The 57,671-nt window shown below is 63.6% G+C and carries 47 protein-coding genes and 1 pseudogene (1 of these 48 running past the window's edge); 32 read left to right on the forward strand and 16 right to left on the reverse strand.

Annotated elements, in window-relative coordinates; all coding sequences use genetic code 11:
* The first annotated feature begins 654 nt into the window (after positions 1–654).
* The 19 genes from FQ746_RS20670 to FQ746_RS20760 all read left to right on the forward strand — a co-directional run bounded on the left by FQ746_RS20670 (position 655) and on the right by FQ746_RS20760 (position 24,795).
* Positions 655–4,749 (forward strand): DUF3683 domain-containing protein, encoded by a 4,095-nt coding sequence (locus FQ746_RS20670; protein ID WP_144111514.1) that lies wholly within the window; start codon positions 655–657, stop codon positions 4,747–4,749.
* Between the two features lie 34 nt (positions 4,750–4,783).
* Positions 4,784–5,212, forward strand: a complete 429-nt coding sequence (locus tag FQ746_RS20675) for an HIT family protein (protein ID WP_144111515.1) — start codon at positions 4,784–4,786, stop codon at positions 5,210–5,212.
* A gap of 13 nt (positions 5,213–5,225) precedes the next feature.
* Positions 5,226–5,639 carry a gamma-butyrobetaine hydroxylase-like domain-containing protein gene (locus FQ746_RS20680; RefSeq protein WP_144111516.1) on the forward strand — a complete coding sequence of 138 codons (414 nt, stop codon included), beginning with the start codon at positions 5,226–5,228 and terminating at the stop codon, positions 5,637–5,639.
* A gap of 67 nt (positions 5,640–5,706) precedes the next feature.
* On the forward strand, positions 5,707–6,438 hold the full coding sequence (ubiE, locus tag FQ746_RS20685; protein WP_144111517.1) for a bifunctional demethylmenaquinone methyltransferase/2-methoxy-6-polyprenyl-1,4-benzoquinol methylase UbiE: 732 nt from the start codon (positions 5,707–5,709) through the stop codon (positions 6,436–6,438).
* A gap of 38 nt (positions 6,439–6,476) precedes the next feature.
* On the forward strand, positions 6,477–7,451 hold the full coding sequence (locus FQ746_RS20690; RefSeq protein WP_144111518.1) for a Tim44 domain-containing protein: 975 nt from the start codon (positions 6,477–6,479) through the stop codon (positions 7,449–7,451).
* Between the two features lie 154 nt (positions 7,452–7,605).
* A complete protein-coding gene (locus FQ746_RS20695) occupies positions 7,606–8,265 on the forward strand; it encodes an SCP2 domain-containing protein (RefSeq protein ID WP_144111519.1) in 660 nt (219 codons plus the stop codon).
* Between the two features lie 14 nt (positions 8,266–8,279).
* Positions 8,280–9,857, forward strand: coding sequence for a ubiquinone biosynthesis regulatory protein kinase UbiB (ubiB, locus tag FQ746_RS20700; protein WP_144111520.1), 1,578 nt, complete (start codon positions 8,280–8,282; stop codon positions 9,855–9,857).
* Positions 9,858–9,885: 28 nt separating this feature from the next.
* Positions 9,886–10,509, forward strand: coding sequence for a methyltransferase (locus FQ746_RS20705; RefSeq protein WP_144111521.1), 624 nt, complete (start codon positions 9,886–9,888; stop codon positions 10,507–10,509).
* A gap of 208 nt (positions 10,510–10,717) precedes the next feature.
* Positions 10,718–11,137, forward strand: a complete 420-nt coding sequence (locus tag FQ746_RS20710; protein ID WP_144111522.1) for an FmdB family zinc ribbon protein — start codon at positions 10,718–10,720, stop codon at positions 11,135–11,137.
* A 75-nt stretch (positions 11,138–11,212) separates the two neighbouring features.
* Positions 11,213–11,866, forward strand: a complete 654-nt coding sequence (locus FQ746_RS20715; protein WP_144111523.1) for a DUF502 domain-containing protein — start codon at positions 11,213–11,215, stop codon at positions 11,864–11,866.
* A 76-nt stretch (positions 11,867–11,942) separates the two neighbouring features.
* Entirely contained in the window at positions 11,943–13,742 is a 1,800-nt protein-coding gene (gene aspS / locus FQ746_RS20720; RefSeq protein ID WP_144111524.1) for an aspartate--tRNA ligase, read from the forward strand.
* A gap of 195 nt (positions 13,743–13,937) precedes the next feature.
* The gene (gene nudB / locus FQ746_RS20725) at positions 13,938–14,471 is read left to right on the forward strand and encodes a dihydroneopterin triphosphate diphosphatase (RefSeq protein WP_144111525.1); all 534 of its coding nucleotides are present in this window, start codon (positions 13,938–13,940) and stop codon (positions 14,469–14,471) included.
* Positions 14,468–15,727: a cardiolipin synthase ClsB gene (gene clsB, locus FQ746_RS20730; protein WP_144111526.1), complete on the forward strand. Its 1,260-nt coding sequence runs from the start codon at positions 14,468–14,470 to the stop codon at positions 15,725–15,727. The genes nudB and clsB overlap by 4 nt, the downstream gene beginning before the upstream one ends.
* Before the next feature lie 217 nt (positions 15,728–15,944).
* Positions 15,945–17,492: a tetratricopeptide repeat protein gene (locus FQ746_RS20735; protein WP_144111527.1), complete on the forward strand. Its 1,548-nt coding sequence runs from the start codon at positions 15,945–15,947 to the stop codon at positions 17,490–17,492.
* 153 nt (positions 17,493–17,645) lie between these two features.
* Positions 17,646–18,245 carry a TetR/AcrR family transcriptional regulator gene (locus FQ746_RS20740; protein WP_144111528.1) on the forward strand — a complete coding sequence of 200 codons (600 nt, stop codon included), beginning with the start codon at positions 17,646–17,648 and terminating at the stop codon, positions 18,243–18,245.
* Between the two features lie 98 nt (positions 18,246–18,343).
* Positions 18,344–20,131, forward strand: a complete 1,788-nt coding sequence (locus FQ746_RS20745; protein ID WP_144111529.1) for an acyl-CoA dehydrogenase C-terminal domain-containing protein — start codon at positions 18,344–18,346, stop codon at positions 20,129–20,131.
* A 114-nt stretch (positions 20,132–20,245) separates the two neighbouring features.
* Complete coding sequence (locus tag FQ746_RS20750; protein WP_144111530.1) at positions 20,246–22,681, forward strand: 3-hydroxyacyl-CoA dehydrogenase/enoyl-CoA hydratase family protein; 2,436 nt, start codon at positions 20,246–20,248, stop codon at positions 22,679–22,681.
* Between the two features lie 24 nt (positions 22,682–22,705).
* Positions 22,706–23,905: an acetyl-CoA C-acyltransferase gene (locus FQ746_RS20755; protein WP_144111531.1), complete on the forward strand. Its 1,200-nt coding sequence runs from the start codon at positions 22,706–22,708 to the stop codon at positions 23,903–23,905.
* Between the two features lie 119 nt (positions 23,906–24,024).
* Positions 24,025–24,795 carry an enoyl-CoA hydratase gene (locus FQ746_RS20760; RefSeq protein WP_144111532.1) on the forward strand — a complete coding sequence of 257 codons (771 nt, stop codon included), beginning with the start codon at positions 24,025–24,027 and terminating at the stop codon, positions 24,793–24,795.
* A gap of 32 nt (positions 24,796–24,827) precedes the next feature.
* Here the strand turns inward: FQ746_RS20760 and fdhD are convergent, their stop codons facing one another.
* Positions 24,828–25,661, reverse strand: a complete 834-nt coding sequence (gene fdhD, locus FQ746_RS20765; protein ID WP_144111533.1) for a formate dehydrogenase accessory sulfurtransferase FdhD — start codon at positions 25,659–25,661, stop codon at positions 24,828–24,830.
* A gap of 117 nt (positions 25,662–25,778) precedes the next feature.
* Here fdhD and FQ746_RS20770 point away from each other — a divergent pair, with 117 nt between their 5' ends.
* The gene (locus FQ746_RS20770; RefSeq protein ID WP_144111534.1) at positions 25,779–26,255 is read left to right on the forward strand and encodes a nitrate reductase associated protein; all 477 of its coding nucleotides are present in this window, start codon (positions 25,779–25,781) and stop codon (positions 26,253–26,255) included.
* A 232-nt stretch (positions 26,256–26,487) separates the two neighbouring features.
* A pseudogene (locus FQ746_RS20775) lies at positions 26,488–28,971 on the forward strand (EAL domain-containing protein); the annotation flags it as partial.
* A gap of 21 nt (positions 28,972–28,992) precedes the next feature.
* On the opposite strand, the gene FQ746_RS20780 reads toward FQ746_RS20775, so the two are convergent.
* Positions 28,993–29,607 (reverse strand): glutathione S-transferase family protein, encoded by a 615-nt coding sequence (locus FQ746_RS20780; protein WP_144111535.1) that lies wholly within the window; start codon positions 29,605–29,607, stop codon positions 28,993–28,995.
* Between the two features lie 159 nt (positions 29,608–29,766).
* Here FQ746_RS20780 and FQ746_RS20785 point away from each other — a divergent pair, with 159 nt between their 5' ends.
* Positions 29,767–30,684 carry a LysR substrate-binding domain-containing protein gene (locus FQ746_RS20785; RefSeq protein ID WP_144111536.1) on the forward strand — a complete coding sequence of 306 codons (918 nt, stop codon included), beginning with the start codon at positions 29,767–29,769 and terminating at the stop codon, positions 30,682–30,684.
* 52 nt (positions 30,685–30,736) lie between these two features.
* Complete coding sequence (locus tag FQ746_RS20790) at positions 30,737–31,081, forward strand: DUF4148 domain-containing protein (RefSeq protein WP_144111537.1); 345 nt, start codon at positions 30,737–30,739, stop codon at positions 31,079–31,081.
* Between the two features lie 87 nt (positions 31,082–31,168).
* On the opposite strand, the gene FQ746_RS20795 is transcribed toward FQ746_RS20790, so the two are convergent.
* Positions 31,169–31,564, reverse strand: a complete 396-nt coding sequence (locus FQ746_RS20795) for an acyl-CoA thioesterase (protein ID WP_144111538.1) — start codon at positions 31,562–31,564, stop codon at positions 31,169–31,171.
* Between the two features lie 213 nt (positions 31,565–31,777).
* Between FQ746_RS20795 and FQ746_RS20800 the strand changes: the two genes are divergently transcribed.
* Positions 31,778–33,673, forward strand: a complete 1,896-nt coding sequence (locus FQ746_RS20800) for an ABCB family ABC transporter ATP-binding protein/permease (RefSeq protein WP_144111569.1) — start codon at positions 31,778–31,780, stop codon at positions 33,671–33,673.
* On the opposite strand, the gene murU is transcribed toward FQ746_RS20800, so the two are convergent.
* Together murU and FQ746_RS20810 are read right to left on the reverse strand one after the other, a co-directional pair.
* Positions 33,670–34,392 carry an N-acetylmuramate alpha-1-phosphate uridylyltransferase MurU gene (murU, locus tag FQ746_RS20805; protein ID WP_144111539.1) on the reverse strand — a complete coding sequence of 241 codons (723 nt, stop codon included), beginning with the start codon at positions 34,390–34,392 and terminating at the stop codon, positions 33,670–33,672. The two genes, FQ746_RS20800 and murU, sit on opposite strands and share 4 nt — an antisense overlap.
* 3 nt (positions 34,393–34,395) lie before the next feature.
* On the reverse strand, positions 34,396–35,466 hold the full coding sequence (locus FQ746_RS20810; RefSeq protein ID WP_144111540.1) for an aminoglycoside phosphotransferase family protein: 1,071 nt from the start codon (positions 35,464–35,466) through the stop codon (positions 34,396–34,398).
* Positions 35,467–35,688: 222 nt separating this feature from the next.
* On the opposite strand from FQ746_RS20810, the gene FQ746_RS20815 reads away from it, so the two are divergent.
* From FQ746_RS20815 to gloA, 5 genes are all read left to right on the forward strand, one after another.
* Positions 35,689–38,055: an LPS-assembly protein LptD gene (locus FQ746_RS20815; RefSeq protein ID WP_144111541.1), complete on the forward strand. Its 2,367-nt coding sequence runs from the start codon at positions 35,689–35,691 to the stop codon at positions 38,053–38,055.
* A gap of 67 nt (positions 38,056–38,122) precedes the next feature.
* Positions 38,123–39,487 carry a peptidylprolyl isomerase gene (locus tag FQ746_RS20820; RefSeq protein ID WP_186310786.1) on the forward strand — a complete coding sequence of 455 codons (1,365 nt, stop codon included), beginning with the start codon at positions 38,123–38,125 and terminating at the stop codon, positions 39,485–39,487.
* Positions 39,488–39,507: 20 nt separating this feature from the next.
* A complete protein-coding gene (pdxA, locus tag FQ746_RS20825) occupies positions 39,508–40,518 on the forward strand; it encodes a 4-hydroxythreonine-4-phosphate dehydrogenase PdxA (protein ID WP_144111543.1) in 1,011 nt (336 codons plus the stop codon).
* Positions 40,519–40,650: 132 nt separating this feature from the next.
* On the forward strand, positions 40,651–41,499 hold the full coding sequence (gene rsmA / locus FQ746_RS20830; protein ID WP_144111544.1) for a 16S rRNA (adenine(1518)-N(6)/adenine(1519)-N(6))-dimethyltransferase RsmA: 849 nt from the start codon (positions 40,651–40,653) through the stop codon (positions 41,497–41,499).
* A gap of 92 nt (positions 41,500–41,591) precedes the next feature.
* The gene (gene gloA, locus FQ746_RS20835) at positions 41,592–41,978 is read left to right on the forward strand and encodes a lactoylglutathione lyase (protein ID WP_144111545.1); all 387 of its coding nucleotides are present in this window, start codon (positions 41,592–41,594) and stop codon (positions 41,976–41,978) included.
* 6 nt (positions 41,979–41,984) lie between these two features.
* Here gloA and FQ746_RS20840 read toward each other — a convergent pair whose 3' ends face one another.
* From FQ746_RS20840 to FQ746_RS20880, 9 genes are all read right to left on the reverse strand, one after another.
* Entirely contained in the window at positions 41,985–42,902 is a 918-nt protein-coding gene (locus FQ746_RS20840; protein ID WP_144111546.1) for a M48 family metallopeptidase, read from the reverse strand.
* Between the two features lie 44 nt (positions 42,903–42,946).
* Entirely contained in the window at positions 42,947–43,705 is a 759-nt protein-coding gene (locus FQ746_RS20845; protein WP_144111547.1) for a lysophospholipid acyltransferase family protein, read from the reverse strand.
* A 69-nt stretch (positions 43,706–43,774) separates the two neighbouring features.
* Positions 43,775–44,329: a D-glycero-beta-D-manno-heptose 1,7-bisphosphate 7-phosphatase gene (gmhB, locus tag FQ746_RS20850; RefSeq protein WP_144111548.1), complete on the reverse strand. Its 555-nt coding sequence runs from the start codon at positions 44,327–44,329 to the stop codon at positions 43,775–43,777.
* Between the two features lie 10 nt (positions 44,330–44,339).
* Entirely contained in the window at positions 44,340–46,442 is a 2,103-nt protein-coding gene (glyS, locus tag FQ746_RS20855; RefSeq protein ID WP_144111549.1) for a glycine--tRNA ligase subunit beta, read from the reverse strand.
* Between the two features lie 15 nt (positions 46,443–46,457).
* Positions 46,458–47,465 carry a glycine--tRNA ligase subunit alpha gene (glyQ, locus tag FQ746_RS20860; RefSeq protein ID WP_144111550.1) on the reverse strand — a complete coding sequence of 336 codons (1,008 nt, stop codon included), beginning with the start codon at positions 47,463–47,465 and terminating at the stop codon, positions 46,458–46,460.
* Positions 47,466–47,660: 195 nt separating this feature from the next.
* Complete coding sequence (locus FQ746_RS20865) at positions 47,661–48,509, reverse strand: FkbM family methyltransferase (protein ID WP_222105892.1); 849 nt, start codon at positions 48,507–48,509, stop codon at positions 47,661–47,663.
* A 144-nt stretch (positions 48,510–48,653) separates the two neighbouring features.
* The gene (locus FQ746_RS20870; RefSeq protein WP_144111551.1) at positions 48,654–50,264 is read right to left on the reverse strand and encodes an FMN-binding glutamate synthase family protein; all 1,611 of its coding nucleotides are present in this window, start codon (positions 50,262–50,264) and stop codon (positions 48,654–48,656) included.
* Between the two features lie 156 nt (positions 50,265–50,420).
* Positions 50,421–51,569: a tRNA 2-thiouridine(34) synthase MnmA gene (gene mnmA / locus FQ746_RS20875; RefSeq protein ID WP_144111552.1), complete on the reverse strand. Its 1,149-nt coding sequence runs from the start codon at positions 51,567–51,569 to the stop codon at positions 50,421–50,423.
* A 68-nt stretch (positions 51,570–51,637) separates the two neighbouring features.
* Positions 51,638–52,114 carry an NUDIX hydrolase gene (locus tag FQ746_RS20880; protein WP_144111553.1) on the reverse strand — a complete coding sequence of 159 codons (477 nt, stop codon included), beginning with the start codon at positions 52,112–52,114 and terminating at the stop codon, positions 51,638–51,640.
* Between the two features lie 236 nt (positions 52,115–52,350).
* Between FQ746_RS20880 and FQ746_RS20885 the strand changes: the two genes are divergently transcribed.
* Genes FQ746_RS20885 through FQ746_RS20895 form a run of 3 tightly spaced genes read left to right on the forward strand, consistent with a single transcriptional unit; the run spans position 52,351 to position 55,323 of the window.
* Positions 52,351–53,505, forward strand: a complete 1,155-nt coding sequence (locus FQ746_RS20885; protein ID WP_144111554.1) for a Re/Si-specific NAD(P)(+) transhydrogenase subunit alpha — start codon at positions 52,351–52,353, stop codon at positions 53,503–53,505.
* A 19-nt stretch (positions 53,506–53,524) separates the two neighbouring features.
* The gene (locus FQ746_RS20890) at positions 53,525–53,869 is read left to right on the forward strand and encodes an NAD(P) transhydrogenase subunit alpha (RefSeq protein WP_144111555.1); all 345 of its coding nucleotides are present in this window, start codon (positions 53,525–53,527) and stop codon (positions 53,867–53,869) included.
* Positions 53,869–55,323 carry an NAD(P)(+) transhydrogenase (Re/Si-specific) subunit beta gene (locus tag FQ746_RS20895; protein WP_144111556.1) on the forward strand — a complete coding sequence of 485 codons (1,455 nt, stop codon included), beginning with the start codon at positions 53,869–53,871 and terminating at the stop codon, positions 55,321–55,323. The genes FQ746_RS20890 and FQ746_RS20895 overlap by 1 nt, the downstream gene beginning before the upstream one ends.
* A 57-nt stretch (positions 55,324–55,380) precedes the next feature.
* Here the strand turns inward: FQ746_RS20895 and FQ746_RS20900 are convergent, their stop codons facing one another.
* Both FQ746_RS20900 and FQ746_RS20910 read right to left on the reverse strand, forming a co-directional pair.
* A complete protein-coding gene (locus tag FQ746_RS20900; protein WP_186310787.1) occupies positions 55,381–56,616 on the reverse strand; it encodes a hypothetical protein in 1,236 nt (411 codons plus the stop codon).
* Between the two features lie 391 nt (positions 56,617–57,007).
* Positions 57,008–57,671, reverse strand: partial view of a class I SAM-dependent RNA methyltransferase gene (locus FQ746_RS20910; protein ID WP_144111557.1) — the 3' portion only. The gene runs 632 nt beyond the window's last position; 664 of the gene's 1,296 nt are visible here — the last part of the coding sequence; its start codon lies beyond the right edge, outside the window; it ends in the stop codon at positions 57,008–57,010.

Raw genomic sequence — 57,671 nt, forward strand, 5'->3', positions numbered from 1 at the left:
GAAAACACCGGCTGGTTGTCCTCGCGCTTCAGATAAACCGGATTGCGCAGCCGCGCCGACAGGTTCGGCGCCGGTTCGAGTTCGGTCTCGCGAGCCACGTCGTAGACGCGCGCGGTGAGGATTTTTTTCAGGTAGTCGTGGGCAGCCATACGGTGGCGCGAAGCGCGGTGAAAGGCGGGAAAGGCTGAATGATAGCGCCATCGGTACGCGCGCCGGACCTTGCCGTATCGCCCGGGCGGCTTGAGCAGCGGACCAGCCGACCGTCCGGTTGGTTAATTGTGCGCAAGGTGGCGGGTGCAAGTTTCTTCGCCAATCGGCGCAAAGTCCCGTCACATCTCCTATTTCAGGCGGCAACGCGCGGCGGGATCATGCGGTAGAATTCGCTTTTGGAAAAAGGATCGGAAGATGCATTGGCAGCCTCGGATCGCCCATTTGATGCCCGCCCCGCGTGAGTGTTGCCCCGCGGCCGAGCGGCATCTGCGCCACGCACGATCGTGTAGCTGCCTCTGAGCGCCGCGAAGCGATCCACGTGAGTTCCGGCCGTCGGTCCTGCTTCGCTCCCCAAGAAAGATTTCCAGCATTGCGCCCCACGCGCACCGTCAGCCGGCGCCTCTCTCTCGAGCGCGTCGGGCTGATCCACCGAGTCGTCCGAACATGAACGCACCTCAAGTTTTCGATCCGCACGGCGCAGCCGCTGCGGTGGCTGCCGATCCCGAAGCGCGTCTGCGCGAAATTCCCTATAACTACACGTCGTTTTCCGACCGCGAAATCGTCATCCGTCTGCTCGGCGACGAAGCCTGGGCGGCGCTTGCCGAGTTGCGTGCGGAACGCCGCACCGGCCGCTCTGCGCGGATGCTGTACGAAGTGCTGGGCGATATCTGGGTCGTGCGCCGCAATCCGTATCTGCAGGACGATCTGCTCGACAACCCGAAGCGCCGCGCGCTGCTGATCGAAGCGCTGCACCACCGTTTGAGCGAAATCGAAAAGCGCCGTCGCGCCGATCTGGTCGCTCATGGCGACAATGCCGGTGTCGACCGCGCAGCACGCGTCGAAACGCTGGTGGCGGCCGCGCGCCGCGCCGTCGATGCGTTCGAAAGCGAATTCCAGAAGACCTACGACCTGCGCCGTCGCGCGACCAAGGTGCTGGGCCGCGTCACCGAAAAGGACAACATCAAGTTCGACGGTCTGTCCCGCGTCTCGCACGTGACCGACGCGACCGACTGGCGTGTCGAATATCCCTTTGTGGTGCTCACGCCGGATACCGAAGCCGAAATCGCCGGCATGATCAAGGCCTGTTTCGAACTCGGTCTAACCGTGATTCCGCGCGGAGGCGGCACCGGCTATACCGGCGGCGCCGTGCCGCTGACGCCGTTCTCGGCCGTCATCAATACGGAAAAACTCGAGCAGCTGGGCGCGGTCGAGATGACCCAATTGCCCGGCGTCGAGCGCAAAGTCGCCACCATTTTCTCGGGCGCCGGCGTGGTGACGCGTCGCGTGACCGAAGCCGCCGAACAGGCCGGCTTCGTGTTCGCGGTCGACCCGACCTCGCTCGACGCGTCCTGCGTCGGCGGCAACGTGGCCATGAACGCGGGCGGCAAGAAGGCCGTGCTGTGGGGCACGGCGCTCGACAATCTCGCCTGGTGGCGCATGGTCGACCCGGAAGGGAACTGGCTCGAAGTCACGCGCCTCGACCACAACATGGGCAAGATTCACGACATCGAAGTCGCGCGGTTCGAACTGAACTGGTTCGACGGCAACTACGCGCCGGGCGAGAAGCTGATGCGCACGGAAGCGCTCGACATCAAGGGCCGCGTGTTCCGTAAGGAAGGTCTCGGCAAGGACGTGACGGACAAGTTCCTCGCCGGTTTGCCGGGCGTGCAGAAGGAAGGCTGCGACGGGCTCATCACGTCCGCGCGCTGGGTGCTGCACAAGATGCCGGCGCACACGCGCACTGTCTGCCTCGAATTCTTCGGCCAGGCGCGCGACGCGATTCCGAGCATCGTCGAAATCAAGGACTACCTGTTCGAGACGTCGCGGCAGGGCGGCGCGATTCTCGCCGGCCTCGAGCATCTGGACGAGCGTTATCTGCGCGCGGTCGGCTACGCCACCAAGAGCAAGCGCAACGCGTTCCCGAAGATGGTGCTGATCGGCGACATCGTCGGCGACGACGCGGATGCGGTCGCGCACGCAACCTCGGAAGTGGTGCGCATGGCCAACGGCAAGAGCGGCGAAGGTTTCGTCGCCGTGAACGCCGAGGCGCGCAAGCGCTTCTGGCTCGACCGCAGCCGCACCGCGGCGATCGCCAAGCACACCAACGCGTTCAAGATCAACGAAGACGTGGTCATTCCGCTCAACCGGATGGGCGAGTACACCGACGGTATCGAACGGATCAACATCGAACTGTCGATCAAGAACAAGCTGCAACTGGTGGACGCGCTCGAAGCGTTCTTCAAGGCGGGCAAGCTGCCGCTCGGCAAGAGCGACGACGCCAACGAAATTCCCAGCGCGGAATTGCTCGAAGACCGCGTGCAGAGCGCGATCGACCTGCTGGGTCACGTTCGCAACCGTTGGGAATTCCTGCGCGACCGGCTCGATATGTCGTTGCGCGAGGCGCAGCATTATCTGGTCGGTCTCGGCTACGAGGCGCTCGCCGAGAAATTCGCCGATCGCACCGACACGCAGCCGGACGCGACGGTGTTCCATCTGACTCAGGACCGGACGATCCGCGTGTCGTGGAAGCAGGAAATCCGCGCCGAATTGCGGCAGATCTTCAATGGCGGCGAATTCAAGCCGATCCTCGACGAAGCGCAGGCCATTCACAAGAAAGTGCTGCGCGGCCGCGTGTTCGTCGCGTTGCACATGCACGCCGGCGACGGCAACGTGCATACGAATCTGCCGGTGAACTCCGACAACTACGAGATGCTGCAGGACGCTCATACGGCGGTCGCGCGCATCATGAAGCTGGCGCGCTCGCTCGACGGCGTGATTTCCGGCGAGCACGGCATCGGCATTACCAAGCTCGAATTCCTGACCGAAGACGAAATCGGCGAATTCCGCGCGTACAAGCAGCGCGTCGATCCGCATGGCCGCTTCAATGCGGGCAAGCTGCTCGAAGGCGCCGACCTGCGCAACGCCTACACGCCGAGCTTCGGCCTGATGGGCTATGAATCGCTGATCATGCAGCAATCCGACATCGGCGCGATTTCCGAGTCGATCAAGGACTGCCTGCGTTGCGGCAAGTGCAAGCCGGTGTGCGCGACGCACGTGCCGCGCGCGAACCTGCTGTACAGCCCGCGCAACAAGATTCTCGCGACCTCGTTGCTGGTCGAGGCGTTCCTGTACGAAGAGCAGACGCGTCGCGGCGTGTCGATCAAGCACTGGGACGAGTTCAATGACGTCGCCGATCACTGCACCGTGTGCCACAAATGCGTGACGCCGTGTCCGGTGAAGATCGACTTCGGCGACGTCACGATGAACATGCGCAACCTGCTGCGCAAAATGGGCAAGAAGAAGTTCAATCCGGGCAACGCGGCCGGCATGTTCTTCCTCAACGCGACGAACCCGCAGACCATCAACCTCGCGCGCACCGCGATGATGGGCGTCGGCTACAAGGCGCAGCGCCTCGGCAACGAAGTGCTGAAGAAGTTCGCGAAGAAGCAGACGGCCCACCCGCCGGCCACCGTCGGCAAGCCGCCGGTCACGCAGCAGGTGATCCACTTCATGAACAAGAAGATGCCGGGCAACCTGCCGAAGAAAACCGCGCGCGCGTTGCTCGATATCGAAGACAACAAGATCGTCCCGATCATCCGCAACCCGAAAACCACGACGGCCGATACGGAAGCGGTGTTCTACTTCCCGGGCTGCGGTTCGGAGCGGCTGTTCTCGCAGGTCGGGCTGGCGACTCAGGCGATGTTGTGGGAAGCGGGCGTGCAAACCGTGCTGCCGCCGGGCTACCTGTGCTGCGGTTATCCGCAGCGCGGCTCGGGCCAGTTCGACAAGGCCGAGCAGATCGTCACGGATAACCGCGTGCTGTTCCACCGCGTCGCGAACACGCTGAACTACCTCGACATCAAGACGGTGGTGGTGTCGTGCGGCACGTGTTACGACCAGCTCGCCGGCTACGAATTCGAGAAGATCTTCCCGGGCTGCCGGATCATCGACATTCACGAGTTCCTGCTGGAGAAGGGCATCAAGCTGGAAGGCGTGAACGGCGTGCGCTACATGTATCACGACCCGTGTCACTCGCCCATCAAGACGATCGACCCGGTCAGCCTGGTCAATCAGCTGATGGGTTCGGAGAAGGACGGCTACAAGATCGAGAAGAACGACCGCTGCTGTGGCGAGTCCGGCACGCTCGCGGTCACGCGTCCCGACATTTCGACGCAGGTCCGCTTCCGCAAGGAAGAGGAAATGCGCAAGGGCGCGGCCAAGCTGCGCGGCATTCCGTTGCTGGCCGAGGCAGGCGCGAACGGCATCAACGGCGCGAATGCGTCGGCGGGTTCCGCGGGTGCGGCGGAAGGCTCGGTGCTCAAGGCCGGCGACGGCCCGCAGCCGAAGGGCGCGACCGACGTCAAGATTCTGACGAGCTGCCCGTCCTGTCTGCAAGGTCTGTCGCGTTACAACGAAGACTCGGGGACCGAAGCGGACTACATCGTCGTCGAAATGGCCCGTCACGTGCTGGGCGAAGACTGGATGGCGGACTATGTCCGCCGGGCCAACGATGGCGGAATCGAGCGCGTGCTGGTTTAATGGCACGACCGACGATTTTTGCCTGAGGACGACGATGGACTGCGTTTTTTGCCGGGAAGAAGGCGGCGATGTGCTGTGGCAGGACGACACGCTGCGTGTCGTCCTCGCCGACGAACACGACTACCCGGGCTTCTGCCGGGTGATCTGGAACAAGCACGTGGCCGAGTTCTCGGATCTGTCGGCTAGCGAGCGCGATCGCGTGATGAAGGCCGTCTACGCAGTCGAAGCCGCCATGCGGCGCATCATGCAACCCGCGAAGATCAACCTGGCGAGCCTCGGCAACCAGGTGCCGCACGTGCACTGGCACGTCATTCCGCGCTACTCGAACGACGCGCATTTTCCCCTGCCCATCTGGGCGCCGCGCCAGCGCACGGTGTCCGAAGCGATGCTGTCGTCGCGGCGCGCGCAGGCCACCTTGCTGCGCGAAGCGGTGCGGCAGGAAATCGAACAGGCGCTTGCCTGACTAAGGTCGAATCATGAGTGGACTGACTCCCGATACCCCAGTGCCGACCGACGTGGTCGTGCATTCGAAGTCGCGCGTGCTTGAACTGAAGTACGCAAACGGCGAGTCGTATCGTCTGCCGTTCGAATTGCTGCGCGTGCAGTCGCCGTCGGCGGAAGTGCAGGGCCACGGTCCGGGCCAGGAAACCTTGCAGACCGGCAAGCGCGACGTGACGATCACGATGATCGAAGGGGTGGGCAACTACGCGCTGCAGCCGACGTTCTCCGACGGACACGCCACCGGCATCTATTCGTGGGACCTGCTGTACGAGATGGCGGTGCATCAGGACAAACTGTGGCAAGGGTATTTGAGCCGGCTTGCCGCGGCCGGCGTCGACCGCGATACGCCGATGATCCCGGCAGCCGCTGCGCATGGGCACTGTCACTGATACGATTCGCCCCGGCCGCCGCTCTTTTGCGGCGCAACAATCCAGAATACGCGAAAGGACGAGCGCGATGAGCAAAACCCACTTCGGCTTTCAATCGGTCGACGAGCAGGACAAAGCGCAGAAGGTGGCGGGCGTGTTCCATTCGGTCGCTTCCAACTACGACCTGATGAACGACCTGATGTCCGGCGGCCTGCATCGGGCGTGGAAGATGTTCACGATCGCCCAGGCCAACGTCCGGCCGGGCGCCAAGGTGCTCGACATCGCGGGCGGCACCGGCGACCTGTCGAAAGCGTTCGCGAAGCAGGCGGGCGACACCGGCGAGGTGTGGCATACCGACATCAACGAATCGATGCTGCGCGTGGGCCGCGACCGTTTGCTCGACAAGGGCGTAATTACGCCGGCGCTGCTGTGCGACGCCGAGAAGATCCCTTTCCCGGACAACTACTTCGACGTGGTGACCGTGGCATTCGGCTTGCGCAACATGACGCATAAGGATGTTGCGCTCGCGGAAATGCGCCGCGTGCTGAAGCCGGCGGGGCGCCTGCTGGTGCTGGAGTTCTCGAAGGTGTGGGACCCGCTCAAGAAGGTCTACGACGTGTATTCGTTCAAGGTTCTGCCGTGGCTCGGCGACCGTTTTGCCAAGGATGCCGAGAGCTACCGTTATCTGGCCGAGTCGATCCGTATGCATCCGGATCAGGAAACTTTGAAAACAATGATGGAACAAGCTGGCCTCGACGCCGTCAAATATTACAATCTGTCAGCTGGCGTGGTAGCTTTGCACGTGGGGACCAAATACTAAGGTTCCTAACCCATCGATTTTTAAAGGAAAGTACCGAAATGTCCGATTCAGGTTTGTTATCTCCCAGTAAGGTTAAGGGTTCGTTGGTGAGAAGAATCGGACTGATCGCAGTGGTCGGTCTGATCATGGCCGGCTCTCTCGCCTCCCTCGACGCAGAAGCCCGCCGCATGGGTGGCGGTCGCAGCTTCGGCCGTCAATCCAGCACCGTTCAACAGCAGCATCAGGCGACACCGTCGCAACCTTCCCAAAGCAATCAGGCCATGCAGCAGCGTGCGCAGCCCGCTCCGGCGCCTGCGCCGGCAGCGCCTAACCGCTCGCGCTGGCTTGGTCCTATCGCCGGTCTGGCAGCCGGTCTGGGCATTGCGGCATTGCTGTCGCACTTCGGCCTGGGCGGGGCTTTCGCAGGCGCCATGGGCAATATCATCGTGATCGCGATCATCGCCATGATCGGCATCTGGCTGATCCGGCGCTTCCTGGGTCGCAAGCGCGACGCATCGCAGCCGGCCTATGCCGGCGGTGCGCCTTCGCTGAACGCCGGCAACACCGGCTACAGGCCGCAAGAACCGACTTACAGCACGCCGCCCACGGGCTCCTATCTCCAGCCGCAAGCCAGTCCGTTGACCACGCCGTCGTTGCCGGCCGGCTTCGACTCGGACGCGTTCCTGCGTAACGCCAAGGTCTACTTCGTGCGCCTGCAGGCTGCGTGGGACGCCGGAAATATGGAAGACATCCGCGAATTCACGACGCCCGAGATGTTCGCCGAAGTAAAAATCGATCTGAGCTCGCGCGGTGCCGGGTCCAACCAGACCGACGTGGTGCAACTCAATGCCGACCTGCTCGGCGTCGAAGAACGCGCGAGCGAATATTTCGCCAGCGTTCGTTTCTCCGGCTTGATCCGCGAATCGGTCGGCGCGCCGGCGGAACCGTTCATGGAAGTGTGGAATCTGTCGAAGTCGAATCGTGCCGGTGAAGGCTGGTTGCTGGCCGGTATCCAGCAGGTCGCACAGCATTGATACGGTTGAATCACGGTCGGGATGGTTGCATCGCCCGGCCCGTTTTCACCTTTAACGTTGGCCGTTCGGCATAGCAGGCCATGAAGCGAACGGACGGTACAATGGGAACCCGCGCGGGCACCTCGCCAGCGCGGGTTTTTTCTTGCCACTTTCAATGACCCTCGCCGCCAAGCCTTTCGCTGCTGCTGTCAATCATCTGCTCGCCCGCGAATCGTGGGCTCGCGAGCGTCTCGTCCCCTACGCGGGCAAGACCGCGCGTCTGTCCTGCCCACCGGTCGTGCTCATGTTGCTCGTGCAACCGGACGGCTATCTGGGCGCGGTCGGCGAGAGCGAAGCGCAACAGTTCGACGTGACGATTTCAGTGCCGTCGGACGCGTTGCCGGCGTTCGTGCAAGGCGGCCAGGCCGCCGTCATGAAGCACGTGAAGATCGAAGGCGACGCCGAGTTCGCTACCACCATTGCCAAACTCGCCGAGCATTTGCGCTGGGAGCCGGAAGAGGACCTCGCGAAACTCATCGGCGATGGCCCGGCCTGGCGCATTGCCAACGTCGTGCGCTCGGTGGGTGAGCAGGTGCAACGCACGGGCCGCAATCTGCTCGATACCGCCGCCGAATATCTGCTGGACGAAAACCCGCAACTGGTCAGACGCGCTGCGCTCGACGACTTCAACGTCGAACTGGCGCGCGCGCGCGATGCGCTGGCGCGCGTCGAAAAACGCATCGAGCGTCTTGAACAGAAGGTCGAAACCCGTGGCGCCGCCGCGCCGGGCGCCGCTGCGCCGGGCGCCGCCGCCACGTTGCGCGGCACGCGCTAGTCACCGGGCACACTATGCGTTTTCTGCGTTTCCTCAAGATTTTCTTCACGGTCATCCGCTTCGGTCTCGACGAGATGATGTTGAGCCGTGTCAACGACCGGCGCGTCCGGCTATTGCTGCGCATCACGACGATCGGTCGCAAGTTCGACGCGCCGCCGGGTGTGCGCTTGCGTCTCGCGCTCGAGAGCCTCGGGCCGATCTTCGTCAAGTTCGGGCAGGTGCTGTCCACGCGGCGCGATCTGCTGCCGGTCGATATTGCGAACGAGCTGGCCAAGCTGCAGGATCAGGTGCCGCCGTTCGACTCGGCGGTGGCGATCGGCCTCGTCGAGAAGTCGCTCGGCGCGCCCGTGGACGTGTTGTTCGACGACTTCGAACGGGTGCCGGTGGCGAGCGCGTCGATTGCGCAGGTGCACTTCGCGAAGGTCAAGGCCGGCCAGCACGCGGGCAAGTCGGTCGCGGTCAAGGTGCTGCGCCCGAACATGCTGCCGGTGATCGATTCCGATCTCGGCTTGCTGCGCGACATCGCCGTGTGGGCCGAGCGGCTGTGGGCCGACGGCAAGCGCCTCAAGCCTCGCGAGGTGGTCGCCGAATTCGACAAGTATCTGCACGACGAACTCGATCTGATGCGCGAAGCGGCCAACGGCAGCCAGTTGCGCCGCAACTTCGCCGGGCTCGATCTGCTGCTCGTGCCGGAAATGTATTGGGAGTTTTGCACGCCCACGGTGCTGGTCATGGAGCGCATGGTCGGCGTGCCGATCAGTCAGGTGGAAACACTGCGCGCGGCCGGCGTCGATATTCCCAAGCTGGCGCGCGAGGGCGTGGAAATCTTTTTCACGCAGGTGTTCCGCGACGGCTTTTTTCACGCCGACATGCACCCCGGCAATATTCAGGTGAGCCTGAACCCCGCGCACTTCGGCCGCTATATCGCGCTGGACTTCGGCATCATCGGCGCGCTGTCGGACTTCGACAAAAACTACCTCGCGCAGAACTTCCTCGCGTTTTTCAAGCGCGACTACCATCGTGTCGCGACCTTGCATCTGGAGTCGGGATGGGTGCCGCCGACCACCCGCGTCGAGGAACTGGAGAGCGCGATCCGTGCGGTTTGCGAGCCGTATTTCGACCGCGCCCTCAAAGACATTTCGCTGGGGCAGGTGCTGATGCGGCTGTTCTCCACGTCGCGCCGCTTCAATGTCGAGATTCAGCCGCAACTCGTGCTGCTGCAAAAGACCATGCTGAACGTCGAGGGGCTCGGCCGCTCGCTCGACCCCGATCTCGATCTCTGGAAAACCGCCAAGCCCTACCTCGAACGCTGGATGAACGAGCAGATCGGGCTGCGCGGCTGGTACGAGCGCCTGAAGATCGAAGCGCCGCAATGGAGCAAGACCTTGCCGCAGTTGCCGCGGCTGATTCATCACGTGCTGGCGGAGCGTCACGACAACACGCGCGGTGTGAACGACGAGATGATCCGGCAGATCCTGCTCGAACAGAAACGCACGAATCGTCTGCTCCAGGGTCTGTTGCTGTTCGGCGTGGCGGTCGGTGTGGGCGCCGTGCTGGCGCGCGCTTTCCTCGCCTTCGCGTACGGCGGTTAAAGGTGGGTGAATTTTTTCGAGAGCCACGATGAGCGACCCGACGCAACCCGCCCCGCCCAGCTTCGCGACCCGCGACCCCGACTCGCCGAATTTCTGGAACGAGCGCTTCGAGCGCCGGTTCATGCCTTGGGACCAGGCGGGCGTGCCGTTGGCTGTGCAGTCGTTCGCGGCGCGCCATCGCGGCGCCGCGGTGCTGATCCCGGGTTGCGGCAGCGCGTACGAGGCGCAGTGGCTCGCCGGGCAGCAGCACGAAGTGCGCGCCATCGACTTTTCGCCCGCGGCGGTGCAGGCGGCGCGCGAGCAGTTGGGCGTGGCCTATGGCGATCTGGTCGAGCAGGCCGATTTTTTCACCTACCCGCCGCCATTTGCGCCCGACTGGATCTACGAACGCGCGTTTCTCTGCGCATTGCCCTTGGCGCGCCGTGCCGACTATGCCCGTCGCATGGCGGAGTTGCTATCGCCGGGCGCGCTGCTCGCCGGCTTCTTTTTCTTCGGCGCGACGCCCAAAGGGCCGCCGTTCGGCATCGAACGCGCGGAACTGGAAGCGCTGCTGAGCCCGTACTTCGATCTGATCGAAGACGAAGCCGTACAGGACTCGATCGCCGTCTTCGCCGGACGCGAGCGCTGGCTCACCTGGCGCCGCCGCGCCTGAGCGCGGCGCAATCGGCGTAATCAAACGCAATCAACGCACGCGCGCCGGACGCCGACGACCGCCGGACTTGATTCGCCGCCGTCCGTCCCCATGTTCCGGCACGGCGGCTGCGTCGTGCGCTCGTCCCGAAAACCGGGGGAGCGATATTGTTTGCGGCTATAATTCAAGGCTTTGCAAGCGTTGACAAGATTTCAGTAGGGAAAAGATCATGCCGATCTACGCTTATCGTTGCGAATCGTGCGGCTTTGGGAAAGACGTCCTTCAGAAGATGAGCGACCCCCAATTGACGCAGTGTCCCGAGTGCGGGAAAGACACGTTCCGCAAGCAGGTGACTGCCGCGGGCTTCCAGTTGAAGGGCTCCGGCTGGTACGTCACCGACTTCCGTGGCGGCAATAGCGGCGCCGCCGCGCCGGCAAAGTCCGACGCGGATGCCGCTGCGGCCTCCAAGTCCAACTCCGCCGCCAATGGCGGTTCCGGCGAAAATGCCGCGGCCTCGAATAACAGCGGGGCAAAATCCGAATCGACGTCCGGAAGCGGTACGGCCGCAGCCGGTTCATCGGGGTCAGCCGCCACGTCGGCTGCGCCGGCCACCGCACCGGCCGCCTCCAGCGGTTCCGGTAGCGCCTAGTGGGACTGCCGCTCGCAGGAGCGGCGCACACGCCGCGCGTGCAGCTTCGGCTCGCGCGGCTTTCTGGCGGTACACATGACGACGAAAAAAACGACGCTCAAATCGGTGTTCCTGACTGGCTTGCTGGTGCTGGTGCCTCTGGCCATCACACTGTGGGTGCTCGGTCTGATCATCGGCACGATGGACCAGACCTTGTTGCTCCTGCCGCGCGCGTGGCAGCCGGAACGTCTGTTCGGCTTCCGTCTGCCTGGACTCGGCGCGGTGCTGACGCTGGCGTTCATCTTCGTCGTCGGTCTGGCCACGCAGAACTTCATTGGGCAGAAGCTCGTGAAATGGTGGGAAGTCGTCGTCGCTCACATCCCGGTGGTCGGCCCGATTTACACCAGCGTCAAACAGGTGTCGGACACCTTGTTGTCGAGCAGCGGCAATGCGTTTCGCAAGGCGCTGCTCATCGAATATCCGCGCCGTGGTTCCTATACGATCGCGTTTCTGACCGGCATCCCCGGCGGCGACGTGCTCAACCACCTGAAAGAAGATCACGTCAGCGTGTATGTGCCGACTACGCCGAACCCCACGTCCGGCTTCTTCCTGATGGTGCCCAAGAGTGAAGTGGTCGAACTCGACATGACGGTCGACGCGGCACTCAAGTACATCGTCTCGATGGGCGTCGTGGCGCCGTCCGCGCCGCCGGCGCCGGTACGCCGCGCGACAGTCGAGCCTCCGCTGTAATGCCGGCGCGCAGCGTCTCACACCCTCCCGGGTGGCTGCGCACCGTTCAACCAATGCAAAACGAAAGACAAACATCATGTCGATGAGATCTGAATACTGCGGTCTGGTGACCGAAGAACTGCTGGGCCAATCCGTGTCGTTGTGCGGCTGGGTGAGCCGCCGCCGCGACCATGGCGGCGTCATCTTCATCGATCTGCGCGACCGCGAAGGCCTGGTCCAGGTCGTCTGCGACCCGGACCGCGCCGAGATGTTCAAAGCCGCCGAAGGCGTGCGCAACGAATTCTGTCTGCAGATCAAGGGCGTGGTTCGCGCCCGTCCGGAAGGCACGACGAACGCCGCGTTGAAGAGCGGCAAGATCGAAGTGCTGTGCCATGAGCTGATCGTGCTGAACGCATCGATCACGCCGCCTTTCCAGCTCGACGACGACAACCTGTCGGAAACCACGCGTCTCACCCATCGCGTGCTCGACCTGCGCCGTCCGCAGATGCAGCACAACCTGCGTCTGCGTTATCGCGTCGCAATCGAAGTGCGCAAGTATCTGGATTCGCTCGGCTTCATCGACATCGAAACGCCGATGCTGACCAAGAGCACGCCGGAAGGCGCGCGCGATTACCTCGTGCCGTCGCGGACCAACCCCGGTCAGTTCTTCGCGCTGCCGCAGTCGCCGCAACTGTTCAAGCAATTGCTGATGGTCGCGAACTTCGACCGTTACTACCAGATCGTCAAATGCTTCCGCGACGAAGATCTGCGCGCCGACCGTCAGCCGGAATTCACGCAGATCGACTGCGAAACCTCGTTCCTGTCGGAACAGGAAATCCGCGATCTGTTCGAGGCGATGATCCGTCACGTGTTCAAGGAAACCATCGGCGTGTCGCTCGATGAGAAATTCCCGGTCATGCTGTATTCGGAAGCCATGCGCCGCTTCGGTTCGGACAAGCCCGACCTGCGCGTGAAGCTCGAATTCACCGACCTGACCGACGCGGTCAAGGACGTCGACTTCAAGGTGTTCAGCACGCCGGCCAACACGAAAGACGGCCGTGTCGCGGCGATTCGCGTGCCGAAGGGCGGCGAACTCACGCGCGGCGACATCGACGGCTATACCGAATTCGTGCGCATCTACGGCGCGAAGGGTCTGGCCTGGATCAAGGTCAACGAAGTGGCGAAGGGCCGCGACGGTCTGCAAAGCCCGATCGTCAAGAACCTGCACGACGAAGCGGTCAAGGCCATCATCGAGCGCACTGGCGCGCAGGACGGCGACATCATCTTCTTCGCGGCGGATCGCGCGAAGGTGGTGAACGACAGCCTGGGCGCACTGCGTCTGAAGATCGGTCATTCGGAATTCGGCAAGGCCAACGGTCTGGTCGAAACCGGCTGGAAGCCGCTGTGGGTGATCGACTTCCCGATGTTCGAATACGACGAGGAAGACAACCGCTACGTGGCCGCGCATCACCCGTTCACGAGCCCGAAGGACGAGCACCTCGAGTATCTGGAAACGGACCCGGCGCGCTGCCTCGCAAAGGCTTACGACATGGTGCTGAACGGTTGGGAAATCGGCGGCGGCTCGGTGCGGATTCACCGCGAGGAAGTGCAGAGCAAGGTGTTCCGCGCGCTCAAGATCAACGCGGAAGAAGCGCAGGCGAAGTTCGGCTTCCTGCTCGACGCGCTGCAATACGGCGCGCCGCCGCACGGTGGTATCGCGTTCGGTCTCGACCGTATCGTCACGATGATGGCCGGTGCCGATTCGATCCGCGACGTGATCGCGTTCCCGAAGACGCAGCGCGCGCAGTGTCTGCTGACGCAGGCGCCGAGCGAAGTGGACGAGCGCCAGTTGCGCGAGTTGCATATCCGTCTGCGTACGCCGGAACCGAAGGCGTAAGCAGCGAGCGGCACCTGCTCCCGGCGCTCTGAACGCAGCCAGGCCGCCCGGGAGAGCGAAAAGTAAAGCAAAAGGCGCGAGGACTCTCCTCGCGCCTTTTGCTTTTTTCGGGTTACTTTTGCGTTACAGTCGAGCCACTGCTTTCGACCGTCAACCGACATGTACCGCGCAAGCGTTGCGCACCGTTTCCTCGCCATGCCGAAACCGCCGAAAATTCCGCAATCCGTCCTCGTCGTCATCCATACGCCCGCACTCGACGTGCTGCTCATCGAGCGCGCCGATCACGCCGGTTTCTGGCAATCGGTGACCGGCTCCAAAGACCATCTCGACGAGCCGCTCAGCGAAACGGCCGTGCGCGAAGTCGCCGAGGAAACCGGCATCCGGGTCGGCGGCCGGCTGGTTCCGCAGAGCGCGTTGTTCGACTGGAACTACTCGATCGAATACGAGATTTATCCGATGTTCCGCCATCGCTATGCCGAAGGCGTGATCCACAACACGGAACACTGGTTCAGCGTGCAGGTGCCGGAACAACTCGACGTCATGCTCGCGCCGCGCGAGCACACCGCGTTTGTATGGCTGCCGTTCGAAGAGGCGGCATCGCGCTGTTTTTCGTCGTCGAATGCCGACGCGATCCTGCAACTGCCGAAGCGGCTCGCGCAACGGCCACAGGCAGGCCAGGACGGAACCGGAGGCGACGCCGAGCCGGCGCCCGGGGAGCGTCGACAGTGAGCGTCGGCGGCGCACGCCGATTCGCGCGCTTACGCCAGTCGCTGCTCGGTCGACGCTACTGGCAGCGCTACCGTTTCACGAGCGGCAACGACGTCAAGCTGCTGCGTTCCGGTGAAGCGTTCTTCACCGCGTTGATCGAGCGTATCGACGCGGCACAGCACGACGTCGTACTGGAAACCTATATCTTCTGTAACGATCAGGCCGGTCAGGACGTCAGCGCGGCGCTGCTGCGCGCGGCCGCGCGCGGCGTGAAGGTCCGCGCTATCACCGACGGCATCGGCACCGCGCGCCTCGCCATGTTCAACGATTGGCCGGCGGGCGGCATCGATCATCGTATCTACAACCCGCATCTGTTCGGGCGTTTCGGGTTCTCGCGCACGCACCGCAAGCTGGCCGTCATCGACGATCAGTTCGGGTATTGCGGCGGCATCAATATCGTCGACGACTACGAGAACAACGGCGAGAAACTGCCCTTCCGACGCTGGGACTTCGCGGTGGAACTGCATGGACCGGTAGTCGCCGACATTCGCCAGGCGTTCGAACTGCAGTGGCGGCGGATTCGTCTCGGGCATCGGCCGATCGAATCGCTGCAACCCGATCTCGGACCGGATACCGCGGCGTCGCTCGGCAGCTTGCGGCGGCGCAGACGCAGGCGCAACGAGCAACTGTGGGCGGGCGGTCAGCCTTGCGTGGCGTTCGTCGCACGGGACAACCTGATCAACCGGCGTGCGATCGAGAAGGCGTATCTCACCGCAATCGGCCAGTCGCGTCGTGAAGTGCTGCTGGCCAATCCGTACTTCATGCCGGGGCGCAAGCTGCGGCGCGCACTCGTGCTGGCCGCGCGGCGCGGCGTCGAGGTGAAGCTGATTATCGGCCGCAAGGAGTTCAAGGCGCTCGATTACGCGGTGCCGTTTCTGTATCGCTCGCTGCTGAAGGCGGGCGTGCATATCGCGGAATACGAGAAAACCTTGCTGCACGGCAAGGTCGCCGTGGTGGATTCGAACTGGGCCACGGTCGGATCGTCGAATCTCGATGCGTTGAGTTTGATGCTGAACAACGAGGCGAACGTCGTGCTGGTCAACGACCCGTCGATCGACGTGCTGCGCGATGCGATTCTCGTCGCCTTCAAGGACTCGCGACGCATCGACGAAGCGCGCTATGCCGCGCGTCCGGCCGGCACGCGTGCGCTGAACTGGCTCGCGTACACGACTTATCGCGCAGTGATGAAGGTGCTGACGGTGGGCGGTTACGACTAGCCGCTGCGGGTTGTTTGCGAGCCAGGTTTCGGAGCGCTCCTAAAGACGAGCCGATTCGTGACGAAGATAATCTTCGCTCGATCGGAAACCGGGTTTTCCGGTGCGAGTTCTGCGCCGCCGAGCTTCTCTCTCATCTGCCCTTTGCGTCCGTGTACGCCGTGCGATCGAACGGCCCGTTGCCACGGAACCGCGCATCCCGGGCCCTCGTTCGCCACTCATGCCCAACGATACGCAGCAACTCCATGACGAGGCCGTCGCGGCTTATCAAGCGGGGCGGTTCGACGACGTTCGCCTGCTCGCCGCAGAACTTCTCCAACACGATCCCGCACACGTGGGCGCGCTTCATCTGAACGGGCTGGTGGCGCTGGCCGAAAGCGATGCCGCAGAGGCGCGAAACTGGCTCGAGCGCGCGATCCGGATTCGCCCCGAACCCATCCTGTTCAACACGCTTTATGCGATCCACCTGAAACTCGGCGATACGAACGCGGCCATGCAAAGTATTCGCCGCGGCCTGTCGATCAAGCCGGAACTCGCCGCGCTGCACTACAACCTAGCGTTGACACTGCACCATCACGACTGTCTCGACGACGCCGCGGTGAGCTATCGCCGTACGCTCGAACTCGAGCCGGAGCACTCGGCGGCGCACAACAATCTGGGCCGCGTGTACGGCGATCTCGGCTTGCTGGCCGACGCGGAACGGCATTACCGGCATGCGATCGGGCTGGCGCCTGGCAATCTCGTCGCGCGCAACAATCTGTCGATGCTGTTGCTCGCCACTGGGCGCTTCGACGAAGCCTGGCCGTTGTTTGAAGACCGTTGGGTCAGTTTCAAGCGCTCCGATGGACAGCCTGCCCGCGTGCCGGTGCAGGTGCCGCTGCCGCGCTGGGCGGGTGAGCGCTGGCACGACGGCGGCATCGAGCCTCGCGCGACCAGGCAACGCCTGCTCGTTCTCCACGAACAGGGTTTCGGCGACAGCCTGCAGTTCGTGCGTTATCTGCCGCTTTTGCTCGGGCTCGGGCGTTTCGAGAAAGTGGCGTACGTCTGTCCACTGCCGCTACGTCGACTGTACGAGCATTCGCTATGTGCCCGTTGGCCGGGCCTCGTGATGCTCGACGCAGTCCCCGCCGACCTCGTCGAATGGGACTGCTATTGCCCGCTGATGTCGCTGCCGATGGCATTCGGTACCCGCGTCGACACGATCCCGGCAGCCGCGCCTTATCTGCAAGCCGAGACCGGGCGAGCTACGGCGTGGCGTCGACGACTCGAAGCGTTGCCGCAGTCACAACCTTCGATGCTACGGGTCGGCGTGGTCTGGGCGGGCGGCCATTCCGGCATCGCCGTCGACCGGCAGCGCAGCCTGAGCTTCGCGCAAATCGCGCCGTTGCTCGCGATACCGCACATCCACTGGATCAGCCTTCAAAAAACCGACGACCTGGCGAAACGCCCCGACACCAACCCTCATCTCACGGACTGGACCGACCAACTGCACGATTTCGCCGACACCGCCGCGCTCATCTCCCAACTCGACCTGATTATTTCCGTCGACACCTCGGTGGCGCATCTCGCGGCGGCGCTGGGCAAACCCGTCTGGCTGCTCAACCGCTTCGCCGGCTGCTGGCGCTGGCTGAACGCACGCGACGACAGCCCCTGGTATCCCACGCTGCGCCTGTTCACCCAACCGGCACGCGGCGACTGGCACAGCGTGCTGGCCCGCGTCGCCGCGGCACTCCCGGACCCGTTCGCGGTCACAGAAAAACGCCTCTAAAAAATCTCCTTCGTCTGATTGACGGATGCCGCAAAATTGGAACCCGGTTAGAAACCGGTTTCTAATAAAGTCCTTGTTTCACAAACGGTCGCACTGAATAATAGTACGGCCGTTCGATTTTCTGTCGGTCACCTTGGAACGGTATAAAAAGTTATGCGAAAAGGCGAACAAACCCGCGTCGCAATTCTCGAAGCAGCACTCGATCTGGCAAGCCGCGACGGACTGGAAGGTCTGACCATCGGACTGCTGGCCGAGCGCATGCAGATGAGCAAAAGCGGGGTGTTCGCGCACTTCGGGTCACGCGAGGATTTGCAGGTCGAAGTCGTGCGTGAATACCACCGTCGTTTCGAAGACGAGGTGTTTTTCCCGAGCCTGCGTGAGCCGCGTGGCTTGCCGCGTTTGCGCGCAATGATTTCCCGCTGGATCGAGAAGCGCATTCAGGAAGTCACGACGGGCTGCATCTACATCAGCGGCGCGGTCGAATACGACGATCGCGCGGACAACCCGGTGCGCGAGCAACTGGTGTCGAGCGTGACGATGTGGCGTGCCGCGCTCACCCGCGCGATTTCGCAGGCGATGGAAGAAGGGCATCTGCGCGCCGACACCGATCCGCAACTCATGCTGTTCGAACTGTATAGCTTCACGCTCGGCCTGCATCACGACGCGCGTTTTCTGCATCTGCCCGATGCGGTGCGTCTCACGTGGGCCGCGCTGGAAAAACTGATTGTTTCGTATCAAAGCCAGAGCCGTTAGCCGCATCGCCGTGTTCAATCAGAAAACGGCGGCGCGAACAGATCCGATCCACGGGCTTTGCTGACAGCCTGGCTTCTTGTCAAACTTGGGAGAGAGTCATGGGACAGTACGCCGCGCCGCTGCGCGACATGCAATTCGTGTTGCACGAACTGCTCAACGTCGAAGCCGAAATCAAGCAGATGCCGAAGCACGCGGATCTCGACACCGACACGATCAACGCAGTACTCGAAGAAGCCGGCAAGTTCTGCTCCGAAGTGCTGTTCCCGCTCAATCACAGCGGCGACCAGGAAGGCTGCACCTACGCCGGCGACGGCGTGGTGACCACGCCCAAGGGCTTCAAGGAAGCCTATCGGCAATATGTCGAAGCCGGCTGGCCGGCACTGGGTTGCGATCCGGAATACGGCGGCCAGGGCTTGCCCGCATTCGTCAACAACGCGCTGTACGAAATGCTGAACTCGGCGAACCAGGCGTGGACCATGTACCCGGGTCTGTCGCACGGCGCTTACGAATGTCTGCATGCACACGGCACGCCGGAATTGCAGCAGCGTTATCTGCCCAAGCTGGTCGCGGGCGTCTGGACCGGCACGATGTGTCTGACCGAACCGCATTGCGGCACCGACCTCGGTATTTTGCGCACCAAGGCCGAACCGAATAGCGACGGCTCCTACGCCATCAGCGGCACCAAGATTTTCATCTCCAGCGGCGAACACGATCTCGCGGAGAACATCGTCCACCTCGTGCTCGCGCGTCTGCCGGGCGCACCCAACGGCACCAAGGGCATTTCGCTCTTCATCGTGCCGAAGTTCATTCCGAACGAAGCCGGCGAGCCGGGCGAGCGCAACGGCGTGAAGTGCGGTTCCATCGAACACAAGATGGGCATTCACGGCAACGCCACCTGCGTGATCAACCTCGACAACGCGACGGGCTGGCTGGTCGGCGAGCCGAACAAAGGCCTGAACGCAATGTTCGTGATGATGAACGCCGCGCGTCTGGGCGTCGGCATGCAGAGCCTGGGTTTGACCGAAGTCGCTTATCAGAACTCGCTGGTGTACGCGAAAGAGCGCCTGCAAATGCGCTCGCTGACCGGTCCGAAAGCGCCGGAAAAAGCCGCCGATCCGATCATCGTGCATCCGGACGTGCGTCGCATGCTGCTCACGCAGAAGGCCTACGCCGAAGGCGCGCGCGCTTTCTCGTACTGGTCCGCGCTGCACATCGACAAGGAACTGTCGCACGGCGACGAAGCGGTGCGCAAGGAAGCCGCCGACCTCGTCGCGCTGCTCACGCCGATCCTCAAAGCGTTCCTCTCCGACAACGCGTTCGAAGGCACCAACCACGCCATGCAGATTCACGGCGGCCATGGCTTCATCGCCGAGTGGGGCATGGAGCAATACGTGCGCGACGCGCGTATCAACATGATCTACGAAGGCACCAACGCGATTCAGGCGCTCGACCTGCTCGGCCGCAAGATCCTCGGCGACATGGGCGCGAAGATGAAGAAGTTCGGCAAGCTGGTCGCCGAGTTCGTCGAAGCCGAAGGCGTGAAGCCGGAGATGCAGGAATTCGTCAACCCGCTCGCCGACATCGGTGAAAAGGTGCAGAAGCTGACAATGGAAATCGGCATGAAGGCCATGCAGAATCCGGACGAAGTCGGCGCCGCCGCCGTGCCGTATCTGCGTACCGTCGGCCATCTGGTGTTCTCGTACTTCTGGGCCCGCATGGCGCGTATCGCGCTGGACAAGGAAGCGTCCGGCGATCCGTTCTACAAGGCCAAGCTTGCCACTGCACGCTTCTACTTCGCGAAGCTGCTGCCGGAAACGGCCATGACCATCCGTCAGGCCCGCGCCGGTTCGAAGTCCATGATGGACGTCGAAGAAGCGCTGTTCTAAGCCCTCTCACGGCAGGCGCCACGTTCGCTTATCCGCAACATGGCGCCTGTCCAGTCACACATCGCGAATGCACGAGACACATTCGCGACATCGCACAACTTCCGGAGGAACGACGTGAGCAATCTGATCATTCGCAAGGTAGCCGTGCTCGGCGCCGGCGTGATGGGCGCGCAGATCGCCGCGCACCTGATCAACGCCAAGGTGCCGGTGCTTCTTTTCGATCTGCCCGCTAAAGAAGGCCCGAAAAACGCGATCGCACTCAAGGCGATCGAGAATCTGAAGAAGCTGTCGCCCGCGCCGTTCGGCGTGAAGGACGACGCGCAATACATCCAGCCCGCCAATTACGACGACGATATCGAGAAGCTCGCCGAGTGCGACCTCGTGATCGAAGCGATTGCCGAGCGCATGGACTGGAAGCACGACCTGTACAAAAAGGTCTCGCCGCACATCGCGCCGAATGCGATTTTTGCGACCAACACGTCGGGCCTGTCGATCACCGAATTGTCGAACGGCTTCTCGGACGAACTCAAAGCGCGCTTTTGCGGCGTGCACTTCTTCAATCCGCCGCGCTACATGCATCTGGTGGAACTGATTCCGACCGCGACCACGCGCCCGGAAATTCTCGATCAACTCGAATCGTTCCTGACCAGCGTGGTCGGCAAAGGCGTGGTTCGCGCGAAAGACACGCCGAACTTCATCGCCAACCGCGTCGGTATATTCTCGATCCTCGCGGTGATTACCGAAGCCGCGAAGTTCGGCTTGCGCTTCGACGAGGTGGACGATCTGACGGGCTCGCGCCTAGGCCGTGCGAAGTCGGCCACGTTCCGCACCGCCGACGTGGTCGGTCTGGACACGATGGCGCACGTCATCAAGACGATGCAGGACACGCTGGCCGGGGACCCGTTCTTCCCGGTCTACGAAACGCCGGCCGTGCTGGCCGAACTGGTGAAGAAGGGCGCACTCGGTCAGAAGACGGGCGGCGGCTTCTACAAGAAAGAAGGCAAGGCGATCAAGGTGCTCGACCCGAAGACGGGCGAGTACGTCGACGGCGGCGCGAAAGCCGACGAACTGGTCGGCCGTATCCTGAAGCGCCCGCCGGCAGAACGTCTGAAGCTGCTGCGTGAATCGGAGCATCCGCAGGCGCAATTCCTCTGGTCGATCTTCCGCGACGTGTATCACTACATCGGCGTGCATCTGGAATCGATCGCCGACAACGCGCGCGATGTCGATCTCGCAATCCGCTGGGGTTTCGGCTGGAACGAAGGCCCGTTCGAAGGCTGGCAGACGGCCGGCTGGAAGCAGGTCGCCGAATGGGTGCAGGAAGACATCGCAGCTGGCAAGGCGCTGTCCAGCGTGCCGCTGCCCTCGTGGGTGCTCGAAGGGCCGGTCGCCGAAGCGGGCGGCGTGCATACCAACGAAGGCTCGTGGTCGCCGTCGTCGCAATCGTTCGTGCCGCGCTCGTCGCTGGGCGTGTACGACAAACAGGTGTTCCGCGCACCGCTGGTCGGCGAAACTTCCGCCGATCCGAAGACCTACGGCAAGACACTGTTCGAAACCGACGCGGTGCGTGCATGGGTCGACGACCGCGCGGGCGAGAACGACGTGTTGATCGTGTCGTTCAAAAGCAAGATGAACACGATCGGACCGTCGGTCATCGACGGCCTCACGCAAGCCATCGAACTGGCCGAGAAGGATTACAAGGGCCTCGTCGTCTGGCAACCGACTTCGCTGAAACTCGGCACGCCGGGCGGCCCGTTCTCCGCCGGCGCGAATCTCGAAGAAGCGATGCCCGCCTTCATGATGGGCGGCGCGAAGGGCATCGAGCCGTTCGTGAAGAAATTCCAGCAAGGCATGTTGCGCGTGAAGTACGCGAGCGTGCCGGTCATCTCGGCGGTGTCGGGCATTGCGCTCGGCGGCGGCTGCGAGTTGGCGCTGCATAGCGCGAAGCGCGTCGCGCATATCGAGAGCTATATCGGGCTGGTGGAAGTCGGCGTGGGTCTGGTGCCCGCGGGCGGCGGTCTGAAAGAAGCGGCGCTGCGCGCGGCGGAAGCGGCGACACAAGTCGGCGCGACCAGCGACCTGCTCAAGTTCGTGCAGAAGTCGTTCGAAAACGCCGCGATGGCGAAGGTCTCGGCCTCCGCGCTCGACGCCCGCGCAATGGGTTATCTGAAGCCGTCGGACACGATCGTCTTCAACGTGTTCGAACTGCTCGACGTCGCGAAGAAGGAAGCGCGCGCGTTGGCGGCAGCCGGTTATCGTCCGCCGCTGCGCGTCACGCAAGTGCCGGTCGCGGGCCGCTCGGCTATCTCCACCATCAAGGCGTCGCTCGTCAACATGCGTGATGGCCGCTTCATCAGCGAACACGATTATCTGATCGCGAGCCGTATCGCCGAAGCCGTATGCGGCGGCGATGTCGAAGCCGGCAGTCTCGTCGACGAAGAATGGCTGCTGCAACTCGAGCGTCGTGCGTTCGTCGATCTGCTCGGCACGCAAAAGACGCAGGAACGGATCATGGGCATGCTGCAGACCGGCAAGCCGGTTCGCAACTAAGCGACGACATTCAGGAGCTTGAAAATGGCAAAGCAACTACAAGACGCATATATCGTCGCCGCGAGCCGTACGCCGATCGGCAAGGCGCCGCGCGGCATGTTCAAAAACACGCGCCCGGACGAACTGCTGGTGCACGCAATCAAGGCCGCCGTGGCGCAAGTCCCCGGCCTCGACACCAAAGTGATCGAAGACGCGATTGTCGGCTGCGCGATTCCGGAAGCGGAGCAGGGTTTGAACGTGGCGCGCATCGGCGCATTGCTGGCCGGTCTGCCGAACACGGTCGGCGGCGTGACGGTGAACCGCTTCTGCGCATCGGGCCTGACCGCACTGGCGATGGCCGCCGACCGCATCCGCGTCGGCGAATCGGACGCGATGATCGCAGGCGGCTGCGAATCGATGAGCATGGTGCCGATGATGGGCAACAAGCCGTCGCTGTCGCCGCATATCTTCGATCGCAATGAAGACGTGGGCATTGCCTACGGCATGGGTCTGACCGCGGAGAAGGTCGCCGAGCGCTGGAAGATCAGCCGCGAAGCGCAGGACGCGTTCTCGGTGGAATCGCACCGCCGCGCGATCGCCGCCCAGCAATCCGGCGAGTTCAACGACGAAATCGCCGCCTACACGATCACCGAGCGCTTCCCCGACCTCGCCACCGGCGAAGTGCGGATCAGCACGCGCGAAGTGTCGCTCGACGAAGGTCCGCGCGCGGAAACCTCGCTCGAAGGCCTCGCGAAACTGCGCGCGGTGTTCGCCAACAAGGGTTCGGTGACGGCGGGCAACAGCTCGCAGACCTCGGACGGCGCGGGCGCGCTGATCGTAGTGTCGGAAAAGACGTTAAAGGAATTCAACCTCACGCCGCTCGCGCGTTTCGTCAGCTTCGCCGTGCGCGGCGTGCCGCCGGAAATCATGGGTATCGGTCCGAAGGAAGCGATTCCGGCTGCGTTGAAGGCCGCCGGTCTGAAGCAGGACGACCTCGACTGGATCGAACTGAACGAAGCGTTCGCCGCGCAATCGCTGGCGGTGATTCAGGACCTCGGTCTCGATCCGTCGAAGATCAACCCGCTGGGCGGCGCGATCGCGTTGGGTCACCCGCTCGGCGCGACGGGCGCGATTCGTGCGTCGACGGTCGTGCACGGTCTGCGTCGCCGTAACTACAAGTACGGCATGATCACGATGTGCGTGGGCACCGGCATGGGCGCGGCGGGCATCATCGAGCGTCTGTAAGCGCGTTCCCGGGCGCGAGGCAAACGGTTCGCACGCCACGAGGCCTGCGAACCGTTTTTCCATTCGGCGGCACCTGACCGCGAAAAACTGCAAAGCACCGCAATCAGTATTACGAGGAGATGACGATGGACATTCTGGTCGAGCGCACCGATGGCGTGCTGACGATTGCCTTCAACCGGCCCGAGAAGAAAAATGCGATCACTGCCGCGATGTATCAGACGATGGCGGACGCACTCGTCGAAGCGCAAGGCGACACGGCCGTGCGCGCGATTCTGATTCGCGGCAGCGCGGCGATTTTCAGCGCCGGCAACGATCTCGAAGACTTCATGAAGACCCCGCCGATGGGCGAAAGCGCGCCGGTGTTCCAGTTCCTGCGCGCGATCAGCTCGGCGGAGAAGCCGGTGGTCGCGGCGGTATCGGGACCGGCGGTGGGCATCGGCACGACGCTGCTGCTGCATTGCGATCTGGTGTACGCCGCCGACACCGCGAGCTTTTCGCTGCCGTTCGCACAACTCGGCCTGTGTCCGGAAGCGGCGTCGAGCCTGTTGTTGCCGCGTGTGGGCGGCTATCAGGCGGCGGCGGAAAAGCTGCTGCTCGGCGAAGCGTTCGATGCGACGGAAGCGCAGCGCATGGGCTTCGTGAATCGCGTGCTACCGGCAGCCGAAGTGGAGGCGTTCGCGTTGGCGCAAGCCGCGAAACTGGCCGCGCTGCCGGCTTCATCGCTGCGGGTAACGAAGAGTCTGATGAAGCACGCCAGTCACCAGGAACTGCAAACGCAGATGACCGAAGAAGCCGTGCACTTCGGCAAGATGCTGCTCGCGCCGGAAGCGCGTGAGGCGTTCAAGGCGTTCTTCGAAAAGCGCAAGCCGGACTTCCGGCAGTTCGACTGAGCGCCGCCGCACGCGGCGCATGTTTGGAAAAGCTAGGTCGACTGCGCCGTGTCGTAGTCGACATAGCTGGACTCGCGGCAAAAGCTCACCAGCCGCACGCCCGCCTTGCGGGCAATCGCAATGGCCAGCGACGACGGCGCGGAGATCGTCGCCAGCATCGGCACGTTCACGCGCGCGGCCTTGCGCACCAGTTCATAGCTCGCGCGGCTCGACAGAAACACGAAACCTTGCTGCGTATCCACGCGATCCAGCACGAGCTGGCCGATCAGCTTGTCGAGCGCATTGTGGCGGCCGACGTCTTCGAATGCGCGCAGAATCGCGCCCGATTCGTCGCACCACGCGGCCGCGTGCAAGCCGCCCGTGAGTCGCGTCAACGCCTGGTGTTCGGGCAGCGCCTTCGCGGCGCGGGCAATCGCGTCCACCGCGAGCCGTTGTAAAAAACCGGTATCGGCAACGCGCTCCGGTTCCAGATCCAGCAGATCGATGCTTTCGATTCCACACACCCCGCAGCCGGTCCGCCCGGCCAATGCACGGCGCTTTTCCTTGAGCCCGACGAACGCCTGCTGGATCACCTGAATCTGCACTTCGGCATGCGGCAGTTCCGCGTCGTCGTGCAGTTCGACCTCGATGTCCTGAATGTCGCTGCTGCGCGCCACGATCCCCTCGGAAATCGCGAAGCCGACCGCGAAGGCTTCCAGATCGCGCGGCGTGCACATCATCACCGCATGCGAAATGCCGTTGAAGACAAGCGCCACCGGCCATTCCTGCCCGACGTGATCCGTGACGGTTTCGACCGTTTCGCCGCGATGCCGATGCACCTGACGGGTGATGGCGCCGGGCTGCCCGGTAGTTTCCAGATCGTCCAAACCGATTCACTCCTTGTGTATGGCTTTCGGCGGCCCGCGCTTTGGCTGCGCGAGCGAGGTTCTAAAATACCTCAACCCGGGTTCACGTGTGGCCCGGCGTCCAGGAGGGACATTGTCATGGGACTGACCGATACACCGCTACTTTTCGATTTCGAAGTTCAATCTTCGGAGAATTTCACGTTTATTCCGATGTCGGTGCGCTTCAATCTCGACCGGTTCGGCTTGCGCATCTCGCTGGCCCAATGGCAGTTGCTGCCGCTCGAAGACCGCAAGCTGCTGACGCGCTTCCCCGTCGAGGAAGACGCGGAGATCGAGCCGAATTTCGATCACGCGCTGTTCGAAATGCTGCGCACGCACGCCGACGTGGCGCCGGAATGGTTCACGCCCGACGCGTCGCCCGCCTGGCTTCGGACCGACGCCGTGCCGGACGGACTACTGCGGCAGGCGCAACTGGCGGGCCTCGCCGCACCCGCACTCGCGCAATGGAGCGCGCTTCCGCCTTTCAAGCGCTATGTGCTCGCCAAACTTTCGCGCAAGCCCGAAGCAAACCACGACTTCATCCCCGCAATGAAGGAATTCGGCCTCGCAAGCTGAGTTCGTCTGCTATGGCGCGACGATTTTTCGCTCGCGCCCTCAATCTGTTCCGATCGCTGCCGTTATTCATGGGTTGGCGTGTAAAAGAGCGGCACCGACAGCCGGTACACGCTCCCGCCCCCAGAACGATCGACGTTCGGAACCCATGACTCCTTTTCTCTCGATGCGGCTGCTCATCAGCCTGGCGATCATCGCCGTGGTGCTCGGCAGTCTGCTGAACGTCAGCGTCGGCGCGCGCAGGAAACGGCGCGGCGGCCGTGCGCTGGGTCGCGACGACGAACGCTTTCGCGGTCTGTTCGACGACCATCCCGTGCCGATGTACATCTTCGAGCGCGACACGCTGCGCTTTCTCGCCGTGAACGCGGCGGCGATCCAGCAATATGGCTACTCGGAGAGCGAATTCCTGTCGATGACGATCCGCGCGATCCGCCCGCGCACGGAAGTCGCGCGCCTCGAATCGCATCTGCAACGCAGCGACGAGGTGCGGCGCGGCCGCATGATGGCGGGCATCTGGCATCACCGGCGCAAGGATGGCTCGACGATCAGCGCCGACATCGCGTATCACGGACTGCATTTCATGGGCCGCGCCGCGTTCTTCGTGCTGGCCGACGACGTCACCGAGCAGATCAACGCGGAAGCCGAAGCCGAGCGCTCGAACCAGATGCTCGAAGCGGTGATCGACAACATTCCGCAGCGCATTTTCTGGAAGGACCGGGGCTCGCGCTACCTCGGCTGCAATATGGCCTTTGCGCGCGATGCGGGGCTCGCTTATCCCGAGCAGGTGGTCGGCAAGACCGATGCCGACATGCCGTGGCGCACGCTCGTCGACGTGCTGCACGGCCACGACACGGAGGTGCTGAGCACCGGCGTGCCGAAGATGAATTTCGAAGTCGACGTGGTGATCGACGGTCAGCATCGCACCACGGTCACGAGCAAACTGCCATTCACCGATAACGACGGCCGTGTGATCGGCGTGCTCGGCTCGTACACCGACATCACCGAGCGCAAACGCGCCGATCTGGCGTTGCGTCTGCAAAGCCGCGCGCTCGACGCGAGCGTCAACGCGATTCTGATCACCGCGCCGTCGCCGGCGGGCAATCTGATCGAATACGTGAACCCGGCTTTCATGCGGATTACCGGCTACGATCCGGCCGAGGTGATCGGCCATGACTGCCGGGTGTTGCAGCGCGACGACCGCGAGCAGGAAGGCGTCGCGCTGATCCGCCAGGCGCTCGCGGCGGACCGCGAAGTGAGCGCCGTGGTGCGCAACTATCGCAAGGACGGCGCGCTGTTCTGGAATCAACTATTCATTGCGCCGGTGCCGAACGCCGAGGGCGTGATTACGCATCACATCGGTGTGATCAACGACGTGACGGATCTGATCCGCTATCAGGAACAGCTCGAATATCAGGCGAACTACGACAGCCTGACGCGCCTGCCGAACCGCAACCTGCTGCGCGACCGCCTGCAGCATGCGCTGATCGTCGCGCAGCGGCAGCATAAAGGCGTCGCCGTGGTTTTCATGGATCTGGACGGCTTCAAGATCGTCAACGACACCTTGGGCCATAGCGTCGGCGACCGTTTGCTGAGCACGGTCGCCGAACGCCTCGCGCGCAGCACGCGCACGAGCGATACCGTGGCGCGGCACGGCGGCGACGAGTTCGTGGTCGTGATGACCGACACCGTCGACGAGCAGTCGCTGATCGCGTGGATGGAGCGCGTGCGCACGTCGATCTCCGAGCCGGTGTGGGTGGACGGCAATGAGTTGTACGTGGGCTGCAGCATGGGCGCGAGCCTGTATCCGCAGGACGGCGACGACGCGGAAACGCTGATGAAGAAGGCCGACCTCGCCATGTATCGCGCGAAGGACATGGGCCGCAATACGTTCCAGTTTTACCAGCCGGAGATGAACGCGAGCGCGGGCGTGCGGCTGAATCTCGAACGGCGTTTGCGGCGCGCGTTGCGCGACAACGAATTCCTGCTGCACTACCAGCCGCAGGTGGATATCCGTACCGGCCAGATCGTCGGCACCGAGGCGCTGGTGCGCTGGCTCGATCCCGAAGTCGGACTGGTGCCGCCGTCGTCGTTCATTCCGGTCGCGGAAGAGAGCGGTCTGATCGGGCCGTTGTCGGAATGGGTGCTGCGCGAGGCCTGCCGGCAGAACAAGGCCTGGCAGGACGAAGGCTTGCCGCCCGCGCGGGTCTCGGTGAATTTTTCGGCGCGCGTGTTCCAGCAGCGCGATATTGCCAAGCTGGTGCTGCAGGTGCTCGATGAAACCGGTCTCGCGCCGCAATACCTCGAGCTCGAACTGACCGAGAGCACCATCATGCGCAACGCGCAGGAAGCGGTGTCGATGCTCAACGAACTGCACGCGCTCGGCATCGGTCTCGCGATCGACGACTTCGGTACCGGCTATTCCAGCCTGAGCTATCTGAAACGTTTTCCGGTGGACCGGTTGAAGATAGACCGCTCGTTCGTGTCGGATATCGGCGTGTCGGCCGACGACGAAACCATCACCTCGGCGATCATCGCGCTCGCCCATTCGCTGAAGTTGCAGGTGATTGCCGAGGGCGTGGAAACCTCGGCGCAACTGGAGTTTCTGAAAGAGCGCGCGTGCGACGAAATGCAGGGCTTCTACTTTGCGCGGCCGCTGACGACGGATGCGATCGCGGCCTTGTTGCAAGGCGGCATGGCGCGCGAACTGGTCGAGGCGTGAGCCGCGCCGCCGCCGGGCCGATTACACGGCAGGGGTCGCGATGAATACCGGCAATTGCTCCGCCTGAGCCGCGAACGCGGCGAACTGAGGATGCTCCGCCGCCTTGACGGTACCGGGCAGCATCAACTGGGTGAAGCCCCACGTCACCGCGACGGTGACCTCTGCCGCGCCGAAGCGCTCCGACTCGATGGGCAGCGGCGCGGCCGCCAGTTCCTGTTCGAGTTGGGCATAGGCCGCGAAGAGTTGCGAGTGCACCCGTTCGAGCCACGGTTCGTGTTGCTTCTCGGCCGGCCTCAGCTTCCGCTCGTAGACGATCTGCACCGTTTTCTCACATGCGGCGAGCGCGAGCCCGGTCAGACGGGCGGCGCGCAAACAGTCTTCGGGCCGCGACGGGAACAATGTCTGGTCGGGGCCCGCCAGCGCCGCGACGTACTGCAGGATCACCGTCGAATCCATGATGCTCTGGCCGTTGTCGACGATCAGCGTCGGCGCCTTGACGACCGGGTTGATGCGCCTGAACTGCTCATACGTGCTGAACACCGAAATCGCCTCGTGCTCGAAGTCGACTTCCAGCAGTTTCAGGCAGATCGCCACGCGGCGTACGTATGGCGAGTCGAGCATTCCGATGAGTTTCATCACATTTCCGTTAGAGGTTCTATCATGGCGCGCGCAATGCGCCGCTTGATGGGCTGGAGCCGACGGGCCAGCACCTGCGCGAATCGAACCGATAGATTAAGCATCTTCAGCCGGTAAAAAAAGCGACATTATTCGACGGCTTTCGTCAGAATGGCTTACATGAAACCGATTCCTCCGCTCACTGCGTTGCGCTGCTTCGAGGCCGTGGCCCGGCTCGGCGGCATCACGCTCGCCGCGCGCGAACTGCACGTCACGCACTCGGCGGTCAGCCAGCAGATCAAGGTACTGGAAGACGCCATGGGCGTCGCGATGTTCGTGCGCGAAGCGCGCGGTCTGCGGCTGACCGAAGACGGGCGGCTCTACGCGCTGGAAATCCGCACCGCGTTGCGCGACATCACGCAGGCCACGCGGCGCGCGCAGGCGCGGCCGCAGGAGAGCGAACTGGTCGTCGCCACCTTGCCGTCGTTCGCGCTGCATTGGCTGGTGCCGCGGCTGCCCAGCTTTCGCGCCGCGCATCCGTACTACCGGGTGCGTTTGCTGACCAGTCTGCAACTCGAAGATCTGCGCCACGGCGTGAGCGATATCGCGATTCGCATGGGTCAGGGACATTGGCCGGACGTCGCGCAACAGAAACTGTTCGACGACGAACTGGTGGTGGTCGCCGCGCCGCATTTCGCGCTCGGGCCGCACGGCGGTTTGCCGCGCAGCGCGGCCGAGGTGCTCGCCTGTCCGCTGATCGCCAGCCCCGATGCGCCGTGGAGCGACTGGTGCCGTGCCGCCCGGTTGCCGGAGCCGGCTGCCGAAGCAACGGTGCTGTCGGCAGGTGATTCGAGCATCGTCCTCGGCGCCGTCATGCTCGGGCAGGGCGTCGCGCTCGAACGGCGGAGTCTGGTCGCTCATGCCATGGCGCGCGGCGAACTCGTGCAGGTCACCGAGATTCGCGTGCCGTACCGCTATCCGTACTGGCTGGTGTGGCAACAGCGCGATCTGTTGAATGCACGGCAAACGCATTTCGCGCAGTGGATCGAAGGGCAGGTCGACGCCTACCTGCGCGAAGCCAGGCCTGGCGGGAGGTAGCGGGCACGCAGGTTGCGTCCTCGTCGTTAGCTGAATACAACCGGAGAGAACAATGACGTCGAAACCTGCAAAGAAACTGGCTGTGCTGTTGGCATCGGTAGTACTGAGCGTGGCGTCGGCCGCGCCGGCGTTCGCGCAAAGCGGCGGCGGCGGTGGCGGCGGTCCGGCTGGAGACGGCTCGGATGCGGCCACGCCGACGGCGGCCTCCCGTCCTGCCACGAGCAGCACCAAGGCCCAACGCAAGGCCGCGCGCAAACAGGCGCGCGCGAAGAAGAATGCCGAACTGAAACAACTGGAAAGCAACGGGTATCAACCGTCGCGCAACGATCCGAACTATCCGCAGGACATCCAGAACGCGCAGAAGAAGGCGGGTATCGGCGCTGCGGCTAGCCAGTAAACCGGCAGGCCCCAAGCCGGGCCGCGATGTAAAAAAAGGACGAAGCGCTGTGGCGCCTCGTCCTTTTTTCATGAACCGCCTTCCGGGTTAGTCCAGCGCGGGCAGTGCGCGCGGACGGCGGTCGCTATCGGTTGCGACGTAGGTGAGGATGGCCTCGGTCACCTTGACGAGATCTTCGGTGAGGCTCATGCGCTGGGCGTAAACCTCGACCGAGACCGTGACCGACGTATTGCCGGTCTTGACGATATCTGCGTAAAAACTGAGCAGGTCGCCGACGAACACCGGCTGCTTGAACACGAACGAATTCACCGCGATGGTGGCCACGCGTCCGTTAGCGCGGCGGCTGGCCGGAATCGAGCCGGCAATATCGACTTGCGCCATGATCCAGCCGCCGAACACGTCACCATGGACGTTCGCGTCCGACGGTTGCGGCATGACGCGCAGCGCGCAGGGCTTCTGCGGAAGTTGAAGAACATCGGTCATGGGAATACCTTGAAAAGCCGAGCGAAAGCGGCGCCAGCCGGCTTCTGCGACAATGGAAAGATCACGGATTGTACGGGAAAGCTCCCAGCCGGGCCGCGCGACATAACCAGCATGCCGGTACGGCAGACGGTGATCGGCGCGGTCTTCGACGCAGCGAACTCCGGCGCTTGCCCCTGCGAACTCCGTCGCTTCCTCACTTCCCAGCCGATCCCCATGCGCCGCACGCCTTCGTCCGACCCGTCGCCCGTTTCGCCCATTTCCACCCAGCCGCGCAACGACTGGCAGACCATTCTGTCGCTGCTGCCTTATCTCGCCACGTATAAATGGCGCGTCGGCTTCGCGCTGAGTTGCCTGATCGGTGCGAAAGTCGCCAATCTCGGCGTGCCGATCGTGATGAAGCGGATCGTCGACGGCCTCGCCTCGGTCCGTCATCTCACCGCACTCGGCCGCGCGCAGGATGCGCCGGGCATCGTGCTGCTCGGCGGCGTCGGCTTGCTGGTGGTCGCGTATGCGGTGGTGCGGCTGTCGACCTCGCTCTTCACCGAGTTGCGCGAGATTCTGTTTGCCAAGGTGACCGAGAGCGCGGTACGCCAACTGGCGCTCAAAGTGTTCCGCCATTTGCATGCGCTGTCGCTGCGCTTTCATCTGGAGCGGCAAACCGGCGGCATGTCGCGCGACATCGAGCGCGGCACGCGTGGCATCACGCAACTCATTTCCTACTCGCTCTACAGCATCCTGCCGACACTCGTCGAAGTCGGCCTCGTGCTCGGCTTCTTCGTCGTCAAATACGAGGCGTATTACGCGGTGGTGACTTTCATCGCGCTCGCCGTGTATATCGTGTTCACCGTGAAGGTGACCGAGTGGCGCACGCATTTTCGCCGCACCATGAACGACCTCGATTCGAAGGCGAATTCGCGCGCCATCGATTCGCTGCTCAACTACGAAACCGTCAAATACTTCGGCAACGAAGAGTGGGAAGCCGGCCGCTACGACGAAAACCTCAAGCGCTATCGCACGGCCGCGATCAAGGCGCAGCGCTCGCTGTCGGCGCTGAATTTCGGCCAGCAGGCGATTATCGGCACGGGGCTCGTGTTCATTCTGTGGCGCGCGACGCAAGGCGTGATGGCCGGACGACTCACGCTCGGCGATCTGGTGCTGATCAACACCTTCATGCTGCAGCTCTACATTCCACTGAATTTTCTGGGCGTGGTGTATCGCGAACTGAAGCAGAGTCTGACCGATATGGACCGCATGTTCACGCTACTGGGTGCGACTCAGGAAGTGCCGGACGTGCCCGCGGCGCCGGCCTTGAACGTGAGCGGCGCGCAGGTGCGCTTCGAGCACGTGAACTTTGCGTACGAAAGCGCCCGGCAGATTCTGCACGACGTCAGCTTCACGATTGCAGCGGGCACGACGACGGCGGTGGTCGGCCATAGCGGCTCGGGTAAATCGACGCTTGCGCGGCTGATGTTCCGCTTCTACGATCTGGATCGAGCGAGCGGCGGCGCCATCACCATCGACGCTCAGGATATTCGCGACGTCACGCAGGATTCGCTACGGGCGGCGATCGGCATCGTGCCGCAGGATACGGTGCTGTTCAACGACTCGATCTACTACAACATTGCGTACGGCCGGCCGGCCGCCACGCGCGACGAAGTGATCGCGGCGGCGCGCGCGGCGCATATTCACGAATTCATCGAGGGTTTGCCGAAGGGCTACGAGACGCCGGTCGGCGAGCGCGGCCTGAAGCTGTCGGGCGGCGAAAAGCAGCGCGTGGCGATTGCCCGCACCATCCTCAAGAATCCGCCGATCCTGCTGTTCGACGAAGCGACCTCGGCGCTCGATTCGCGTTCGGAACGGGCGATCCAGCACGAACTCGATCTGATTGCCCGCGAACGCACGACGCTGATCATCGCGCACCGGTTGTCCACCGTCGTGCACGCGCAGCAGATCATCGTGATGGACAAGGGCCGCATTGTCGAGCGCGGCACGCACGCCGAACTGCTGCAGGCAAACGGCCTGTTCGCGCAGATGTGGGCGTTGCAACAGCAGCGCACGGAGCCCGCCGTGCCGGAAGCGGTCGAAGGACAGCCGGCGGCCGCGCTCTAAAGCTCGCGCGTGCTGCGTAGCTGCCGGTCCAGCGCATCGAGCTGCGCGGGCGTGCCGACGTTTTCCCACCAACCCGTGTACAACTCGCCGCTCGCCAGAGCGCGTGCAATCGTGTCGCGATAGTACGGCGTGAGCGCACGCCGCGTGCCGCGCGGCAGATCGCGAAACATCCGCGTGTCGTACAGCCCGATGTTGCCGAACGTGAAGCGCGGCGTTGCGTCCAGCGACAGTTTGCCGTCCACCAGACCGAAGTCGCCCTGTGGATGAAACGTAGGGTTCGGCACCATCACGAGATGCATGCCGGGTTCGGGTAACGCGGCCAGTCGGGCCGCATGCGCCTGCAATGCGGCGTAATCGAAGTCCGCATAAACGTCGCCGCTCACCGCGACGAACACTTCGCTCGCGCCTTCGTCTTCGAGCAGCGGCAAGGCCTGCACGATGCCGCCGGCGGTTTCCAGCGCTTCATGCTCGGCCGAATAACGCACCTGCACGTTCCAGCGCGAGCCGTCGCCGAGCGTGGCTTCGATCTGCTCGCCGAGCCACGCATGATTGATGACGATGGTTTCGAAGCCCGCCCGCGCGAGCCGTTCGATCTGCCAGACGATCAGCGGCTGGCCGCCCACTTCGAGCAAAGGCTTGGGCCGCGAATCGGTGAGCGGGCGCATGCGCTCGCCGCGCCCGGCGGCGAAAATCATCGCTGTCTTCAGAGTCATGGCCATGACCTAGAACGTGTAGCCGACTTCGTCGGCACGCCCTTCGAGTTCGTCGAGCAGTCGCGCGAACGGGCGCAGCGGCGCATAACGTTCGGCGACCTTGCGCGCATAGCCGATGAAGCGCGGCAGGTCTTTCATGTAGTGCGGCTTGCCGTCGCGATAGTTGATGCGGCAGAACAGGCCGAGCACCTTGATATGCCGTTGCAGGCCCATCCATTCGAGCTGGCGGTAAAACTCGCCGAAATCCGGATCGACCGGCAAGCCAGCCTTTTTCGCGCGCTCCCAGTAGTACACGAAGCAGTCGAGCTCGAACTCCTCGTCCCAGCCGATAAATGCGTCGCGCAGCAGCGACGCCACGTCGTAGGTGATCGGGCCGTACACCGCGTCCTGGAAGTCCAGCACGCCGGGGTTGCCTGCCGGCAGGACCATCAGGTTGCGCGGCATGAAGTCGCGCAGCATGAACGCCTGAGGTTGCGCGCGGGCGCTCGCGATCAGCAGCGCAAACGTACGGTCGAGCAGCCCGCGGGTTTTGTCGTCGATCTCACGGCCCAGATGGCGGCCGATGAACCACTCGGGCAGCAACTCCATCTCGCGGCGCAGAAAGGCTTCGTCGAACGCCGGCAGCAAGTCTTCGCGCGAGGTGAGTTGCCAGCGGATCAGCGCGTCGAGCGCATCGCGCATCAGCGTGCGGGCTGCGCGCGGTTCGTCGGCGGTTTGGGCTTCGGTCAGCGCGGCGAGATAGGACGCGGTGCCCAGGTCGGTCACCAGCATGAAGCCGGCGTCGAAGTCGACTTCCAGCACCCGCGGCACTGTCACGTTCGCGGCGCCGAGCAACTGCGCGACCTGCACGAATTCCCGGCACTTCTCGGGCGGGGGCGCGTCCACGGCGATCAGCGTGCCGGCGCTTTCATCTTCCGCCGCCTTACCGGCGAGCCGGAAATAGCGCCGGAAACTGGCGTCCGAGGAAGCCGGAACCAGTGTGGCCAGATCGAGCGCATAGCGTGTGGCGTGGGGCTTGAGCCAGGCCTCGAGGCGTTCGAGGCGCAGGTCGGTGGTGTCTTGGGAGGGGGGTAGCTGCATGAAATCCTGCGGCAAATTCAGAGGGGCAACGTCTTGCCATATAATACCCCACGACTTTTTTGACGCGACTCACGCCAGCTTTCGCGTATTCCGTTTTACCGCCCGCCGCACCGTTCGACAGATTGTCAATATTCATGTGCAGCCGACTGTCACGGTCAGCTCGTGCAGGCGGTGGATCGTGACTGCACAAGCTGACCCACGGGCCGATTCGCCAAACGATACATGCCGCCTAGACAGTTTTCCCAACCGACTCCCTCTTGTGCTGTCGTCCCGCGCAAAAGGCGGCTCGTCGCGGCGTTGATCGCCGTTCCGGGCCTGATGCCCGCACTTGCGCACGCCCAGTTGGTCGGGGAAGCCGCGCAGCCGCAATCGATCGATTTGCCCTGGGGCATGCAACTCGCCCCGCAACTCGAAGAACATCCGTTGCAGCCTGGCCAGAAGCCGGCGACCTTCGTACTCGGCGACACCACCAGCGGCACGACCGATCAGGACATGGCCGCGAAGGGCTCGGCCGAGATACGCCGCAATGCGGTGGTCATCAAGGCGGACGCACTTCACTACGACGAAGACACCGACATGGCCGACGCTTACGGCCATGTTCACGTGGCCAATAGCGGCAATACCTTCGTCGGGCCGGAAGCGCACATGCGGGTGGATTCGAGCGAAGGCTACATGAGCGCGCCGAAGTACCACTTCAACCTGACCGGCGGTTCGGGCAGCGCGGAGCGCGTCGATCTGCTCGACAACGAGCGTTCGGTGTTCACCAAAGGCACGTACACGGCGTGCGACTGCGAAGACAATCCGGCCTGGTACATCAAGGGTAGCGAATTCGATTTCGACACGGGCGCGGACGAAGGCGTCGCCCATAACGGCGTGCTGTTCTTCCAGGGCGTGCCGGTGTTCGCGTCGCCGTGGCTGTCGTTTCCGCTGTCGGGCGAGCGGCGCAGCGGCGTGCTGCCGCCCACGTTCTCGCTGAGTTCGACCAACGGCTTCGAACTCTCGGTACCGTACTATTTCAACCTCGCGCCGAACCGCGACCTGACGGTCACGCCGCGGCTCATCTCGAAGCGCGGCGTGCAGTTGCAGTCGACATTCCGTTATCTGTCGCCCACGTATTCCGGGTCGATCACCGGCGAATTCCTGCCGGACGATCACATCACGAAGACCAACCGTTACGCGCTGTATATCCAGCACAACCAGAATTTCGGTAACGGTTTCGGCGGCTACATCTACTACAACAAGGTTTCGGACAATACGTATCCGGAAGACCTGTCGTCGTCGGTGAACCAGTTCATGAACGGCACCCAGCTCCTGTATCAACAGGAAGCCGGGTTGACGTACAACAACGGCCCGTGGTCGGTGCTCGCGCGCGAGCAGCACTGGCAGACACTGACGCCGTCGGTCGCGCCGTATGGCCGCGAGCCGCAGTTGAACGTCAAGTACGCGAAGTACAACATCGGCGGGTTCGACTTCGGCACGGAAGCCGACTACTCGAATTTCCGCATTACCACGGCCGACACGACCCAGGGTCAACGGGTCATGTTCAACCCGTACCTGTCGTATTCGGTAGTCGGGCCGGGTTATTTCGTCACGCCGAAGGTGCAATGGCACTTCGCGTCGTACAACCTGAACAACATCGGCGACGACGTGCCGGTGGGTACGCCGAAGAACTTCACCGAATCGATTCCCACGCTGAGCTTCGACACCGGGCTGATTTTCGACCGCTCGGTGCGCATCTTCGGCGAGGATTACATCCAGACGCTGGAACCGCGTCTGTATTACGTGTACACGCCGTACCGCAACCAGGAATCGGCGCCGCTGTTCGACACGGCCGACTCCGACTTCGGGCTGGCGGAAATCTTCACGCCGAACACCTTCGTCGGTAACGACCGGATCGCCGACGCGAACCGCCTGACCGCGGCCATCACCACGCGCTTCATCAACCCGGCGACCGGCGACGAGCGCGCGCGTTTCGTGCTCGCGCAGGAGTATTACTTCCAGGATCAGCGCGTCACGCTGCTGCCGACGCAAACCAGCACGCAGGCCACGCACTCGGACCTGATCGCGGGTGCGTCGCTCAAGCTCGGGGCCGGTTTCGCGTCGGAAACTGCGTTCCAATATAATGCCGACAACAACGAGCTGATGAAGACCAGCATCGGTTTCGGCTTTAGCCCGGGCACCAGCAAGGTAATCAACGTCGCCTACCGCTACACGCGCGCGAACACCACGCTGGACAACCAGCCGATCAACCAGTTGCTGGTGTCGGGTCAATGGCCGCTCACGCATCGGGTGTACGGTGTCGGCCGCATCAACTACGACCTCGGCGGTCACCGCGTCGTCGACGGTTTGATCGGTCTGCAATACGACGCCGACTGCTGGACGCTCGGCGCCGGCATCCAGCGCTACGCGAACGGTGTGAACACGTCGGGGCAGTACCAGTCGAGCACGCGCTTTCTCGCGCAGCTCACGTTCAAGGGTTTGTCGAGCGTGGACAACGGTCTCGTCACGGCATTCCGCGCGAGCGTGGCGGGCTACACGCCGCTGCCGCCGCCGCCCGCGCCGGAAGCGCGTTTCACCAATTACGAATGACGTTCGCCCGCTCATTCATTGCATGCGAAAAGACGGGCCATGCGCGCCCGACATCATTGGAGTATCTGTGGCAATCATGAAAAAGCTTCGCTTGGCAACGCTCGCGGCCGGTCTTGCGGCTGCGGCGTCCTTCCTGGTCGTGGCGCCCGCACAGGCGCAGGCGCTGTCTTCCGGCAGTAACGGGCAGACGGTCGATACCATTGCCGCAGTGGTCAACAACGGTGTCATCACGCGGCGCGAGCTCGACGAGCGCATGGGTCTCATCTCGCGCCGGCTGCAGCAGCAGAACGCACCGGTCCCGCCGCAGGACCAGTTGCGCCAGCAGGTGCTCACGCAGATGGTGCTGGAGCGCATCCAGCTGCAGAAGGCGAAGGAAGACGGCATCGTCATCGACGACGCGGCCGTGCAAAAAACGCTCGAGCGGCTCGCGCAGGCGAACAACATGTCGATCGAAATCTATCGCGCGCGCATCGAGGCGCAAGGCGTGCCCTGGTCCACCTTCACGAACGACGCGCGCACCGAACTCACGCTGTCGCGTCTGCGTGAGAAGGAAGTGGACAGCAAGGTCACCGTGTCGGACGCCGAGGTCGCGAACTACATCGCCAGCCAGCGCGGACCGGGCGCCGGTCAGACCAGCGATCTGCGCATCGAGCACATCTTGCTGAAGGCTGCGCAGAACGCGCCGGAAACGGATATCGAAGCCGCGCAGCAAAAAGCCCAGGCGCTGTTGACCGAAGCGAAGGGCGGCGCGAATTTCGAAAAGCTCGCGAAGTCGAATTCGCAGGCGCCGGACGCATCGAAGGGCGGTGACATCGGCTTCATGGCGCCGTCCAAACTGCCGCCGGAATTCGTCACGGCCGCCTCCACGTTGCGTCCCGGTCAGGTCAGTCCCGATCTGATCCGTACGGCCGACGGCTTCGAAATCGTGCGCCTCGTCGATCGTCGCGCGGGCCAGGGCACCAGTTCGGATGCGCCGAAGCTCGTGCAAACCCACGTGCGTCACATTCTGCTGCGCGTCGGCGACGGCATGTCCGAACCGCAAGCGCGTCAGAAGCTGCTGGAAATCCGCCAGCAGATCGCCAACGGCGGCGACTTCTCGAAGTTCGCGCATACGTACTCGCAAGACGGTTCGTCGTCGCAAGGCGGCGACCTCGGCTGGATCAGCCCGGGCGAAACGGTGCCGGAATTCGAGCGCGCGATGAACAGCCTGCAGGACGGTCAGATCAGCGACCCGGTGCGCAGCGAGTATGGCTATCACCTGATCCAGGTGCTGGGCCGTCGCGAATCGCAAGGCTCGGTGTCGCAGCAGATGGATCTCGCGCGTCAGGCCATCGGTCAACGCAAGGCCGAACAGGCCTACGCCGACTGGCTGCGCGAACTGCGCGACACGGCGTACGTGGAAGTGAAGCCGGATCTGTCGGCTTCGCGCTAAGCCGACCCCAAGAACTCATCATGACCCAAGCCGCGCAGCCCGCCTCCCCGCACCTGCAGATCGCGATGACGACCGGCGAGCCCGCCGGCGTCGGTCCCGAACTGACGGCGCAGGCGCTGGCCGGCGCAGCGACGCATTGGCCGCACGCACGCTTCACGGTGCTCGGCGACGCGAACCTGCTCGCCGAACGCGCGCGCGCGGTCGGTGTCGATTGGGACGCGTTGCTCGCGAACGGCGAGCGCATCGAGGTGCAGCACCGGCCGCTCGGCACGCCGTCCGTGGCCGGCAAGCTCGACGCGGCCAACGGCCTATACGTGCTCGATCTGCTCGACTGCGCCATCGACGGTGCGGTGGCGGGCCGCTTCGACGCCATCGTCACCGCACCGCTGCAAAAGAGCACGATCAACGATGCCGGAGTGCCGTTCACCGGCCACACCGAATATCTCGCCGAACGCACGCACACCCGCCAGGTCGTGATGATGCTGGCCGGCAGCGGCCAGCGGCCGTTGCGCGTTGCGCTCGCGACCACCCATCTGCCGCTCAAGGACGTGTCGGCGGCGTTGTCGGTGGAGAGTCTGCTCGAAACGCTGCGCATCGTCGATCACGATCTGCGACATCATTTCGGTCTGCCCGCGCCGCGTATTCTGGTCACCGGCCTGAACCCGCATGCGGGTGAAAACGGTTATCTCGGCCGCGAGGAAATCGACGTCATCACGCCGGCGCTTAATCTCGCGAACCAGCAGGGTATCGACGCGCGCGGACCGTATCCCGCCGATACGCTGTTTCAGCCGCGCTATCTCGAGCAGGCCGACTGCGTGCTGGCCATGTTCCACGATCAGGGCTTGCCGGTGTTGAAGTACGCGACGTTCGGCGAAGGTATCAATATCACGCTCGGTTTGCCGATCATCCGCACGTCGGTCGATCACGGCACCGCGCTCGATCTGGCCGGCACCGGCCGCGCCGACTCGGGCAGCCTGATCGCTGCGATCGACACCGCGGTTTTCATGGCGCAACATCGTCGCGCGGGTTGAAGCGGCGGCATGCTTTGGTGTGCGCCGTTAGTACCATGCGTACCCGACGTGAAGTTGCGTGCTATCCAGGCGCCGTCCGCCGCCGCGACGGGCCTCTTTTCTTAAGCAGTTCTCTTTCTTAGCGTTTCTTCGATGTCCACCAGCAGACAGCAACCAGGCCGCCATCAAGGTCATATCGCGCGCAAGCGTTTCGGACAGAATTTTCTGGTCGACATGGGCGTGATCGATTCGATCGTCGACGTGATCGCGCCGCAGCGCGGCGAGCGCATGGTCGAGATCGGCCCGGGACTCGGCGCGCTGACCGGACCGTTGATCGAACGTCTCGCGACGCCGGAGTCGCCGTTGCACGCCGTCGAACTGGACCGCGATCTGATCGGCCGTCTGAAGACGAAATTCGGCGAACTGCTCGAACTGCATTCGGGCGATGCGCTCGCGTTCGACTTCGGTTCGCTGGCCTTGCCGCAGGAGAAGGCGTCGCTGCGCATCGTCGGCAACCTGCCGTACAACATTTCGAGTCCGCTGCTGTTTCATCTGACGGAGTTCGCGCACAAGGTGATCGACCAGCATTTCATGCTGCAGAACGAAGTCGTCGAGCGAATGGTCGCGGAGCCGGGCACCAAGGCATTCAGCCGCCTGTCCGTGATGCTGCAGTATCGCTACGTGATCGACAAGCAACTCGACGTGCCGCCCGAAGCGTTCCAGCCGCCGCCCAAGGTCGATTCGGCGATCGTGCGGATGATCCCGTACGAGTTGCACGAACTGCCGCCGGTGGATCAGCGTGTGCTCGGCGAACTGGTGACGGCGGCGTTCTCGCAGCGCCGCAAGATGCTGCGCAATACGTTGGCCGCGTATCGCGACTCGGTGGACTTCGAGGCGCTCGGTTTCGATCTGCAGCGCCGCGCCGAAGACGTGCCGGTAGCGGAATACGTGCAGGTCGCGCAGGTGTTACAGGGCAAGGCCCAGGCCGGAGTGCGGGTCTGAAGCGTGGCTCCTCATGCGTCCCGCGCTCTGCAATGTGACGCGATTCCGGGTACATTGACGCTCTTTTTTCTCACGCACAAACGGAGTACCTCATGCGCCTGCTACACACCATGCTTCGCGTCGGCGACCTGGACCGCTCGATCGCCTTCTACACCGACCTGCTCGGCATGAAACTGCTGCGTCGTGAAGAATTCCCCGACGGCAAATTCACGCTGGCTTTCGTCGGCTACACGGACGAGCGCGATGGCGCGGTCATCGAACTCACGCACAACTGGGATACGCCGTCGTACGATCTCGGCACCGCGTTCGGTCACCTCGCCGTGGAGGTTGAAGACGCCTACGCCGCGTGCGACAAGATCAAGGCGCAGGGCGGCAACGTCGTGCGCGAAGCGGGTCCGATGAAACACGGCAGCACCGTGATCGCGTTCGTGACGGACCCGGACGGCTACAAGATCGAGTTCATTCAAAAAAAGAAGTAAAGCGCATTACAACGTCGGCAGTAATTCCGGCGGATGCGACTTGAGTGTTTGCCGCGCTTCGCGGAACTCCGGAAAAATCGATTCGACGGTTTCCCAGAAGCGCGGACTGTGATTCATCTCCCGCAGATGCGCCAGTTCGTGCGCGACCACGTAGTCGATGATGGACAGCGGAAAGTGGATCAGCCGCCAGTTCAGACGGATCTTGCCGTCGCTCGAACAACTGCCCCACCGCGTGGCCGCGGAAGAGAGCGCATACGCGCGATAGTTCACGCCGAGTTTTTCCGCGTAGATCGCGAGGCGCTCGCCGAACAGACGTTTGGCTTCGCCTTGCAACCAGCCCTGTACGCGGTCTTTGATCTGTTGCGGGTCCGCTTGCAAGGGCAGCGGTATTTGCAGCGCCGCGTCGAGCGCGTTGAACGCCAGCGTGCCGCGCGGCGCGCCGAGCGTCACGCGCACCGGTTGCCCTAAATAAGGGACTTCGGCGCCGTCTTTCCAGTCGACCTTCGGCAACGCGCGCTGCTCGACACGCGTCTGCCATTCAATCAGCTTCGTAAAAATCCAGCGCTGCTTTTCGGTGATTGCCGTTTCGATATCAGCGAGCGTGACCCAACGCGGTGCGGTGATGGTGAGTCCCGTGCTGTCGATCGCAAAGCCGATCGAGCGACGCGCCGAACGCTTGAGTGCGTAATGCAGGGTGCGCGGGCCGATTACGACGCTTCTTAGCTTGCTGCCATCTGGCGCGAGCAACGTGGCGGGTGGCGCAACATGCGGCGGTTTGGCCGGCGACCCGCCCGGCGATGCCGGCGGTGCGGAGGCTGAGGACGGTGACGGCGACGACACGGACCCCGGTTCGGCGAAGAGCGGGAGATCGAGTTGCCGGTTATCGAGCGCCGCAGCGGACTGCGGCGTAGGAGACTTCTGCATCGGATTCGGCTTCGCGCAAGAACGCCCTCGTGGGCGTCAGCGCGTCAGATTGATGCGGCGGTAGAGGTGCTTTCCGCTGCGGGGTAGGCGGCAGGATCGATGCGGCGCATTTCCGTTTCGATCCACTGTTCGACGCGCCGGTTCACTTCGTCGGGCGTGAGCCCCGTGGTGTCGATCGGCTTGCCGATCGACACTGTGACTATACCCGCATATTTTAAAAACGAGTTACGTGGCCAGACGCGCCCTGCGTTGTGCGCGATCGGCACGACCGGCGCACCGGTGGCGATCGCAAAGCGCGGGCCGCCGGTTTTGTATTTGCCCTGCTTGCCGGTAGGCGTACGCGTGCCTTCCGGAAACATGATGACCCACGCGCCTTCTTCCATGCGCTGCTTGCCTTGCCGGATCACCGAGTCGAAGGCGTACTTGCCTTCCTTGCGATCGATGTGAACCATCTTCAGCATGCCGAGCGCCCAGCCGAAGAACGGCACGAACAGCAATTCACGCTTGAAGACATAGCACAGCGGGCGCGGCATCAGCGCGGGAAAAGCCAGCGTCTCCCACGCCGATTGATGCTTGGACAGCAGCACCGCGGGACCGTCGGGCAGATTCTCGTAGCCTTCGATCCGGTAGCGAATGCCGTTCAGCCAGCGCACCGTGTGCAACGTGGCGCGACACCAGCCCGCCGCCATCCAGTAGCGGTTGTCGGCGCGCATGAACGGAAATGCGATGAAGCACGCCGTGGCGTACGGCACCGTGAACAGCACGAAGTAAATCAGGAGGAGCAGCGAACGAATGAAGCGCATCGGCGTGGTCGGTGAGGGAAGAGGGTGCAGGTGGCGTGCGTGTTGTCGGAGAGGTGTCGCAACGGACGCTCAGTCCTGCGCGTCGGCGAGGAAGTCGAGCGCGAACGCGCGCAGGTCGGCATGCACCTTCGTGCCGTCGGGCAAACCGCCCGCTGCCAGCGTTTTGCGACCCTTGCCGGTCAGCACCAGATGCGTGGGATGACCGAGCGCCGCGCCCGCTTGCAGATCGCGTATCGCGTCGCCGACCACCGGGGTATGTTCCGGATCGACCTCGAAACGCTCGGCGATCATTTTCAGCATGCCGGGTTTCGGCTTGCGGCATTCGCAGTGATCTTCCGCCGTATGCGGGCAGAAGAACACCGCGTCGATGCGCCCGCCGACCGCCGCCGCGACGCGATGCATCTTGAGATGCATCGCGTTGAGCGCGTTCATGTCGAACAGACCGCGGCCGATGCCCGACTGGTTCGTCGCGATGGCGACGCGATAACCGGCCTGGTTCAGACGCGCGATCGCTTCGAGCGAACCGGGCAGGGCGACCCACTCGTCCGGCGACTTGATGTACGCGTCGGAGTCGACGTTGATCACGCCGTCGCGGTCGAGGATCACCACTTTTTTGGTCGGCATGGCGCGGGGCTCAGGCGGCGAGTCGGGAAATGTCGGCGACGCAATTCATCTGCTGATGCAGTGCGCCGAGCAAAGCCAGACGGTTGGCACGCAACGCCGGATCTTCGGCGTTGACCATCACGTCGTTGAAGAACGTGTCGACCGGTTCGCGTAACGCGGCGAGCGCGGTCAGCGCACCGGTGTAGTCGCGCGCGGCGAGTTGCGATTGCACGCGCGGCGCCACCTGCTCGAGTTGCGCGTGCAAGGCTTTTTCCGCCGACTCGATCAGCAGCGTGACCTGCACGCCGCCGGTAGTCGCGAGACCTTCCGACTTCTTCAGGATGTTCGAGATGCGCTTGTTGGCGGCGGCGAGCGACGCCGCTTCCGGCAGCGCCGCGAACTCGCGCACCGCGTCGAGGCGCGCGACGATGTCGTCCAGACGCGTCGGGTTGAGCGCGAGTACAGCGTCGATTTCGCCCGGCGCGTAGCCGCGTTCGCGCAACAGACCACGCAGACGATCCAGGCTGAATTCGTAGATGGCCTGCGTCGAGTCGGCGACGTTCGGTACCGTGGCGAACGTCGCATAAGCCGCGCGCAACAGTTCGATGAAGTCGACCGGCAACTGCTTTTCGACGAGGATGCGCAGCACGCCGAGCGCATGACGGCGCAACGCGAACGGATCTTTCTCGCCGGTGGGCTGCAGGCCGATGCCCCAGATCCCGACCAGCGTTTCGAGCTTGTCGGCGAGCGCGACGACGGTGCCGGTTGCCGTGACCGGCAACGCGTCGCCGGAGAAGCGCGGTTGATAGTGTTCCGAGCAGGCCAGCGCCACCTCTTCCGGCTCGCCGTCGTGACGTGCGTAGTAGGTGCCCATCGTGCCCTGCAACTCGGGGAATTCGCCGACCATGTCGGTAATCAGGTCGGCCTTCGCGAGACGCGCTGCGCGCTTCGCGAGCGCCGCGTCCGCGCCGGTCATGCCGGCGATTTCACCGGCCAGCGCTTCGACGCGTTCCACGCGTTGCAGCGCCGAGCCGAGTTTGTTGTGATAGACCACGTTGGCGAGCAATGGCACGCGATCGGCCAGCGGCTTCTTCTTGTCCTGCTCGAAGAAGAACTTCGCATCGGCCAGACGCGGACGCACCACGCGTTCGTTGCCTTCGACGATATCGCCCGGCGTCGCCGTTTCGATATTCGAGACGATCAGAAAGCGCGAACGCAGCTTGCCGCTCGCGTCCGTCAGTGCGAAGTATTTCTGGTTGGTCTGCATCGTGAGGATCAGACATTCCTGCGGCACTTGCAGGAACTCGTCCTCGAAACGGCACGCGTACACCACCGGCCATTCGACCAGCGACGTCACTTCATCCAGCAGCGATTCGGGCATCACCACCTGGTCGCCGTCGGCCTGCGCGAGCAGATGCGTGCGGATGGTCTCCTTGCGGTCGGCGAAACTCGCGACCACGCGGCCCTTATGCATCAACGTGTCGGCGTACGAGTCGGCGTGCTGGATCTGCACGAAACCTTCCGACAGGAAACGGTGGCCGAGCGTGGTGTCGTCGGCATCGACGCCCAGTGCGCTGACCGGTACCACTTCATCGCCATGCAGCGTAGTCAGGCGATGCACCGGCCGCACGAATTGCACATTGGTGCCGTCCGGGCGCTGATAGGTCATGACCTTCGGAATCGGCAGCCTGGCGAGCGTTTCGTCGAGCGCGGTTTGCAGGCCTTCCGCAAGCGTCGCGCCCGGCGCGGCATAGCGCAGGAAGAACGCTTCGGCCTTGCCGTCCTGCGCGCGCTCCAGGTCGTTCACCGAAAAATCCGGGAAGCCGAGCGCGGCCAGTTTCTTCGCGAGCGGCGCGGTGGGCTGGCCGTCTTTGTCCAGTGCCACCGAAACCGGCAGGACCTTCTCGCGCACGTGGCGCTCCGGCGCGACCGCGCGCACGTTCTTGATGGTGATCGCGAGGCGGCGCGGCGTGGCGTAACGTTCGAACGACAGTTCGCCTTCGATCAGGTCGCGCGCCGCGAGGCGCTCGGCAATGCCTTCGGCGAATGCGTCGCCGAGGCGCGCGAGCGCTTTGGGCGGCAGTTCTTCGGTCAGCAGTTCGACGAGCAGGGTTGCGTGTTGGGGTTGAGTCATGAGGTGAGTGTCTCGTCAGTCCGGGTCGATCTTGCGTTCGACTTTCAGCGGCGGCGCCCACGCGGGCATCGCGGCATCCTGTGCGTCGGTGGTGAGGCCGGGCACGCCGTGCACCGGATTGCCGAGCATCGGGAAGCCGAGTTTTTCGCGCGAGTCGTAATAAGCCTGCGCAACCAGCTTCGACAGTGCGCGAATCCGGCCGATGTAGGCCGCGCGTTCCGTCACGGAAATCGCGCCGCGCGCGTCGAGCAGGTTGAAGGTGTGGCCGGCCTTTAGCACCAGCTCGTAAGCGGGCAACGCGATCTGCGCTTCGATCATGCGTTTGGCTTCCGCTTCGTAGCTGTTGAAGATCGAGAACAGCAGGTCGACGTTCGCGTATTCGAAGTTATAGGTGGACTGTTCGACTTCGTTCTGGTGATACACGTCGCCGTACGTCAGGCGGCGAATTTCCGGGCCGTTCGGGCCTTGCTCTTCCCACTCGGTCCAGACCAGGTCGTAGACGTTTTCGACCTTCTGCAAATACATGGCCAGACGTTCGAGCCCGTAGGTGATTTCGCCGAGCACCGGCTTGCAGTCCAGACCGCCCACTTGCTGGAAGTAGGTGAACTGGGTGACTTCCATGCCGTTCAGCCACACTTCCCAGCCGAGACCCCAGGCGCCGAGCGTGGGGTTTTCCCAATCGTCTTCGACGAAGCGCACGTCGTTCTGTTTCAGATCGAAGCCGAGCGCTTCGAGCGAGCCGAGATACAGGTCGAGAATGTTTTCCGGCGCCGGCTTGAGCACGACCTGGTACTGGTAGTAATGCTGCAGACGGTTGGGATTTTCGCCATAGCGGCCGTCTTTCGGACGACGCGAGGGTTGCACGTACGCGGCTCGCCACGGTTCGGGACCGATTGCGCGCAGGAAGGTGTGAACGTGAGACGTGCCCGCGCCGACTTCCATGTCGATGGGCTGAAGCAACGCACAACCCTGCTTGTCCCAGTAGGACTGCATTGTCAGGATGATTTGCTGAAACGTGAGCATGAAGTGCCTTTCGGGCAGTGGGCCGCGCCGCAAATGCCGCAGCGCGAGATGGCCGTGGAGCGAAGTGCTAAACCCGAGATTTTAACGGAAAGGGAGGGGGGCGTCCGTTTTGACCGCTCGGGGCGAGCGGATCGGCGCGCGAGTGCGCGCGGGCGGTGTGACGCGTGAAGCGGAAGCCGGTAGTGCGCCGCCCGGCTAACCCGCCTGCGCAATCAGCGCATGAGCGGTCGAATCGGTGACTTCGACGAAGCCTTCCATTTCCATGGACAGTTCGCGCGGCAATGCGAGCATGTTGCTCGAGCGCGAGGTGCCGAAAATATTCTCGGCGCGTCCGCGAAAATTCGCAGGGTTGAAGAGTGGAGGCAAATGCCACCACATCCGGTAGTCCATGCGCCACAACCATTCGATCAGCGCCCGCGAGCGGTCGAGCCAGTCGTTCGCGAGATAGAGCGTGGGTCGCGATTGCGTGAGCGTTTCCACGGCGCCTTGCAGCACTTTCAACTCGAAACCTTCGACATCCAGTTTCAGCAGACTGACCGCGTGCGAGCGCAACGCGTCGTCGAGGCGAACGCAGGGCACGGGAATGGTGTCCGGGCCGGCTTCCGTTTGCATGGACACCGCGCCGAAGTCGCCCGGTACGAAATAGTCGGGCGGAGAAAAATGCAGCGTGCTGTCTTCGGCGCCGCACGCATACGGCCACGCAAGCACGTTGACGATACCGTTGGCCGCGAGGTTCGCGCAGAGATTCTGGAACACGAGCGGCTGCGGTTCGAACGCGACCATCACGCGGCGGCGGGCCTGTGCTTCGCGCGCCAGCGTGACCGTGTGCACGCCGATATTCGCGCCGACTTCGACGACGATACCCGGGCGCACCAGCAACTGCCTGAGCACCGCCGACTCGAGTTCGGCGCATTCGCCGTATTCGAGCAGCGCGCGGCCCTGATAGAAGTCGTTCGGATTGGCCAGCATCCAGCCATGCCGCGTTTCGACGAGTTGCGTGTGCGCGCTTAGCCGCAGCGGTGAAGCGGAAGAGAGTGTGACCATGAGCGATCGGCAGCGAAGTGACTGGCGGTGACTGGTGGGACACCAGGACCACGCCAATGTAAAGTCCGCCGTCGCGCTTGTATATAGGACGAATTCTTAAGGATTCTTAGTTGCAGCAGACCTTGAACCGCCCATCGCGCCGGATCAGGTCGCGGCCAGTTCGACCTTCGGCGAGAACGAATCGCTTTGTGCAATCGGCCACCACTTCTCGAACAGCGCATAGCGGTAGTTGCGGTTCAGCAGGTCGTTCGGTTCGAGATACTTCAACAGTTCCGACATCAGTTGCACCTCGTGCGAAGACACGCGCCGCACGATGTGATGCGCGCGCAGTTCGGCCGGATGCTTGAGGCCCGCGGCCTGAATGATTTCCTTCAACGCATGCAGCGTGTTGTGATGGAAATTGAACACGCGGTCCGCCTTGTCCGGGACCACCAGCGCGCGTTGCCGTACAGGGTCCTGGGTCGCCACGCCGGTCGGGCAACGGCCGGTATGACAGGTCTGCGCCTGTATGCAGCCGACCGCGAACATGAAGCCGCGCGCGGCGTTCACCCAGTCCGCGCCGATCGCGAGTGTCTTCGTGATGTCGAACGCCGTGATCATCTTGCCGCTCGCGCCGATGCGGATGCGCTGCCGCAAGCCGATACCCACCAGCGTGTTGTGCACCAGCAGCAAGCCTTCCTGCAGCGGCACGCCGACGTGGTCGGTGAACTCCAGGGGCGCGGCGCCGGTGCCCCCTTCCGCGCCGTCCACGACGATGAAGTCCGGCAGGATACCGGTTTCGAGCATGGCCTTGGCGATGCCGAAAAATTCCCACGGATGGCCGATACACAGTTTGAAGCCGGTCGGCTTGCCGCCCGACAGCGTGCGCAGGCGCTCGACGAATTCGAGCAGACCTCGCGGCGTCGAGAATTCCGAGTGCGTGGCCGGCGAGATGCAGTCGCGACCCATCGGCACGCCACGCGTTTCGGAGATTTCCGGTGTGATCTTGGCGGCGGGCAGCACGCCACCGTGACCTGGCTTCGCACCTTGCGACAGTTTCACCTCGATCATCTTTACTTGCGGATCGGCGGCCTGCTTCGCGAATTTATCGGCGCTGAAACTGCCGTCGTCGTTGCGGCAACCGAAATAACCCGACGCGATTTCCCAGATGATGTCGCCGCCGTGCTCGCGGTGATATTTCGACATCGAGCCTTCGCCCGTGTCGTGCGCGAAGTTGCCTTTCTTCGCGCCGAGGTTCAGCGCCATGATCGCGTTTGCCGACAGCGAGCCGAAGCTCATCGCGGAGACGTTGAAGATCGACATCGAGTAAGGCTGCGCGCGTTCGGGACCGACGACGATGCGGAAATCGTGATGCTCGAGCGTGGTCGGAGCGAGCGAGTGGCTGATCCATTCGTGCGCGACCGCCTTGACGTCGAGTTCGGTGCCGTATGGCCGGCTGTCCACGTCGTTCTTCGCGCGTTGATAAACGATGCTGCGCTGCGCGCGCGAGAACGGCCGCTCGTCGGTATCGCCTTCAACGAAATACTGGCGGATTTCTGGTCGGATGAATTCGAACACGAAACGGAAATGGCCCCACAGCGGATAGTTGCGCAGAATCGCATGGCGCGGCTGGGTCAGGTCGAACAGGCCGAGCGCGACGAGCGCGAGCGGTACGACGGTCCAGAACCATGAAGCATGATGGGTGGCGCCGAGCGCCGCGCAGAAGGCGAGCAAAACCAGCGCGCACCACATTGCCAGATAACGTCGTGAAAACATGCGAACTCCAGACTCCAGTGCAGGTAGAACCTCACGGAGGGATCGCCCGCGCGCTCGGCGTGGGCGGAGTCCGCCGCGAAGGAATAGGAACGACGGCTTAGTGGGTTAAGCATTTTTGTCCGGTGCGACGCAGGGTGCTCGCGCCGGGTGCGGAGTTTAGCGGGCCGTCAGCAGAGCGGCCGTTTGCGGTCGAGGCGCGAGCGCGGGTTGCGCGGTCACCGCGTGTTCGATGATGCCGCCGCCCAGGCACACGTCGCCATCGTAAAGCACCGCTGATTGCCCGGGTGTGACAGCCCACTGCGCCGCGTCGAAAGTGAGTTCGAAGAGCCCGGAGTCGGCGCCGCCCGCAGCGAAGCGGCACGCCGCATCGGCCTGCCGGTAACGCGTTTTCGCGCCGCATGCGAAGCCGTTTGCGGGCGGCTCGCCGGCCACCCAACTGGTGTTGCCGGCGCTCAACGTATGACTGAGCAGCCACGGATGCTCGTGACCCTGCGCGACATACAGCGTGTTCGACGGAATGTCCTTGCCCGCCACGAACCACGGTTCGCCGCTGCCGTCCTTGCTGCCGCCGAGTCCGATGCCCTTGCGCTGTCCGAACGTGTAGAACGCGAGGCCGATATGTTCGCCGACCGTTTTGCCTTCGGTGGTTTTCATCGGGCCGGGTTGGGTCGGCAGATAGCGGTTCAGGAAGTCGCGAAACGGCCGTTCGCCGATAAAGCAGATGCCGGTGGAGTCTTTTTTCTTCGCATTCGGCAATGCGATCTGTTCGGCGATTTCGCGGACTTTGGTTTTAGGCATCTCGCCGAGCGGAAACAGCGTTTTGGACAGTTGCGCCTGATTCAGCCGGTGCAGGAAGTAGGACTGGTCCTTCGTGTGATCGAATGCCTTGAGCAGTTCGAAGCGGCCGTCGTTCTCGCGCACGCGCGCATAGTGACCGGTTGCGATGGTTTCCGCGCCGAGCGACATCGCGTGGTCGAGGAAAGCCTTGAACTTGATTTCGGCATTGCACAGCACGTCCGGATTCGGCGTGCGGCCGGCCGAGTATTCGCGCAGGAATTCGGCGAACACGCGGTCCTTGTATTCCGACGCGAAGTTGACCGCTTCCACGTCGATGCCGATCAGGTCCGCCACCGACACTACGTCGATCCAGTCCTGCCGGGTCGAACAGTATTCGCTGTCGTCGTCGTCTTCCCAGTTTTTCATGAACAGGCCGACCACGTCGTAGCCCTGTTCCTTCAGCAGCCATGCGGTGACCGACGAATCGACGCCGCCCGACATGCCTACTACGACTTTCTGCTTGCTCATAAGGTACTCGCTGGCTACTGACTGGTGCTGCGTTGCTTCGTTGATCGTGGGGTGGCGTTCGCCTGCATCTACGACGGACCGACCGAATGCGTGTGCACGAAGTCAAGCGGAAAACGCCGGCCGGCCAGGTAGTCGTCCACGCACTGCATGACGAGCGGCGTGCGGTGCCGTTGCGGGCAGGCGCGGATTTCGTCGGCGCTCATCCAGACCGTGCGGACGATGTCGGGGTCGAGCGCGCGTTGCGCGTCCGCCGGACCAGCCGTGCCGCAGTAGGTGAAGCGCAGATAGGTCACCCCAGCGCCGCCGGGCCGCTCGAAATGCGTCATGTACATGCCCACCAACGCTTGCGGCGCGAACGGATGAGCCGTTTCCTCGAGCGTTTCGCGGACCACCGCTTCCAGCAGCGTCTCGCCCGCTTCCAGATGGCCGGCCGGCTGATTCAGGCGCAGGCCGTCGGCCGTGTGCTCTTCGACGAGCAGAAAACGCCCGTCCTGTTCGACGATGGCCGCGACGGTCACGTGCGGCAGCCAAGTTTCCGGTTTCATGGGTGCGCATTTTACCGGTTATGGGCGACGCTTGCCCGCGGGCGGGCGCGTCCGGACGCCTGCGGCATCGTGACCGCTGCATCCGCCACATCGTGTTCTGCATTGTCCCCCGCATTGTCCCCAATTCCGGGCCCGTCTTCGTATCGGTTACAGTGGGACGTTAGCCGTTGCACTTGCAAGCCGGCGTGCCTCGTCGGCCGTTCTGTCGTCCCACAGGAAGTCCGAGGAGAGTCACGATGCACATCGGAGTGCCAGCCGAGACGCGCGCGCACGAGACCCGCGTCGCCGCGACGCCCGAGACGGTGAAAAAGTATGTCGCCCAGGGCCACCGGGTCACGATCCAGAGCGGCGCCGGTACCGGCGCAAGCTATCCCGACGAGGCCTTCAGCGCCGCCGGCGCGGAAATCGTCGATGCGGCCGGCGCGTTCGGAGCCGAACTCGTCCTGAAAGTCCAGGCGCCCACCGACAGCGAACTGCCGTGGCTCAAACGCGGCGCGACGCTGGTCGGCATGCTCGATCCGTTCAACGCCGAACAGGCCGCAAAGCTGGCCGCCGCCGGTGTCACGGCCTTTGCGCTCGAAGCCGCGCCGCGCACCACGCGCGCGCAGAGTCTCGACGTGCTGAGTTCGCAGGCCAACATCGCCGGGTACAAGGCGGTGCTGCTGGCGGCCACGCTCTATCCCCGCTTCATGCCGATGCTGATGACGGCGGCGGGCACGGTCAAAGCCGCCCGCGTGCTGATTCTGGGCGCGGGTGTGGCCGGTTTGCAGGCGATCGCGACTGCCAAACGCCTAGGCGCCGTTATCGAGGCGTCGGACGTGCGGCCGGCGGTGAAAGAGCAGATCGAATCGCTCGGCGCCAAATTTCTGGATGTCCCCTACGAAACCGACGAGGAACGCGACGCCGCGCAAGGCGTCGGCGGTTACGCGCGGCCGATGCCGGCTTCGTGGCTTGCCCGCCAGTCGGCGCTGGTGCACGAGCGCGCCAGGCTGGCCGACGTCGTAATTTCCACCGCACTGATTCCGGGCCGCGCCGCGCCGACGCTCATTTCGGTGGACACCGTGCAGGCAATGAAACCCGGCTCCGTGCTGGTCGATCTCGCCGCCGGCCGCGGCGCCGGAGTGGAGGGCAGCGAAGGCCAGCGCGGCGGCAACTGTCCGCTGACCGAGGCGGACAAGGTCGTGACCCGACACGGCGTGACCATCGTCGGCTATACGAATCTGGCTTCGATGGTGCCGGCCGACGCGTCGGCGCTGTACGCGCGCAATCTGCTCGACTTCCTCAAGCTGATCGTCACGAAGGAAGGCGCCCTGAACATCGATCTCGCGGACGACATCGTCGCGGCCACACTGCTGGCCCGCGATGGCGAAGTCACCCGCAAGGCCGCCTGAACCTCCTGGGAAAGCGATCATGGAACTCATCAACCACACCGTCATCAACCTGATCATCTTCGTGCTGGCCATCTACGTCGGCTACCACGTGGTCTGGAACGTCACGCCCGCGCTGCACACGCCGCTGATGGCGGTGACCAATGCGATTTCGGCAATCGTGATCGTCGGCGCCATGCTCGCGGCCGGTCTGACGCTCGGCACGCCGGGCAAGTTTTTCGGCACGCTGGCCGTCGCGCTCGCGGCGGTCAACGTGTTCGGCGGCTTTCTCGTCACGCGGCGAATGCTGGAGATGTTCCGCAAGAAAGAGCCGAAGAAACTCGTTGCCCACAACACCGCGGACAAGACCGCCCGGGAGAACGCGTAATGAGTCTGAACGTCGTCACGCTGCTTTACCTGGTCGCGTCGGTCTGCTTCATTCAGGCGCTCAAGGGGCTGTCGAATCCGAAGACCGCGCGCATCGGCAACACCTTCGGCATGGCCGGGATGGCGATTGCGATCGTCACCACCATCGCGCTGATCGTCAGGCAGGCGAACGGACTCGGCTCGAATCTGAGCCTCGGGCTCGGTCTGCTGCTGGTCGCGCTGATCGTCGGCGGCGCGGTCGGTGCCGTGGTCGCCGCGCGCGTCGAGATGACCAAGATGCCCGAACTGGTCGCGGCCATGCACTCGCTGATCGGGCTCGCCGCCGTGTGCATCGCGTATGCGGTGGTATCGGAGCCGGCCGCGTTCGGGCTCGTCGATCCGGAGAACACCTACCCCGGTTTCCTGCCGTACGGCAATCGCGTCGAACTGTTCATCGGCACCTTCGTCGGCGCGATTACGTTCTCCGGTTCGGTGATCGCGTTCGGCAAGCTCTCGGGCAAGTACAAGTTCCGGTTGTTTCAGGGCGCGCCGGTCGTGTATGCCGGGCAGCATCTGATCAACCTGCTGCTCGCCATCGGCATGCTCGGCTTCGGCGTGATCTTCTTTCTCACGCAGGCCTGGCTGCCGTTCATCGTGATGACGATCATCGCGTTCGTGCTCGGCGTGCTGATCATCATTCCGATCGGCGGGGCGGATATGCCGGTGGTGGTGTCGATGCTCAACTCGTATTCGGGCTGGGCGGCGGCGGGCATCGGCTTCTCGCTGAACAACCCGATGCTGATCATCGCCGGCTCGCTGGTCGGCTCGTCCGGCGCGATCCTGTCGTACATCATGTGCCGTGCGATGAACCGCTCGTTCTTCAACGTGATTCTGGGCGGCTTCGGTAACGAGGCCGGCGCGGCGGCAGCGGGCGGCGCGACCGAGCAGCGTCCGGTGAAATCCGGTTCGGCCGACGACGCCGCCTTCATGCTCGGCAATGCGGAAAGCGTGGTGATCGTGCCGGGTTACGGCCTCGCCGTGGCGCGTGCGCAGCATGCGTTGAAGGAGCTGACCGACAAGCTGGTCGAGAAAGGCATCGAGGTGAAATACGCGATTCACCCGGTGGCGGGACGCATGCCGGGCCACATGAACGTGCTGCTCGCCGAGGCCGAAGTGTCCTACGACATGGTGTTCGAGATGGACGACATCAACGGCGAGTTCGGTCAGGTGGACGTGGTGCTGGTGCTCGGCGCGAACGACGTGGTGAACCCGGCGGCGAAGACCGATCCGAAGTCGGTGATCGCGGGCATGCCGATCATCGAAGCGTACAAGGCGCGCACGGTGATCGTGAACAAGCGCTCGATGGCGGCGGGTTATGCCGGGCTCGACAACGACCTGTTCTACATGGACAAGACGATGATGGTGTTCGGCGACGCGAAGAAGGTGATCGAGGACATGGTCAAGGCCGTGGAGTGACAGCCGGCCTGGTCGAAGCGGCGCGCACCGGCGCGCCGCCGCTCCTGCATTACTGCGTTACTGCGGCTCGTACCACGAGTAAGTCGCGAGCGTGCTCACCGGCGTGCCGATCTGCAAGGTGATGTCACGATGCGAGATCAACTCGATGTCGCGCAGTTCGCCCATATAGCGGCGCGAGTCGCCGTTGTCGTTGATGTATGCGACGACCGTCCCCGTCACGCCGGCGATATTCGTACTGGTGAGCGGCTCGCCCCAGATATCGAAGAACTGGCCCAGCGTGAAGTTCTTCAGCGTCGGCGTTTCGATATGCACGATGCCCGTCGAATCATGCGTGTGCATTTCATAGTTGCATTGCGCGAGGATCCCGACGTTCGCGGGTAACGCGAGCGTCTGGCCGTCCTTGACGATCGCGATGTGCGCATGCACGTGATAAAGCTCGCTCATGTTGGCCGCGCAGATCAGGCCATCCACGTTAGCGCCGGTGCCGCCGGTCGACGTGTTGCCGCTCGGCCAGAATGCGTTACCGACTACCCCGCCATACACCAGCGTGATCGGGCTCGGATCGAACGGCGGCGGATCGGTCCATGTGTAGGTGGGAATCTGTGTGAGCTGCGTGCCAATTTCAATGGTCACTTCACCGTGCACGGGCAGCACCAGGCTGGCCGGGTCGCCGGTGTACGTGGTGAGCGTGCCGCCGTCGTTGACTTCGATCGTGACAGGCGAACCGCTGATGCCCGCTACGCTCGTCGCGCCGAGCGTTTCGCCCCAGATCGCGAAGAACTGGCCCAGTGTGTAGCTCGTGCCCGTCGTCGCGTCCATGCGGATCTTGCCGCTCGAATCGACCGTATGGAGCGGATACGCGCAGCCGGTCTGCGCAGCCATGGTCGGCTCGACCGTGCCGATGTCCGCAGGCAGCGCGAGCAGACGCCCGTCCTGATAGATCGACAGATGCGTGTAGGTGTACGTGTTGCCGCGTACCGCGCAGCTTAGCCCGCCGATGGCCTGACCGGTCCCGCCCGAGGTCGTCGAACCCGACGGCCAGTTGGCATCGCCGAGCGTCGTGCCGTCGATCACCGGGGTGGCGGCTGCGAGTTTGGGCGTGGCAGCGGGTGTGTCCGATGCCGCGGACGCGGGCTCGGCGGTGCTTGCCGGTGCGCTCGCGCCCGTGGCGCCGGCCGCGCCGGATGGCGTGGCTGGGCTGCCGCCACCGCCGCCGCCACCGCCACATCCCGTGATCGCCAGCGCCAGAAAGGCGCCGGTCGCGAGGCTGCGAAAACCGAGTCCTTGCTGCATGTCGTACTCCGCTGAGGTCGAGGTAATGCCACGGGTCCGGGCAATCGAAGCGGTGCCGGGACTACTAAGTAAATGGAGGATTCGGATGGCGGGAGCCCGATGGACTTGCCAACGGGCTCGTCGATGGGCTCGCCGACAGGCTTGCCGGCGGGCTTCGCGACGAGGTTTTACGCGCGAGTCAGCGACCTGAAAGAATGCGATTCAGCGTAACAGATGGGATCGGCGGACGAAGCAAATGAATCACGGCGTTTTGTGCCGTTGCCTGTCGCTTTTAGTGGAGCCTGGCGGCGTTCGGGAGGGTGTGGTGCGCCGGCAATTGCCGGTTTGCCTGGGCGAAAAAAAAACGCTGACCTTGCGGGGTCCGCGTTTCGCTTGCTGGAGCGCTGACAGATCAGCTGGCAGCCGGGTCGGTGTTCTGCGGCCGTTGCCGCACGCTGCCGGCGATCAGATCGAAGCGGAACAGCCGGCATTCGAGCGCGCCGTTGAAGAGCGGCGTTTTGGTCGATTCGCGCAGGCGCAGCTGGCCGGGCAGTTTGCGATCGGACGTCAGGATGAAGGCATGCCAACCGGTGAAGCGTTGCTTGAGCGAGTCGCCGAGCGACTGGAAGAACTCGCTGTCGGGCGCTTCTTCCTGAGCGCGATGGAAGCTGTCTTCGTCGCGGATTTCGCGGTTGCCACGGCCTTCGCGGATTTCGCCGCGGGCATTGCGTCCGCGCACTTCGATCCGTTCGCCGTACGGCGGATTGGCCACCAGAATGCCCGCGTCGGACGACGGCGGCGTCATGCCGCGCGCGTCGACCTGTTTCAGCGGGATGGACGGCAGGCCGGCGCGCTGGAAATTGGCGCGCGCCTTGTCGAGCATGTCGCCGGAAATATCGCTGCCGAAGATCTGGATATCGGCGCGGGACTGGCGGGCTGCGTGTTTGGCGTCGAGCGCGGCGGACTTCAGCGTCTGCCAGGTTTTGGCGTCGTACTGCTTGAGCTTTTCGAAACCGAAGCGGCGTTCCGCGCCGGGGGCGATATTCAGCGCAACCTGAGCGGCTTCCGCGAGGAAG

Source organism: Paraburkholderia sp. BCC1886 (assembly GCF_900996245.1).
Classification (GTDB): Bacteria; Pseudomonadota; Gammaproteobacteria; order Burkholderiales; family Burkholderiaceae; genus Paraburkholderia.

What these genes read in the sequence shown, in the direction of transcription:
- FQ746_RS20670 (WP_144111514.1), top strand. Translation starts at nt 655, where the DNA reads ATGAACGCACCTCAAGTTTTCGATCCGCACGGCGCAGCCGCTGCGGTG.
- FQ746_RS20675 (WP_144111515.1), top strand. Translation starts at nt 4,784, where the DNA reads ATGGACTGCGTTTTTTGCCGGGAAGAAGGCGGCGATGTGCTGTGGCAG.
- FQ746_RS20680 (WP_144111516.1), top strand. Translation starts at nt 5,226, where the DNA reads ATGAGTGGACTGACTCCCGATACCCCAGTGCCGACCGACGTGGTCGTG.
- ubiE (WP_144111517.1), top strand. Translation starts at nt 5,707, where the DNA reads ATGAGCAAAACCCACTTCGGCTTTCAATCGGTCGACGAGCAGGACAAA.
- FQ746_RS20690 (WP_144111518.1), top strand. Translation starts at nt 6,477, where the DNA reads ATGTCCGATTCAGGTTTGTTATCTCCCAGTAAGGTTAAGGGTTCGTTG.
- FQ746_RS20695 (WP_144111519.1), top strand. Translation starts at nt 7,606, where the DNA reads ATGACCCTCGCCGCCAAGCCTTTCGCTGCTGCTGTCAATCATCTGCTC.
- ubiB (WP_144111520.1), top strand. Translation starts at nt 8,280, where the DNA reads ATGCGTTTTCTGCGTTTCCTCAAGATTTTCTTCACGGTCATCCGCTTC.
- FQ746_RS20705 (WP_144111521.1), top strand. Translation starts at nt 9,886, where the DNA reads ATGAGCGACCCGACGCAACCCGCCCCGCCCAGCTTCGCGACCCGCGAC.
- FQ746_RS20710 (WP_144111522.1), top strand. Translation starts at nt 10,718, where the DNA reads ATGCCGATCTACGCTTATCGTTGCGAATCGTGCGGCTTTGGGAAAGAC.
- FQ746_RS20715 (WP_144111523.1), top strand. Translation starts at nt 11,213, where the DNA reads ATGACGACGAAAAAAACGACGCTCAAATCGGTGTTCCTGACTGGCTTG.
- aspS (WP_144111524.1), top strand. Translation starts at nt 11,943, where the DNA reads ATGTCGATGAGATCTGAATACTGCGGTCTGGTGACCGAAGAACTGCTG.
- nudB (WP_144111525.1), top strand. Translation starts at nt 13,938, where the DNA reads ATGCCGAAACCGCCGAAAATTCCGCAATCCGTCCTCGTCGTCATCCAT.
- FQ746_RS20735 (WP_144111527.1), top strand. Translation starts at nt 15,945, where the DNA reads ATGCCCAACGATACGCAGCAACTCCATGACGAGGCCGTCGCGGCTTAT.
- FQ746_RS20740 (WP_144111528.1), top strand. Translation starts at nt 17,646, where the DNA reads ATGCGAAAAGGCGAACAAACCCGCGTCGCAATTCTCGAAGCAGCACTC.
- FQ746_RS20745 (WP_144111529.1), top strand. Translation starts at nt 18,344, where the DNA reads ATGGGACAGTACGCCGCGCCGCTGCGCGACATGCAATTCGTGTTGCAC.
- FQ746_RS20755 (WP_144111531.1), top strand. Translation starts at nt 22,706, where the DNA reads ATGGCAAAGCAACTACAAGACGCATATATCGTCGCCGCGAGCCGTACG.
- FQ746_RS20760 (WP_144111532.1), top strand. Translation starts at nt 24,025, where the DNA reads ATGACGATGGACATTCTGGTCGAGCGCACCGATGGCGTGCTGACGATT.
- FQ746_RS20770 (WP_144111534.1), top strand. Translation starts at nt 25,779, where the DNA reads ATGGGACTGACCGATACACCGCTACTTTTCGATTTCGAAGTTCAATCT.
- FQ746_RS20780 (WP_144111535.1), bottom strand. Translation starts at nt 29,607, where the DNA reads ATGAAACTCATCGGAATGCTCGACTCGCCATACGTACGCCGCGTGGCG.
- FQ746_RS20785 (WP_144111536.1), top strand. Translation starts at nt 29,767, where the DNA reads ATGAAACCGATTCCTCCGCTCACTGCGTTGCGCTGCTTCGAGGCCGTG.
- FQ746_RS20790 (WP_144111537.1), top strand. Translation starts at nt 30,737, where the DNA reads ATGACGTCGAAACCTGCAAAGAAACTGGCTGTGCTGTTGGCATCGGTA.
- FQ746_RS20795 (WP_144111538.1), bottom strand. Translation starts at nt 31,564, where the DNA reads ATGACCGATGTTCTTCAACTTCCGCAGAAGCCCTGCGCGCTGCGCGTC.
- FQ746_RS20800 (WP_144111569.1), top strand. Translation starts at nt 31,778, where the DNA reads ATGCGCCGCACGCCTTCGTCCGACCCGTCGCCCGTTTCGCCCATTTCC.
- murU (WP_144111539.1), bottom strand. Translation starts at nt 34,392, where the DNA reads ATGGCCATGACTCTGAAGACAGCGATGATTTTCGCCGCCGGGCGCGGC.
- FQ746_RS20810 (WP_144111540.1), bottom strand. Translation starts at nt 35,466, where the DNA reads ATGCAGCTACCCCCCTCCCAAGACACCACCGACCTGCGCCTCGAACGC.
- FQ746_RS20815 (WP_144111541.1), top strand. Translation starts at nt 35,689, where the DNA reads ATGCCGCCTAGACAGTTTTCCCAACCGACTCCCTCTTGTGCTGTCGTC.
- pdxA (WP_144111543.1), top strand. Translation starts at nt 39,508, where the DNA reads ATGACCCAAGCCGCGCAGCCCGCCTCCCCGCACCTGCAGATCGCGATG.
- rsmA (WP_144111544.1), top strand. Translation starts at nt 40,651, where the DNA reads ATGTCCACCAGCAGACAGCAACCAGGCCGCCATCAAGGTCATATCGCG.
- gloA (WP_144111545.1), top strand. Translation starts at nt 41,592, where the DNA reads ATGCGCCTGCTACACACCATGCTTCGCGTCGGCGACCTGGACCGCTCG.
- FQ746_RS20840 (WP_144111546.1), bottom strand. Translation starts at nt 42,902, where the DNA reads ATGCAGAAGTCTCCTACGCCGCAGTCCGCTGCGGCGCTCGATAACCGG.
- FQ746_RS20845 (WP_144111547.1), bottom strand. Translation starts at nt 43,705, where the DNA reads ATGCGCTTCATTCGTTCGCTGCTCCTCCTGATTTACTTCGTGCTGTTC.
- gmhB (WP_144111548.1), bottom strand. Translation starts at nt 44,329, where the DNA reads ATGCCGACCAAAAAAGTGGTGATCCTCGACCGCGACGGCGTGATCAAC.
- glyS (WP_144111549.1), bottom strand. Translation starts at nt 46,442, where the DNA reads ATGACTCAACCCCAACACGCAACCCTGCTCGTCGAACTGCTGACCGAA.
- glyQ (WP_144111550.1), bottom strand. Translation starts at nt 47,465, where the DNA reads ATGCTCACGTTTCAGCAAATCATCCTGACAATGCAGTCCTACTGGGAC.
- FQ746_RS20865 (WP_222105892.1), bottom strand. Translation starts at nt 48,509, where the DNA reads ATGGTCACACTCTCTTCCGCTTCACCGCTGCGGCTAAGCGCGCACACG.
- FQ746_RS20870 (WP_144111551.1), bottom strand. Translation starts at nt 50,264, where the DNA reads ATGTTTTCACGACGTTATCTGGCAATGTGGTGCGCGCTGGTTTTGCTC.
- mnmA (WP_144111552.1), bottom strand. Translation starts at nt 51,569, where the DNA reads ATGAGCAAGCAGAAAGTCGTAGTAGGCATGTCGGGCGGCGTCGATTCG.
- FQ746_RS20880 (WP_144111553.1), bottom strand. Translation starts at nt 52,114, where the DNA reads ATGAAACCGGAAACTTGGCTGCCGCACGTGACCGTCGCGGCCATCGTC.
- FQ746_RS20885 (WP_144111554.1), top strand. Translation starts at nt 52,351, where the DNA reads ATGCACATCGGAGTGCCAGCCGAGACGCGCGCGCACGAGACCCGCGTC.
- FQ746_RS20890 (WP_144111555.1), top strand. Translation starts at nt 53,525, where the DNA reads ATGGAACTCATCAACCACACCGTCATCAACCTGATCATCTTCGTGCTG.
- FQ746_RS20895 (WP_144111556.1), top strand. Translation starts at nt 53,869, where the DNA reads ATGAGTCTGAACGTCGTCACGCTGCTTTACCTGGTCGCGTCGGTCTGC.
- FQ746_RS20900 (WP_186310787.1), bottom strand. Translation starts at nt 56,616, where the DNA reads ATGCAGCAAGGACTCGGTTTTCGCAGCCTCGCGACCGGCGCCTTTCTG.